57 protein-coding genes, 1 tRNA gene and 1 pseudogene (2 of these 59 running past the window's edge) are annotated in these 55,746 nt (G+C 70.5%); 36 read left to right on the top strand and 23 right to left on the bottom strand.

Annotated elements, in window-relative coordinates:
• Positions 1-483, top strand: the 3' portion of a protein-coding gene (locus P8A20_RS25910; protein WP_187282395.1) for a DeoR/GlpR family DNA-binding transcription regulator. 276 nt of this gene lie to the left of the window's left edge; only the last 483 of its 759 coding nucleotides appear in the window; its start codon lies beyond the left edge, outside the window; its stop codon occupies positions 481-483.
• Between the two features lie 15 nt (positions 484-498).
• Here P8A20_RS25910 and P8A20_RS25905 read toward each other — a convergent pair whose 3' ends face one another.
• Complete coding sequence (locus tag P8A20_RS25905; RefSeq protein WP_306104332.1) at positions 499-1,026, bottom strand: hypothetical protein; 528 nt, start codon at positions 1,024-1,026, stop codon at positions 499-501.
• Between the two features lie 488 nt (positions 1,027-1,514).
• Positions 1,515-1,589 (bottom strand) — tRNA-Val (locus tag P8A20_RS25900).
• Positions 1,590-1,882: 293 nt separating this feature from the next.
• Between P8A20_RS25900 and P8A20_RS25895 the strand changes: the two genes are divergently transcribed.
• From P8A20_RS25895 to P8A20_RS25880, 4 genes are all read left to right on the top strand, one after another.
• A complete protein-coding gene (locus P8A20_RS25895; RefSeq protein ID WP_147963239.1) occupies positions 1,883-2,656 on the top strand; it encodes a DUF4097 family beta strand repeat-containing protein in 774 nt (257 codons plus the stop codon).
• 70 nt (positions 2,657-2,726) lie between these two features.
• Positions 2,727-4,094, top strand: a complete 1,368-nt coding sequence (locus tag P8A20_RS25890; protein ID WP_147963240.1) for a hypothetical protein — start codon at positions 2,727-2,729, stop codon at positions 4,092-4,094.
• Between the two features lie 132 nt (positions 4,095-4,226).
• Positions 4,227-4,820, top strand: coding sequence for a DUF4383 domain-containing protein (locus P8A20_RS25885; RefSeq protein ID WP_147963241.1), 594 nt, complete (start codon positions 4,227-4,229; stop codon positions 4,818-4,820).
• 9 nt (positions 4,821-4,829) lie between these two features.
• On the top strand, positions 4,830-5,054 hold the full coding sequence (locus P8A20_RS25880; RefSeq protein WP_147963242.1) for an FmdB family zinc ribbon protein: 225 nt from the start codon (positions 4,830-4,832) through the stop codon (positions 5,052-5,054).
• Between the two features lie 60 nt (positions 5,055-5,114).
• Here P8A20_RS25880 and P8A20_RS25875 read toward each other — a convergent pair whose 3' ends face one another.
• The 4 genes from P8A20_RS25875 to P8A20_RS25860 are packed head-to-tail and all read right to left on the bottom strand — an operon-like array spanning position 5,115 to position 10,456.
• The gene (locus tag P8A20_RS25875; RefSeq protein WP_147963243.1) at positions 5,115-5,774 is read right to left on the bottom strand and encodes an O-methyltransferase; all 660 of its coding nucleotides are present in this window, start codon (positions 5,772-5,774) and stop codon (positions 5,115-5,117) included.
• Between the two features lie 58 nt (positions 5,775-5,832).
• Complete coding sequence (locus P8A20_RS25870; RefSeq protein WP_306104331.1) at positions 5,833-6,699, bottom strand: HAD family hydrolase; 867 nt, start codon at positions 6,697-6,699, stop codon at positions 5,833-5,835.
• A complete protein-coding gene (locus tag P8A20_RS25865; protein ID WP_306104330.1) occupies positions 6,696-9,287 on the bottom strand; it encodes a phosphoribosyltransferase in 2,592 nt (863 codons plus the stop codon). Before P8A20_RS25865 ends, P8A20_RS25870 begins: the two co-directional genes overlap by 4 nt.
• Before the next feature lie 8 nt (positions 9,288-9,295).
• Complete coding sequence (locus P8A20_RS25860; RefSeq protein WP_147963245.1) at positions 9,296-10,456, bottom strand: HpcH/HpaI aldolase/citrate lyase family protein; 1,161 nt, start codon at positions 10,454-10,456, stop codon at positions 9,296-9,298.
• Positions 10,457-10,677: 221 nt separating this feature from the next.
• Here P8A20_RS25860 and P8A20_RS25855 point away from each other — a divergent pair, with 221 nt between their 5' ends.
• On the top strand, positions 10,678-11,532 hold the full coding sequence (locus P8A20_RS25855) for a TerD family protein (RefSeq protein WP_511104024.1): 855 nt from the start codon (positions 10,678-10,680) through the stop codon (positions 11,530-11,532).
• Positions 11,533-11,565: 33 nt separating this feature from the next.
• Here P8A20_RS25855 and P8A20_RS25850 read toward each other — a convergent pair whose 3' ends face one another.
• The 6 genes from P8A20_RS25850 to P8A20_RS25825 all read right to left on the bottom strand — a co-directional run bounded on the left by P8A20_RS25850 (position 11,566) and on the right by P8A20_RS25825 (position 16,297).
• Positions 11,566-12,300, bottom strand: coding sequence for a TerD family protein (locus tag P8A20_RS25850; protein ID WP_147963247.1), 735 nt, complete (start codon positions 12,298-12,300; stop codon positions 11,566-11,568).
• A gap of 162 nt (positions 12,301-12,462) precedes the next feature.
• A complete protein-coding gene (locus P8A20_RS25845; protein ID WP_306104328.1) occupies positions 12,463-13,602 on the bottom strand; it encodes a DUF475 domain-containing protein in 1,140 nt (379 codons plus the stop codon).
• Between the two features lie 71 nt (positions 13,603-13,673).
• Positions 13,674-14,249 (bottom strand): TerD family protein, encoded by a 576-nt coding sequence (locus P8A20_RS25840; RefSeq protein ID WP_014156474.1) that lies wholly within the window; start codon positions 14,247-14,249, stop codon positions 13,674-13,676.
• A 154-nt stretch (positions 14,250-14,403) separates the two neighbouring features.
• Positions 14,404-14,979 (bottom strand): TerD family protein, encoded by a 576-nt coding sequence (locus tag P8A20_RS25835; protein WP_124276684.1) that lies wholly within the window; start codon positions 14,977-14,979, stop codon positions 14,404-14,406.
• Between the two features lie 257 nt (positions 14,980-15,236).
• Positions 15,237-15,695 carry a peroxiredoxin gene (locus P8A20_RS25830; RefSeq protein ID WP_147963249.1) on the bottom strand — a complete coding sequence of 153 codons (459 nt, stop codon included), beginning with the start codon at positions 15,693-15,695 and terminating at the stop codon, positions 15,237-15,239.
• Positions 15,696-15,859: 164 nt separating this feature from the next.
• Complete coding sequence (locus P8A20_RS25825) at positions 15,860-16,297, bottom strand: DUF3052 domain-containing protein (RefSeq protein WP_014156471.1); 438 nt, start codon at positions 16,295-16,297, stop codon at positions 15,860-15,862.
• 481 nt (positions 16,298-16,778) lie between these two features.
• On the opposite strand from P8A20_RS25825, the gene aceE reads away from it, so the two are divergent.
• Positions 16,779-19,520, top strand: a complete 2,742-nt coding sequence (gene aceE, locus P8A20_RS25820) for a pyruvate dehydrogenase (acetyl-transferring), homodimeric type (protein WP_147963250.1) — start codon at positions 16,779-16,781, stop codon at positions 19,518-19,520.
• A gap of 75 nt (positions 19,521-19,595) precedes the next feature.
• Here aceE and P8A20_RS25815 read toward each other — a convergent pair whose 3' ends face one another.
• Both P8A20_RS25815 and P8A20_RS25810 read right to left on the bottom strand, forming a co-directional pair.
• Positions 19,596-20,024, bottom strand: a complete 429-nt coding sequence (locus P8A20_RS25815) for a peptidase inhibitor family I36 protein (protein ID WP_147963251.1) — start codon at positions 20,022-20,024, stop codon at positions 19,596-19,598.
• A gap of 208 nt (positions 20,025-20,232) precedes the next feature.
• The gene (locus tag P8A20_RS25810; RefSeq protein ID WP_371606794.1) at positions 20,233-21,720 is read right to left on the bottom strand and encodes an MFS transporter; all 1,488 of its coding nucleotides are present in this window, start codon (positions 21,718-21,720) and stop codon (positions 20,233-20,235) included.
• A gap of 238 nt (positions 21,721-21,958) precedes the next feature.
• Between P8A20_RS25810 and P8A20_RS25805 the strand changes: the two genes are divergently transcribed.
• The 7 genes from P8A20_RS25805 to P8A20_RS25775 all read left to right on the top strand — a co-directional run bounded on the left by P8A20_RS25805 (position 21,959) and on the right by P8A20_RS25775 (position 29,697).
• Positions 21,959-22,627, top strand: coding sequence for a TetR family transcriptional regulator (locus tag P8A20_RS25805; protein ID WP_147963253.1), 669 nt, complete (start codon positions 21,959-21,961; stop codon positions 22,625-22,627).
• A 236-nt stretch (positions 22,628-22,863) separates the two neighbouring features.
• Positions 22,864-24,075: an alpha/beta hydrolase gene (locus P8A20_RS25800; protein WP_147963254.1), complete on the top strand. Its 1,212-nt coding sequence runs from the start codon at positions 22,864-22,866 to the stop codon at positions 24,073-24,075.
• 117 nt (positions 24,076-24,192) lie between these two features.
• Positions 24,193-25,119: a DUF4429 domain-containing protein gene (locus P8A20_RS25795; RefSeq protein ID WP_147963255.1), complete on the top strand. Its 927-nt coding sequence runs from the start codon at positions 24,193-24,195 to the stop codon at positions 25,117-25,119.
• Positions 25,120-25,256: 137 nt separating this feature from the next.
• Positions 25,257-26,588, top strand: a complete 1,332-nt coding sequence (locus P8A20_RS25790) for a sensor histidine kinase (protein ID WP_306104327.1) — start codon at positions 25,257-25,259, stop codon at positions 26,586-26,588.
• A 13-nt stretch (positions 26,589-26,601) separates the two neighbouring features.
• Complete coding sequence (locus P8A20_RS25785) at positions 26,602-27,282, top strand: response regulator (RefSeq protein ID WP_147961690.1); 681 nt, start codon at positions 26,602-26,604, stop codon at positions 27,280-27,282.
• Positions 27,283-27,448: 166 nt separating this feature from the next.
• Positions 27,449-28,492 carry an alpha/beta hydrolase gene (locus tag P8A20_RS25780; RefSeq protein ID WP_147961691.1) on the top strand — a complete coding sequence of 348 codons (1,044 nt, stop codon included), beginning with the start codon at positions 27,449-27,451 and terminating at the stop codon, positions 28,490-28,492.
• Positions 28,489-29,697 carry an acyltransferase family protein gene (locus P8A20_RS25775; protein ID WP_147961692.1) on the top strand — a complete coding sequence of 403 codons (1,209 nt, stop codon included), beginning with the start codon at positions 28,489-28,491 and terminating at the stop codon, positions 29,695-29,697. Before P8A20_RS25780 ends, P8A20_RS25775 begins: the two co-directional genes overlap by 4 nt.
• A gap of 38 nt (positions 29,698-29,735) precedes the next feature.
• Here the strand turns inward: P8A20_RS25775 and P8A20_RS25770 are convergent, their stop codons facing one another.
• Together P8A20_RS25770 and P8A20_RS25765 are read right to left on the bottom strand one after the other, a co-directional pair.
• The gene (locus P8A20_RS25770) at positions 29,736-30,392 is read right to left on the bottom strand and encodes a response regulator (protein WP_306104326.1); all 657 of its coding nucleotides are present in this window, start codon (positions 30,390-30,392) and stop codon (positions 29,736-29,738) included.
• A complete protein-coding gene (locus P8A20_RS25765) occupies positions 30,389-31,621 on the bottom strand; it encodes a sensor histidine kinase (RefSeq protein ID WP_306104325.1) in 1,233 nt (410 codons plus the stop codon). Before P8A20_RS25765 ends, P8A20_RS25770 begins: the two co-directional genes overlap by 4 nt.
• A 205-nt stretch (positions 31,622-31,826) precedes the next feature.
• On the opposite strand from P8A20_RS25765, the gene P8A20_RS25760 reads away from it, so the two are divergent.
• Both P8A20_RS25760 and P8A20_RS25755 read left to right on the top strand, forming a co-directional pair.
• Positions 31,827-32,813, top strand: a complete 987-nt coding sequence (locus P8A20_RS25760; RefSeq protein WP_306104324.1) for an ABC transporter ATP-binding protein — start codon at positions 31,827-31,829, stop codon at positions 32,811-32,813.
• Positions 32,810-33,832 (top strand): ABC transporter permease, encoded by a 1,023-nt coding sequence (locus P8A20_RS25755; protein WP_306104323.1) that lies wholly within the window; start codon positions 32,810-32,812, stop codon positions 33,830-33,832. The genes P8A20_RS25760 and P8A20_RS25755 overlap by 4 nt, the downstream gene beginning before the upstream one ends.
• Before the next feature lie 113 nt (positions 33,833-33,945).
• Here the strand turns inward: P8A20_RS25755 and P8A20_RS25750 are convergent, their stop codons facing one another.
• Together P8A20_RS25750 and P8A20_RS25745 are read right to left on the bottom strand one after the other, a co-directional pair.
• Positions 33,946-34,965, bottom strand: coding sequence for an aldo/keto reductase (locus tag P8A20_RS25750; RefSeq protein ID WP_306104322.1), 1,020 nt, complete (start codon positions 34,963-34,965; stop codon positions 33,946-33,948).
• 5 nt (positions 34,966-34,970) lie between these two features.
• Positions 34,971-35,426 carry a MerR family transcriptional regulator gene (locus tag P8A20_RS25745; protein WP_147963258.1) on the bottom strand — a complete coding sequence of 152 codons (456 nt, stop codon included), beginning with the start codon at positions 35,424-35,426 and terminating at the stop codon, positions 34,971-34,973.
• A gap of 87 nt (positions 35,427-35,513) precedes the next feature.
• Here P8A20_RS25745 and P8A20_RS25740 point away from each other — a divergent pair, with 87 nt between their 5' ends.
• Complete coding sequence (locus tag P8A20_RS25740) at positions 35,514-36,335, top strand: serine hydrolase domain-containing protein (RefSeq protein WP_306104321.1); 822 nt, start codon at positions 35,514-35,516, stop codon at positions 36,333-36,335.
• Between the two features lie 2 nt (positions 36,336-36,337).
• Here P8A20_RS25740 and P8A20_RS25735 read toward each other — a convergent pair.
• Positions 36,338-36,748, bottom strand: a pseudogene (locus P8A20_RS25735) (ATP-binding protein); the annotation flags it as partial.
• Between the two features lie 84 nt (positions 36,749-36,832).
• On the opposite strand from P8A20_RS25735, the gene P8A20_RS25730 reads away from it, so the two are divergent.
• The 5 genes from P8A20_RS25730 (at position 36,833) to P8A20_RS25710 (ending at position 39,426) form a co-directional block, all read left to right on the top strand.
• On the top strand, positions 36,833-37,681 hold the full coding sequence (locus P8A20_RS25730; RefSeq protein ID WP_147963260.1) for a helix-turn-helix domain-containing protein: 849 nt from the start codon (positions 36,833-36,835) through the stop codon (positions 37,679-37,681).
• Complete coding sequence (locus tag P8A20_RS25725) at positions 37,641-37,907, top strand: DUF397 domain-containing protein (protein WP_306104320.1); 267 nt, start codon at positions 37,641-37,643, stop codon at positions 37,905-37,907. Before P8A20_RS25730 ends, P8A20_RS25725 begins: the two co-directional genes overlap by 41 nt.
• A gap of 82 nt (positions 37,908-37,989) precedes the next feature.
• Positions 37,990-38,430 (top strand): VOC family protein, encoded by a 441-nt coding sequence (locus P8A20_RS25720; RefSeq protein WP_147963262.1) that lies wholly within the window; start codon positions 37,990-37,992, stop codon positions 38,428-38,430.
• A gap of 19 nt (positions 38,431-38,449) precedes the next feature.
• Positions 38,450-38,974, top strand: a complete 525-nt coding sequence (locus P8A20_RS25715) for an HAD domain-containing protein (protein WP_147963263.1) — start codon at positions 38,450-38,452, stop codon at positions 38,972-38,974.
• 50 nt (positions 38,975-39,024) lie between these two features.
• On the top strand, positions 39,025-39,426 hold the full coding sequence (locus P8A20_RS25710) for a hypothetical protein (protein ID WP_187282399.1): 402 nt from the start codon (positions 39,025-39,027) through the stop codon (positions 39,424-39,426).
• A gap of 13 nt (positions 39,427-39,439) precedes the next feature.
• Here P8A20_RS25710 and P8A20_RS25705 read toward each other — a convergent pair whose 3' ends face one another.
• Positions 39,440-39,805, bottom strand: a complete 366-nt coding sequence (locus P8A20_RS25705) for a DoxX family protein (protein ID WP_147963264.1) — start codon at positions 39,803-39,805, stop codon at positions 39,440-39,442.
• Between the two features lie 104 nt (positions 39,806-39,909).
• On the opposite strand from P8A20_RS25705, the gene P8A20_RS25700 reads away from it, so the two are divergent.
• Both P8A20_RS25700 and P8A20_RS25695 read left to right on the top strand, forming a co-directional pair.
• Positions 39,910-40,287, top strand: coding sequence for a winged helix-turn-helix transcriptional regulator (locus P8A20_RS25700; protein ID WP_147963265.1), 378 nt, complete (start codon positions 39,910-39,912; stop codon positions 40,285-40,287).
• Between the two features lie 393 nt (positions 40,288-40,680).
• Entirely contained in the window at positions 40,681-41,328 is a 648-nt protein-coding gene (locus P8A20_RS25695) for a DUF4232 domain-containing protein (protein ID WP_147963266.1), read from the top strand.
• A gap of 24 nt (positions 41,329-41,352) precedes the next feature.
• Here P8A20_RS25695 and P8A20_RS25690 read toward each other — a convergent pair whose 3' ends face one another.
• Positions 41,353-42,024, bottom strand: coding sequence for a pirin family protein (locus tag P8A20_RS25690; RefSeq protein ID WP_306104319.1), 672 nt, complete (start codon positions 42,022-42,024; stop codon positions 41,353-41,355).
• Positions 42,025-42,102: 78 nt separating this feature from the next.
• Between P8A20_RS25690 and P8A20_RS25685 the strand changes: the two genes are divergently transcribed.
• The 5 genes from P8A20_RS25685 to fabF all read left to right on the top strand — a co-directional run bounded on the left by P8A20_RS25685 (position 42,103) and on the right by fabF (position 47,005).
• Positions 42,103-43,302: a PucR family transcriptional regulator gene (locus P8A20_RS25685; protein WP_030122646.1), complete on the top strand. Its 1,200-nt coding sequence runs from the start codon at positions 42,103-42,105 to the stop codon at positions 43,300-43,302.
• A gap of 89 nt (positions 43,303-43,391) precedes the next feature.
• Complete coding sequence (locus tag P8A20_RS25680) at positions 43,392-44,306, top strand: ACP S-malonyltransferase (RefSeq protein WP_147963268.1); 915 nt, start codon at positions 43,392-43,394, stop codon at positions 44,304-44,306.
• A 13-nt stretch (positions 44,307-44,319) separates the two neighbouring features.
• Positions 44,320-45,351 carry a ketoacyl-ACP synthase III gene (locus tag P8A20_RS25675; protein WP_147963269.1) on the top strand — a complete coding sequence of 344 codons (1,032 nt, stop codon included), beginning with the start codon at positions 44,320-44,322 and terminating at the stop codon, positions 45,349-45,351.
• Positions 45,352-45,414: 63 nt separating this feature from the next.
• Positions 45,415-45,663, top strand: a complete 249-nt coding sequence (locus P8A20_RS25670) for an acyl carrier protein (protein ID WP_014045780.1) — start codon at positions 45,415-45,417, stop codon at positions 45,661-45,663.
• Positions 45,664-45,742: 79 nt separating this feature from the next.
• Entirely contained in the window at positions 45,743-47,005 is a 1,263-nt protein-coding gene (gene fabF / locus P8A20_RS25665; RefSeq protein WP_147963270.1) for a beta-ketoacyl-ACP synthase II, read from the top strand.
• Positions 47,006-47,214: 209 nt separating this feature from the next.
• Here the strand turns inward: fabF and P8A20_RS25660 are convergent, their stop codons facing one another.
• Positions 47,215-47,709 (bottom strand): DUF3145 domain-containing protein, encoded by a 495-nt coding sequence (locus P8A20_RS25660; RefSeq protein ID WP_147963271.1) that lies wholly within the window; start codon positions 47,707-47,709, stop codon positions 47,215-47,217.
• 361 nt (positions 47,710-48,070) lie between these two features.
• On the opposite strand from P8A20_RS25660, the gene P8A20_RS25655 reads away from it, so the two are divergent.
• Complete coding sequence (locus tag P8A20_RS25655; protein ID WP_306104318.1) at positions 48,071-48,979, top strand: SGNH/GDSL hydrolase family protein; 909 nt, start codon at positions 48,071-48,073, stop codon at positions 48,977-48,979.
• A gap of 11 nt (positions 48,980-48,990) precedes the next feature.
• Positions 48,991-49,983 carry an aldose epimerase family protein gene (locus tag P8A20_RS25650; RefSeq protein ID WP_306104317.1) on the top strand — a complete coding sequence of 331 codons (993 nt, stop codon included), beginning with the start codon at positions 48,991-48,993 and terminating at the stop codon, positions 49,981-49,983.
• Between the two features lie 38 nt (positions 49,984-50,021).
• On the opposite strand, the gene P8A20_RS25645 is transcribed toward P8A20_RS25650, so the two are convergent.
• Positions 50,022-50,807: an EI24 domain-containing protein gene (locus tag P8A20_RS25645; protein ID WP_147963274.1), complete on the bottom strand. Its 786-nt coding sequence runs from the start codon at positions 50,805-50,807 to the stop codon at positions 50,022-50,024.
• A 111-nt stretch (positions 50,808-50,918) separates the two neighbouring features.
• Between P8A20_RS25645 and P8A20_RS25640 the strand changes: the two genes are divergently transcribed.
• From P8A20_RS25640 to mmsA, 5 genes are all read left to right on the top strand, one after another.
• Positions 50,919-52,073 carry a mandelate racemase/muconate lactonizing enzyme family protein gene (locus P8A20_RS25640; protein ID WP_147963275.1) on the top strand — a complete coding sequence of 385 codons (1,155 nt, stop codon included), beginning with the start codon at positions 50,919-50,921 and terminating at the stop codon, positions 52,071-52,073.
• Positions 52,070-53,089 carry a zinc-dependent alcohol dehydrogenase gene (locus P8A20_RS25635; protein ID WP_306104316.1) on the top strand — a complete coding sequence of 340 codons (1,020 nt, stop codon included), beginning with the start codon at positions 52,070-52,072 and terminating at the stop codon, positions 53,087-53,089. Before P8A20_RS25640 ends, P8A20_RS25635 begins: the two co-directional genes overlap by 4 nt.
• A gap of 111 nt (positions 53,090-53,200) precedes the next feature.
• Complete coding sequence (locus P8A20_RS25630) at positions 53,201-54,184, top strand: hypothetical protein (protein ID WP_147963277.1); 984 nt, start codon at positions 53,201-53,203, stop codon at positions 54,182-54,184.
• A gap of 130 nt (positions 54,185-54,314) precedes the next feature.
• Positions 54,315-55,424 (top strand): multiple monosaccharide ABC transporter substrate-binding protein, encoded by a 1,110-nt coding sequence (gene chvE / locus P8A20_RS25625; RefSeq protein WP_147963278.1) that lies wholly within the window; start codon positions 54,315-54,317, stop codon positions 55,422-55,424.
• Positions 55,425-55,458: 34 nt separating this feature from the next.
• Positions 55,459-55,746: the 5' end (the start) of a multiple monosaccharide ABC transporter ATP-binding protein gene (gene mmsA, locus P8A20_RS25620; protein WP_147963279.1), read on the top strand. Its footprint extends 1,263 nt past the window's final position; 288 of the gene's 1,551 nt are visible here — the first part of the coding sequence; the start codon lies at positions 55,459-55,461; its stop codon lies beyond the right edge, outside the window.

The following is a 55,746-nucleotide window of genomic DNA, read 5'->3' as shown; positions in this document are numbered from 1 at the left end:
GCCCTGATCCTGGACGGCGGCACCACCGCCCTCGCCGTCGCCCGCGCGCTCCCTCCGGAACTGGCGTGCACGGTGATCACCCACAGCCCGACGATCGCGGCCGCGATGATCGAACATCCGCAGGCCGAGGTCTTCCTGCTCGGCGGCCGCATCTTCAAGCACTCTGCGGTGGCCTGCGGCGCGGCGGCGGTGGAAGCCGCCCAGAACGTCTCCGCCGACGTATGCCTGCTCGGCGTCACGGGCGTCCACCCGGACGCGGGCCTCACCACGGGCGACGCCGAGGAGGCCGCGATGAAGCGAGCCCTTGCGGCACGGGCGGCGGACACGTACGTCCTCGCGTCGTCCGAGAAGATCGGCACGGCCTCGCGCTTCCGCGTCCTGCCGTGGGAGGACGTCACCGGAGTGATCACGGACGCCGACCCCGACCACACGGTCATCGAGCAACTCACGGCACGTGGGGTGGAGATCCTGGCTGCGGGCTGACCGGCGCCTCGCACGTCAGAAGTGTCTTGCGCCTTCTTCGTAGTCCGCTGCCTGGGTGGGGGTCAGCAGGCGTGACACACGCACGAGGATGCCGCCGGCGATGTAGTGGTACTCGGTCGCGCCGGGCAAGGACTCGGCGATTGTCGCGATGTACTTCGCCCGAGCCTTCGCCTCCTCGGAGGTCTTGAACACCTCGACGCTGCCACCGCGCTCAGCAGCGTCCTTGTCCAAGCCCTCAATGTCCTCGGAGGGGACACGGCCATCGGAGAAGGCGGCCTTGCTGGTGTAACCGCCCGGCCGCCCGAGCAGGTGGTTCGGGTCGTCGGCCTCGGTGTAGTCCTGCACAAGTTGCAATTCCGGCACGTACTTCTTCAATGCCATCACGGCCTGCCGCGCCGTCAGAACGTCCGACTTCGCGGCCGAGGCTGCGGCGTCGGAGCTCGCGTCCTTTGACGATGCGCTCGGAGCGGCGCCCTCGGAGCTACAGCCGGACAGCAGCGCTCCGGCAAGCGCTAACCCGACAACGGTGTTTCGAAGATGCATGAGTCCCCCAAAGGTGTGCAGATGGGGGCATGTTACTCGCCACACCGCCCCTCTCTTCACCACCCGATGTCGGCCCCTGAACTGGTAGATGCTCGCTCGGTATCCCCTTACGGGGCAACTGCCACCCCACAGACACAGCCTTTCGGATCTCTGGCAGGGCGCGACGCGGCACGTACGAGGGGCATCTGCGGAGCCCGAACAAGAACCGCTTCCCTGCGAGCAGGCGGCGGACGACAATGCAGAGCAACAGAGGATCACAGGGCGGTTCGCCAGGTAGACGGGGCCGTCGTGCGTGCGGCCGCGATCGGGGTATGCCTGGTCGCACTGCGTCGCAGAGGCAGCTCGGGGGAACGCGGGGCACAGGGCCTCGCACAAGGACTGGGCGCTGCGAACGCCAGGGGCCGTAACACAGGGCCCTGGTCCTGAGCTCTGCCGTCACCTACTACCGTCAACGCCCCCGCAGCGGCTCGCTGCGGGGGCGTTGTGACTGGTGGGCGCGGACGGTTTCGAACCGCCGACATCTGCTTTGTAAGAGCAGCGCTCTACCCCTGAGCTACGCACCCGTGGATGAGGCAACAGGTTACATGGCCCACGGCCCCCGTCGGCAATCCGGTTCCGCCCGGGCCGGCCACCTGCCCGCCTCGCCGCCCCACAGCCCCGCCCGCCGTCGCGCTCCCCCGGGGCCGGAACGGTCTGCCCGAGGCAGGAACGGGTCCCCCGAGGCCGGAACAGTCCCACGAGGCCGGTACGGGGGATATCCCCACCCCGGAGACGGTAGCCGTCCGGATCGTCCCGGGGGTGGGCCCGTACATACGGTGGTGCCACACCGGCAGCGCTCTCAGGGGGACTCCAGATCATGACCGTTCGCACACGCCGCACCGACACGCTCGTCGCCGCTGCCGGGACCGTGCTTCTCGTCGCCGCGCTCAGTGGCTGTGGCAGCACGGACGCGGAGGATGCCTCCGCCGAGCACAAGTCGTTCGCCTTCAGCGGGAGGACGCTCACCATCGACGCCGAGAATTCGAGCCTGGACCTCGTCTCCGCCGATGTGAAGGAGATCGAGGTGACCCGCAGGGTCGACGGGTGGGTCCTGCTGGGCAGTGGTCCGGACCCCGTGTGGAAGCTGGAGGGCGACAAGCTGAGGCTGGAGGTGAAGTGCCGGGCCGTGATCAGCAACTGTGAGGCGCACCACGAGGTGAAGGTGCCCCGCGGGCTGGCCCTGACCGTGCAGGGGGACAACGGGATGGTCGGTGCCGTCGGCTTCGCCGCGCCTCTCAAGATCTCCGCCGACAACGGCGGGGTCACCGTGCGTGACGCCTCCGGGCCCCTCGAGCTGCACGCCGACAACGGCTCGATCGAGGCGGAGCGGATCTCGGGGCGTTCCGTGATCGCACGCTCGGACAACGGGACGGTCGAGCTCGGTTTCGCCGAGGTCCCGGACCTGGTGGACACCGTGAGTGACAACGGGAGCATCTCCGTGACCCTGCCGGGCGGGACGGAGACGTACGCGGTGTCCGCCGAGGCCGACAACGGTCAGGTCTCCGTCGACGTGCCCCGCAGCGAGAGCAGCGAGCACGTGGTGAAGGCGCGCAGCGACAACGGTGAAGTCACCGTCCGAAGTGCGAACTAACCGGCCCGTGCGTTCGTCCTAACTGGTGGGAGAATGAACCGGGCAGGGCGGATCGGCACGGGAGAGGGATGTGACGGCGACACACACGCGGCCGGAGGCGAAAGCGAGTGCTGGTTCCGCCGTCAGGGACGTCCTGGTGCTGATGCTGCTGCCGGTCCCCCTGGTCGTCGCAGCGCTGCCGGCCGCCTTCGCGGGCGGGGGTACGCGCCGCTGGTTCGGCGGTCGTGGGGAGAATCAGCGGGCCGACGCGCAGGCGGCGAAGGACGCGGCGGCCGCCGCTTTCTACGAGCTGGACACCGCTCAGCGCGATCTGCAGATCTCGATCGAGACGATCACGGCTGTGGACAGTTCGCCGCGCGCCCGCAAGGCCGTGGAGGACTTCGCGGCGCTCGGCCGGCGGATCGACGACGTCAGCCACATCTACATCACCGCGGTCGACGCCCACGACCTCGACCGGGACGATCTGGAGCCCTCGGCGGCGGCCGGTGCGCGCACCCAGCTGACCCGGGCCAAGGACGAGCTCGTGCGGGTGAAGGGCGAGCTCGACCGTTACGCCCATGGGCTCGGGACGCTGCTCAGCAGCGCGGAGACGCAGTTGGCGCGGCTCGCTCCCGCCGTGGAGCGGGCCCGGCAGGCGTTGCTCGCCGCGAGTGACGCCCTGGACGCCGTGCGTGCCTCGGGTCTGCGTGCGGACGATCTCGCGGCCCGGCTCGCGGCGCTCGCCCCGGAGCTGACCAAGCTCAACCAGGGCGCCGGGCGCCATGGCGTGGCGGAGACGCTGCAGCGCGCGGACCAGGTGCTGCGTGATGCCGAGGCGGTGCGGGCGGAGGCGGACCGGCTTCCCGAGCGGGCCGCCGAGATCGACCGGAGGCTGGTGTCGCTGCGCACCCGGGCCCAGGCGCTGACGACGCGCGCCGGGCAGGTCGAGCCGGTGCTCAGCGAGCTCAGGCGCCGTTTCTCGGCCGCCTGCTGGCAGGACCTCCAGCCGGTTCCCGAGCAGGCCGCGGACAACGTCGGGCAGGCCGAGGAGAAGCTGACGGAGGCCGCCGCGGCACGGTCCGAGCAGCGCTGGGCCGATGCGACGTCCCGTCTGAGCACGGTTCGGGCGCTGCTCAACGCGACGGATGAGGCGGTGTCCGCCGCCGGGGACCGGCTGCAGCGGCTCGACGCGGTAGCGAAGAATCCGCAGGCGGAGATCGACCGCACCCGGTTCGCGATCCGCGACGCGCAGCGGCTCGCCATGGCCGGCCGCCACACGCCCGACCCGCGCCATGCCCGCCCGCTGGACGACGCCGTGGCGCGGCTGGAGCGGGCGATCACGGGGCTCGACGGGCGGCACCCCGACTACTGGCACTTCCTGACCGAGACCGAGGCCGTGCGGCAGACGGCGAACCGGGTCGTCTCCGCGATCCGCGAGGAGCTGGGCGGCGGGGCGTGACCCCTGCGCCGCACCGCCACCGGGGCCACCGAACGGGCTGATTTGTCCCAGGTGGCGGCTGGGCCGATCCTGGAAGTACTCAGCGGCTTCCGCCGAGACGTCCCTGGCCGCACGCGGCCGAAGGAGGCCGTCATGGCCACACACGTCCTGCGTCCCACGCGCCGTCGCGGCGCGCCTTCCCGCCGCAAGGCCACCCGCCTCGACGAGCACCTGCCCGTCGACCACCGCCTCAGCCAGGTGTACCGGGTCGGGGCGGGCCTGATGGGCCTGGTCCTCGTCGCCTTCGGCGTCCTGGGGCTCATCGACCGCATCGGCTTCTTCGACACCGGCGGCGACACGGTGGCCGGGCTCAACACCAACGGCGCGCTCAGCATCCTTTCCATCTGCGTCGGGCTGCTGCTCTTCGTCGGCATGGTCATCGGCGGGAACTTCGCCTCGACCCTGAACATGGTCCTGGGTATCGCGTTCGTCATCAGCGGGTTCGTGAATCTGGCCCTGCTCGACACCGGCCTGAACTTCCTGGCATTCCAGATGCAGAACGTGCTGTTCAGCTTCGTCGTCGGCCTGTTGCTGATGATGTTCGGGATGTACGGACGGGTCAGCGGCGGGCTACCGCACGACAATCCGTACTGGCGGGCCCGCCACCCCGAACAGGTCGCGACGGAGGAGCGCCGCCGTCGCGCTCTCGCCCCGATGCCCGAGGTCGAGAGGGGGAAGAGGCTCTAATCTGGGGCCATGCCCCGTTACGAGTACCGCTGCCGCCCCTGCGGCGAGACGTTCGAGCTCAGCCGTCCGATGGCCGAGTCGTCCGATCCTGCCTCCTGCCCCTCAGGGCACGAGGACACCGTGAAGCTGCTCTCCACCGTGGCGGTGGGCGGCTCCGCCTCCTCCGCAGCTCCCGCCCCGCCTTCGGGCGGTGGCGGAGGCGGCGGGTGCTGCGGAGGCGGCTGCTGCGGCTGAGCCCGCGGAAGCGAAGTCACGCCCCCTCCCCTCACCCCCGGCCCGGTCCTCCGAGGCGATTCACCTCCGGCGGGAGAGCGTCAGCCCGTCCGCGACGGTCAGCAGCACGCTCTCCATCCGTGTGTCGGCGGCGACATGGTCGTTGAAGCCCCTGATGGCAGCGGTGTTCCCGGTGGCCAGCGGGTCGGTCACGCCTCCGTGGAACAGGACGTTGTCGGTGACGACGAGCCCGCCGGGGCGCATGCGCGGGACCAGTTCCTCCCAGTACGCGATGTAGTTGCCCTTGTCCGCGTCGAGGTAGGCCATGTCGATGTGGGGTTCGGCCGGCATCGCGCGCAGGGTTTCCAGCGCGGGCGCGATCCGCAGGTCGACCCGGTCGGCGACGCCTGCCCTCGCCCATGCGTCCCGGCCGTACGCAGTCCACTCCTCGGAGATGTCGCAGGCGATCAGCACCCCGTCCGCGGGGAGTGCCTGGGCCATCGACAGCGCCGAGAATCCGGTGAAGGTTCCGACCTCCACGATGTGCCGGGCGCCAGTCAGCCGGACGAGGAAGGCGAGCAGCGGTCCCTGCTCCTGCGCCGACTGCATGCCCGCCTGGCCGGGCAGCTCGGCGTAGGTGGTCTCCACCAGCTCGCGCTGCACCGCGTCCAGCGGGGGGTTGTGCGCCAGGGTGTACGCGTACAGCTCATCGGTGATCTCGGTGCTGTTGCCCTTGGTCATGTGGGTCTCCTCGGTTCGCGACGGCCCGACCAGCTTGGCGAAGATCGGCCGCGGGTGCTCAGCGACCCGCCCCCTGTGTGCCGGCGGCCCGCAGGAAACGGCGCAGGATCTCCTCGCCCGCGGCGACGCCCCGCTCCCTGAGCACCTCGGTACCGGGCGCGCCCCAGCCGCAGTCGGCGAGCTCACCGTGGCCCGGGCGCCAGGCCCGGTCGGCGGCGAGCAGCAGGTCGGCGTCCAGGAGGGAGTCGCCGGCGGCGAGCGTCTGTGTGGCACCGGTACGGCGGGCCACTTCGTGCATCGCGGCGCTCTTGGTGAGCGGCTCGGGCACGACGTAGATCTTGCGGCCCTGGAGTGAGACGCTCCAGCCCTTGGGGCCGGCCCAGGCCGTGAGTTCCTTGACCCAGCCCTCGGGGAGGGCGGCGCGGTCGACGACGAGGTAGGCGAAGAGGTCCTCGGCAACCCGTTGCTTGAGGAGCCAGGAGGGGTGGGCGGCCGCCTGGAGGTGGGCGCGGACCTCGGCGAGTGAGGCGCACTCGCCGGCGATCCGGCCGGTCACGTGCTTCTGCCAGTCCGGGTCGGAGACGCCGTCGACCAGGATGTGGCCACCGTTGGCGCAGATCGCGTACCGGGGTGCCGGGCCCGGGAGGTGGATGCGGCCGTACTGTTCCCGGGTCCGGGTGGTGGTCGGTACGAACACCGTGGTGCGGGCCAGTTCGTCGAGCAGCGAGGCGGCCGTCTCCGTCATGTAGCAGAGGGGCGCCCGGCCGTAGACCTCCACGCAGAGCAGGCGCGGGGCCTGTTCGTCCGGCATGGTCAGCTGGAGGGCCGCCGCCGAGTAGATGAGGGTGCGGTCGAGGTCGCTGGCCACCAGGGTCACGGGCGCCTTCGGGGACCCGCCCTCGGGGGTCTGCACGGTGCCGCTCACTTGGCCGTCACCGCCGTGCCGTCCGCGCCTGTGGCGCCCCTGGTGTACTTGGGGTGGATCAACCCGACACAGGTGTAGGGGAGTTCGTCGACCTCCTCGACCGGGACGCCGCGCTGCTCCGCGAGCAGTCGTACGTGGTCGAGGTCGGCGCCCGCTCCCCGCTTGGCCAGGATCTTCCACGGCACGCGGCGCAGGAGCACCCGGGTCGTCTCGCCGACGCCGGGCTTGACCAGGTTGACGTCGTGGATCCCGTACTCCTCGCTGATGCGTTCAACCGCGGCCCAGCCCTCCCAGGTGGGGGCCCGGTCCGCGGCCAGGAGTTCCTTCGCCTCGGCGTCCACGGCGTCGGCGACCTCGTCGAACCGGGCGGCGACGGTGTCGAGGAACAGGCCGGAGACGTCGGAGCCGGCGAGTTCCCGGTAGAACTTCGCGCCGTGGAAGTCGTGCGGGCCGACCAGGTCCGAGCGCAGGACGGTGCGGGAGACGAGCCCGGAGACGGTGGAGTTGAGGCAGGCGGACGGAATGAGGAAGTCCTCACGTGTGCCGTACGTGCGTACGCAGCCGCCCGGGTCGGCCAGTACGGCGATCTCCGGATTGAAGCCCCCGAACTCCTCCAACGCCGCGGCGAGTTCGCGGGTGATGGCACCCTTGCCGGTCCAGCCGTCGACGAAGACGACGTCTGCCGGGTCGTGGTGCGCGGCCAGCCAGCGCAGGGCGTTGGCGTCGATGCCACGGCCCCGGACGATGGAGACGGCGTAGTGCGGCAGGTCCAGGCCGTGTCGGTGCAGGGCCCATCGGCGCATGAGCACCCCGACGGGGGTGCCGGCGCGGGCGAGGGAGACCAGGACGGGGGTCCCGCCCGAGCGGCCCCCGGATCGGGAGCGTTCGGCGAGGACGGTCTCGGTGACGGTGCCCACGGCCCGGGCGATACGGGCCGCCGAGGTGTCCAGGGCGGCCTTGAACAGCTCCTGGTACCGGGGGCTGGGCTGGTATTCGACGGGCAGCGATTCGGCGTAGTGCGCGCCGCCGCTCTGGATCGCCTCCTCCCGCTCCTCGGTGGGGGCCTCCAGCTGCGTGTCCGACAGGTCCTGGAGCAGCCAGCCGACCTCGTCGGCCGCGTAGGAGGAGAAGGCGGGTCCCCGGAGGGGGTCGGGCAGCATGGCGGCTTCCTGCCTGTGGGGGACCGGCGACGCGTTCGAGGCCGGCGAAAGGATTCTGCGCGACGTCGGCGAGAGCGCCCCGTCCGAGGCGGAGGACGGGACGGACGACGCGGCCGGCGGCGGGACGTACGAGGGGACGACCGCGAGCAGCACCCGGTCGGTGTGTCCGGCGAGCCGGGCCAGCAGTCCGTCGGGGGCGTGCAGGGCCGGGGTGTCCGCGGCGGAGTCGACCACGGCGACGACGGCGTCGAAGCCACCGCCCGCGACGTTGTAGGCGTACCGGTCGCCGGGCCCGTCGGCCGGGTCGTCGTGGGCGGGGAAGACGAGACGGCTGCGTATCGCGTAGCCGGGGTCGTCGACGGCGAGCACGGGTGAGCGGGTGGTGGTGGAGTAGCGCACGTCGGCCGTGGTGGCGTCCTCCAGCGCGGTGCCGAGCCGCAGGGGCGCGTACATCAGCTCCTCGAAGCCGAGGACGAGCACCCGGCGGGCATCACCCAGCGCGTCGGCGACACGGGCGGCCATGCCCGGGAGAGCGGCCTCCAGGGCCGCGCGGTGGGCGGGGGTGAAACCGTGCCGGCCGCCGTCGGGGACACCGGCCGGCCAGTCGAGGGTGACGCGCGCGGGGACGGACCGGGGGGCGGGGGGCTCGGTCGCCGCGTGGTCCGCGTCGTGCGCGGACACCAGGTCGCGGCCCTTCTCCAGGATGCCCTCGGGCAGGCGCACGGTGCCGCGGGCCCGGGCGATCAGGTCGACGCGGGCGCCGATCTCCTCGGCGAACCCGGCGAGCCGCCCCTGGTCGGCCTCGGACCGCATGTCCACCAGGGCGACGATGACGTACCGGTCCCTGGGGTAGCGCGCGTGGAGGGCGCGGATGGTGTTGAGGACGGTGTTGCCGGTGGAGAACTCGTCGTCGACCAGCACCAGCGGCGACCCCTCCGAGGACGCCTTCAGCAGGTCGGGGTCCTCGGGCAGCAGCAGATGGGAGGTGGCGTGGGAGTGCGCCTCCTCGAAGCCGCCCGCCTGTGCGACGCCGGGGACGGGGCGCCGGGTCGAATGGAGGTACGGCGCCACCCCGAGCCCGTCCGCGACGGCGTGGCCGAGGCCGGTCGCCGTCTCCGCGTAACCGAGGACTACCGCGCGGCGGGCCTCCGCCTCGCCGAGCAGGTCCCGTACCCGTTCGCCGAGCTCGAAGCCCACGCCGTGGACCACGGACGGCCGCTGCGGCACGTGCTTGCCCAGGACGTTCGACACGAGCAGATGGGCCCGCTTCGGGTTGCGGCGCAGGGCGAGGCCCAGCAGGTCCCGGAGCTCCCCGTCACCGACGAGCTCGACGCCGAGCCGCTCCGCGACCCAGTTACCCGACCACTCCACGTCCACTGCCTCTTCTTCCGGTATGTGCTCGGATTCTTCCGGTACGCGCGCGCCCATGCCCGCGCTCAGTCCGTCACGCCGGCGGCGAGGAGCTCCACGAATCCGACGTCCTCGCGCGCCACGCCGAAGACCTCGGCCCGCTGCAGGGTGCGCTCGGCCCAGGCGCGGTGCGGCTTCACTTCGTTCATCTTGTTCGTGTACGCGGAACGCAGCACTCCACCGCCGCCCCGCTCGGGCCGCAGGATGTCCTGGGCGTCGCTGTACTCCTCATGGCTGACGACCGACAGCGCGTGCACGGGCAGGACGTGGGAGGGGTGGATGCAGGTCTTCCCCATCAGCCCGTTGGCGCGGTCGAGCTCGATCTCGCGCAGCAGCCCGTCGAGGTCGTGCTCGATGAGCGTCGTGCGCAGTTCCTCGGCCCGGCCCATGAAGGGGCTGCGGCGCAGCTGGGGCTTGAACATCCGCTCCTGGAGGCGGAAGTACTCCCACACCGGCCCGGTGATGGTGAACCCGGTGCCGTCGGCCCGGCCCAGCACGTTGACGACGTCGCCGATGACGGCACCGACGATCTGTACGTCGTAGGCGGTCATGTCGGGGGCCCGGCGCAGGCCGTAGGCGGAGCAGAAGTCGGTGACTCCGAGCCGCAGCGCCAGGATCCGCTCACGGTACTTGTCGACGGTGCGGGCGATTCCCCGGAGGGTCTCGCTCCGGGTCTCCAGGTGCAGGAGTTCCGGCGACTCGAGGACGGGCATCGCGAACAGCCGGTGCCCGCTTTCCGCTTCGGCCGCGGTGAGGGCCTCCAGGAAGAGTTCGCCACGCTCCTCCGTGAATTTCGGAAGTACGAATCCGGACAACAGTCGTACGGAGGTTCCGAGCCTCCTCACGAGGTCGGAGATCTGCTCCGGCTCACGGACCCGGATGAAGAGGAGCGGCGCCTCGGCGTCGCGCGCGTCGAGATCGGCGAACTGCCGGACCAGGTTGGCCTCGGCGCCGACGACTTCGGCGTCGTCGATGGAATCCTCCAGGCAGAGCACCATGGACACCACGCCGCGGCCGGTCTGCTTGATCACGTCGTCGGCCAGTCTGGGCCGGGTGGCGGGGCTGTAGAGCGTGGCCCCCAGGGCCGCGCTCAGCATGCGGGAGGAGGAGCCGGCGTCGAACGCGCACGGCTCCCTGAAGAACAGGCTCTCCCGGACAGCGGGCGAGATGTGCCCGAAATGACGCATGTGATTCCCCCGTACTGCCATAGAGACCGGACAAACGTATGGCCGGTAATAGTACGTTCGGGCAGGTGTCGTCGGTTCCCCGACCGTATGAACTTCGGGTGTCCCCGGTGTATCTCACACCTCTCGCGGCGCGCCTGTGCGACCCCCGTGACCGGTGCCTGGCCTACTGGTTCGTACCCCCGCGTTGTCCGCGCGCCCCACCAGCAGGCAGGATGACCGCCATGACGCACGCGATGCTGAAGGGTTCGAACGTCCCTCTCGACGCCACGGCCGTACGCGCCGTGGTGAGCTGGACCCCGGGCGCCGGCATCCCGGACGTGGACGCCTCGGCCCTGCTGATCGGCTCTTCCGGACAGGTGCGTTCCGACGAGGACTTCGTCTTCTACAACCAGCCGCGGCATCCGTCGGGCCTCGTGCGGCGCCTGCCCAAGCGCAGCTCGCCCGAGGGGCTCACGGACACGATCGAGGCGGACCTGTCCTCGCTCGACCCCTCCGTGGACCAGGTGGTCATCGCGGCGTCCTGCGACGAGGCGGCGTTCGAGCGGGTGGCGGACCTGCGGATATCGCTGTACGACGCGGAGTCCGCGGACGGTGATCCGCTCGCGGTCTTCGACGTTCGCGCGGAGACCGGCGAGGAGACCGCGGTCATCTGCGGCGAGCTGTACCGGCGCGGTGACGGCTGGAAGTTCCGGGCCGTGGGGCAGGGGTACCCGACGGGTCTCGTCGGACTGGCCGACGCCTTCGGGATCTCGGTGGACGAGGCCGAGGCGGCGTCCGAGCCCGGCTCCTCCGGGACGGCCCCGGCCGTGCCGGAGGCCACCGCGCCGTCGCCGGACTCCCAGGCCACCGTCCAGCACCAGCAGCCCGCGTACGGCTACCCACAGCCCGCCGTGGCGCCCCAGCCGGCCTACGGCTACCCGCAGCCGCCCACGACGGCTCCCGAGCCCGCGTACGGCTATCCACAGCCTGCCGCCCGGCCGGCGTACGGCTATCCGCAGCCCGCTGCGGCGGCGGCCCACGCCCCCGACCCGAACTTCGTGCTCCCCCCGCAGGGTCCGCAGTTCCTCCGGACCTGATCCGGGGGTACGGCGGCCCCTCACCGCGCCCATTCAGGCCCGCGTCTTGTAGCCGCGCCCCCACTGCATACCGAAGCCGTACATGCGGTCGAGCTCCGACTGGAAGCCGTAGACGAACTTCACCTCGCGGCGCACCACGAGTTCGCCCTTGGTGTTGTCCACGGTGAACACGGCGCAGGAGCGTGCCTGCGGGGCCCTCTCGTCCAGCTCGATCTCGATGCGCGGGCCGTTGCCCGGGTAGAGGGTCACCTTGGCGTGCGTACGGTCGAAGGCGGGGGTCTGGTCGTAGATGTACACGAAGAACAGCAGGCGCTTGATCTCGTCGCGCTTGTCGAGGTTCACGTAGACGGTCTCGCCCGAGGGCGCCCCGAAGCGGTCGTCCCCGCTGAGCCTGATGTAGGGGGCCGCGTTCAGGTCGCCTATGAGGTTGCCCAGGGGCTGCACCACGCCCCTCGTCCCGTCGGCCAGTTCGTACATGCAGCCGAGGTCCAGGTCGACGTTGACCATGCCCTGGGTGTGCGCCTGCACCACCTCGGGCTTGAAGAGTTTCAGCGGCCGCAGCAGTCGGCCGCTCTGCTGCGACCGCCCGCCGATGTCCGACGTACGCATCCGCCACGACAGGTTGACGCGCAGATTGCCCGACAGCGCACCCTGCTTGTTCAGCGAGACCGTGGCATTGCGCTTGGAGAGCACGATCGAGTTCGTCGCGGAGTTACCCGACTCGAACTGCGCCGCCCGGCGCGGAAAAAGGCCGTCCCAGAAGGCCATCCCAACCCCCATACGTATCCGTAGTAACGACCGACCCCGCGCATACGGCCCACACGCCCCGCACGCCACTGCGGGGCGGCCACCGGGTCGGGTCCGGGTGTTCCCGGAGAACCGCCGCCATGGGCCGCCCCGCAGAGAGAGCGTTCCTCATTCCCTACCGGGTCACACCCCGGAGGAGACTTCCGCCTTGGAATCGGAGCCGCCGCCGGCCGCCTCGATCGCCTTGTTGCGCCGCACCGAGGACCAGAAGGACCAGCCGATCAGGATGACGCCGACGGAGCCGGTGATGAGCTCGTTGATCTCGTACTGGATGGTGACGAGCAGGATGACCGACAGGGCGCCGATCGCGTAGTGCGCGCCGTGCTCCAGGTAGACGTAGTCGTCCAGGGTGCCCTGGCGGACCAGGTACACGGTGAGCGAACGGACGTACATGGCACCGATACCGAGACCGAGGGCCATCAGGACGATCTCGTTGGTGATGGCGAAGGCGCCGATGACGCCGTCGAACGAGAAGGACGCGTCGAGGACCTCGAGGTAGAGGAACATGAAGAACGCGGCCTTGCCCGCGAGGAGTACCCCGGAGACCGGCTTGCCGGCCTTCTTGGCCTCTTCCTCGGCCTCCTGCTCGCGCTCCTCCTCCTCTTCGAGCTTGCTCTCGAAGAATCCGGAGAGGCCGCCGACCACGAGGTAGGTGATCAGACCGGCGATGCCCGAGAGCATGACGGTCGACGCCTTGTCTGCGTGCCCGCCGCCGTGCTGGTGCGCGTGGGTGGCGAACGTCATGGCCGAGACCAGCAGGACGATGAGCGCGACGCAGACCGACAGCATGTCGACCTTGCCGAGCTTCGCGAGCGGGCGCTCGATCCAGCGCAGCCACTGGATGTCACGGTCCTCGAAAATGAAGTCGAGGAAGATCATGAGCAGGAACATGCCACCGAACGCGGCGATCGACGGATGGGCGTCCGTCACCAGTTCCTTGTAGCGGTCAGGGTCGTTGAAGGAGAGGTCGATGGCCTCGATCGGCCCCAGCTGAGCGCTGATGGCCACGATCACCACGGGGAAGACCAGCCGCATACCGAAGACCGCGATGAGCACACCGACGGTGAGGAAGATCTTCTGCCAGAAGGCATTCATCTTCTTCAGGATTCCGGCGTTGATCACCGCGTTGTCGAAGGACAGCGAGATCTCGAGGACCGACAGGATCGCGACGATGCCGAATGCCTGCCACCCCCCGTAGAACACCGCTGCGACCAGGCCGATCGCGGTCACCGCGAACGACCAGCCGAAGGTTTTCAGAAGCACTGGCTACCCCATCATGTATGTAACGGGTCTCCCCCGGTTGAGTACGGGGCTCCCCCGCGCCGTGCGCGGCTTTACGAAACGTTGACCCCGAAGTCTAGAGCGATGCCGCGGAGCCCTGACGCGTACCCCTGTCCGACTGCACGGAATTTCCACTCCCCGCCATATCGGTAGAGCTCGCCGAAGATCATCGCCGTCTCCGTCGACGCGTCCTCGGTGAGGTCGTACCGCGCCAGCTCCTGGCCGTCCGCCTGGTTGACCACGCGGATGAAGGCATTGCTGACCTGACCGAATGTCTGCCCACGATTGTCGGCTTCATGGATGGAGACCGGGAAAAGAATCTTGTCGCAGTGCGCCGGCACCTGCGTGAGGTTCACGATGACGGACTCGTCGTCACCGTCGCCCTCCCCCGTGAGGTTGTCACCGGTGTGCTCGACGGAGCCGTCGGGGCTGGTGAGGTTGTTGTAGAACACGAACCACTCGTCGCCGAGGACCCGGCCCGACTGGCACAGCAGTGCGCTGGCGTCGAGGTCGAAGTCGGCTCCCGTCGTGGATCGTGCGTCCCAGCCGAGCCCGACCAGCACCTGCGTGAGATTGGGTGCGGCCTTGGAGAGGGAGACATTGCCTCCCTTGGCGAGCGTGACGCCCATGGTGTGTCCTCCCCGAGTCGATGACGGTCTTACCGGCCCGGCACGGGCGCCTGACGGACGCCGGGCGCTCTGCCGAGCGCGTCCGGCGCCGCACGAATGGTGCGGCGCCGGACGCGATGGAGCTGAAGGTGTCCGGAGGTTCCTCCGGACCGGCTCAGACGTTGACGCCGAAGTCCTGCGCGATGCCGCGCAGCCCCGAGGCGTACCCCTGGCCGATGGCACGGAACTTCCACTCCGCGCCGTTGCGGTAGAGCTCACCGAAGACCATGGCGGTCTCCGTCGAGGCGTCCTCGCTCAGGTCGTAGCGGGCGAGCTCGCTGTTGTCCGCCTGGTTCACCACGCGGATGTACGCGTTGCGGACCTGGCCGAAGCTCTGCTGACGGCTCTCGGCCTCGTAGATCGAGACCGGGAAGACGATCTTGTCGACATCGGCGGGTACGCCCGCGAGGTTGACCTTGATGACCTCGTCGTCGCCCTCGCCCTCACCGGTGAGGTTGTCACCGGTGTGCTCGACGGAGCCGTCGGGGCTCTTGAGGTTGTTGAAGAAGACGAAATTCCCGTCGCTGCCGACCTTGCCCTCGGCGTTCGTCAGCAGAGCGCTGGCGTCGAGGTCGAAATCACCGCCGGTGGTCGTCCGGGCATCCCAGCCCAGACCGACGATGACCGCGGTCAGGTTCGGCGCGGCCTTGGTCAGCGAGACGTTGCCGCCCTTGCTGAGGCTGACTCCCACGAGTCCTCCAAAAGTTTAGAGAGGGCCGGCAGACACCAGCGCCCCCGTCGTGCGTTGGCATCGGATCAACGATTGGATCCTAGTGACCGGTTCCCGGCCAAAACAGGCTTTTGGCCGGTCGCCGCCAGGAGATCCCCGGATCCGGGAGGTCGCAAACCCCGGATCCAGCACATCACGGACCCCCGGCCGCGGACCGGGCGGGGGTCCGGGGTCCCCGGGTGCAACCGGAGGCGTCCGGTCCCCCCGGCCCCCACGGATCAGATCGAGTCGAGTGCCTTGATGTAGTCGTTCAGGTCACGCGCGTCCGGCAGGCCGTTGACGACGGTCCAGCGGACCACGCCCTCCTTGTCGATGATGAACGTGCCGCGCACCGCGCAGCCCTTGTCCTCGTCGAAGACGCCGTACGCCCGCGAGGTCTCCCCGTGCGGCCAGAAGTCCGACAGCAGGGGGTACTCGAGTCCCTCCTGCTCGGCGAAGACGCGCAGGGTGTGGATCGAGTCGTTGGAGACCGCGAGAAGCTGGGTGTCGTCGTTCTCGAACGCGGGCAGCTCGTCACGGAGCGCGCACAGCTCCCCCGTGCAGACGCCGGTGAAGGCGAACGGGTAGAAGAGCAGCACCACGTTCTTCTCGCCCCGGAAGTCGGAGAGCTTCACGGTCCGCCCGTGGTTGTCCTTCAGCTCGAAATCCGGAGCCTTCGTGCCGGCCTCGATCGCCATGTGACAAGCATCCCTTCGGTGACGTCGGTCTTCCCGGCTCTGGGCCGTCCGGGTGAAACCCACCCTACGCAGCCCCGGGGCGACCCGGGCAGAACCGTGGCGGCGCGTACGAAGGCCCCCGCCGGCGTGCTGCCGACGGGGGCCTTCGGTCGTGATGGAAGAGCTCAGCGCTTGGCCTTGGCCCCCTTGGGGGTGACCAGACGGCTGCCCGTCCAGTCCTTGCCCGCGTTGATGCTCTTGGTCTGGGCAAGACCAGCTGTCTGGGCAGCCTCGTTGATGTCGCTCGGCTCGACGTATCCGTCCCGGCCGGTCTTGGGCGTCAGCAGCCAGACCGTGCCACCGTCCTCGATCAGACCAATGGCATCCACCAGCGCGTCCGTAAGGTCGCCGTCCTCGTCGCGGAACCAGAGCAGGACGACGTCAGCGACGTCGTCGTAGTCCTCGTCGACGAGTTCCTGGCCGATTGTGGCCTCAATGCCCTCACGGAGCTCCTGCTCGACGTCGTCGTCGTAGCCGATCTCCTGGACCACCTGTCCGGGTTCGAACCCAAGCCTGACGGCCGTGTTGGTCCGTTCCTCCGCGTGGTCCGCGGTCGCGCTCACGGGTTGCCTCCTGATCATGTTTCGGAAAATGCTTCAGCCACGCGCGTGCGCGGGGCATTGGCCGTAGTCCACACGGGCTCGGCGAATCGCGCAAGTACCCGGCGTCCGAGACCGCCTAAACGGTGACGTTCCCTGCCACGTCACCGCAACCTCAGGCATGTCTCCTGCGGGGCCGGAAATGCTGTCCGGACCCTTTACGTCCTTCCTCAGCTTATGCCGTTTCGCTCCGCCATTCGGATTCGAACGGGCTTTGGGAACGCTTGGCCGGGTTGGGCGTATGGTTGCGGTTTGGGCAGGGTCGCCCTCGCGCTGCTGGTACTGGTGCCCCGGACACGGTGTCCGGGAACCTCGTGTTACCCCACAGTAGAGGTGACGTTCAGGTCCTCGCGGTACACGATGGAGACGGCTTACGCCTCCGACGCGGGGGTACATTCCCCGCAACCAGGCCCCGAAGAGCATCACCGAGCAGCGAAGGAACAGCGTGGCTTCCGCATCCGATCGCAACCCGATCATCATTGGCGGCCTTCCCAGCCAGGTCCCGGACTTCGATCCCGAAGAGACCCAGGAATGGCTGGACTCCCTCGACGCCGCCGTCGACGAGCGCGGCCGGGAGCGGGCCCGCTATCTGATGCTCCGGCTCATCGAGCGCGCGCGCGAGAAGCGCGTGGCCGTGCCCGAGATGCGCAGCACCGACTACATCAACACGATCGCCACGAAGGACGAGCCGTTCTTCCCCGGCGACGAGGAGATCGAGCGCAAGGTCCTCAACGCGACCCGCTGGAACGCCGCGGTGATGGTCTCCCGCGCCCAGCGGCCCGGGATCGGTGTCGGCGGTCACATCGCCACCTTCGCCTCCTCCGCCTCGCTGTACGACGTCGGCTTCAACCACTTCTTCCGCGGCAAGGACGACGGCCGGGGCGGCGACCAGATCTTCTTCCAGGGACACGCGTCCCCGGGCATCTACGCCCGCGCCTTCCTGCTCGACCGGCTGAGCGAGGCGCAGCTCGACGGGTTCCGCCAGGAGAAGTCGAAGGCCGGGCACGCGCTGTCCAGCTACCCGCATCCGCGGTCGATGCCGGACTTCTGGGAGTTCCCCACCGTCTCGATGGGCCTCGGCCCGCTGGGCGCGATCTACCAGGCGCGGATGAACCGCTACATGGAGGCGCGCGGCATCGCCGACACCTCCGACTCGCACGTCTGGGCCTATCTCGGCGACGGCGAGATGGACGAGCCGGAGTCGCTCGGCCAGCTGTCGATCGCCGCCCGTGAGGGCCTGGACAACCTCACGTTCGTGGTGAACTGCAACCTGCAGCGACTCGACGGCCCGGTGCGCGGCAACGGCAAGATCATCCAGGAGCTGGAGTCGCAGTTCCGCGGCGCCGGCTGGAACGTCATCAAGCTGGTCTGGGACCGCACCTGGGACCCGCTGCTCGCGCAGGACCGCACGGGCATCCTGGTCAACAAGCTGAACACCACCCCGGACGGCCAGTTCCAGACGTACGCCACGGAGACCGGGGCGTACATCCGCGAGCACTTCTTCGGGGACGACCCGCGGCTGCGGGACATGGTCAAGGACATGTCCGACCACCAGATCCTGCACCTGGGGCGCGGCGGCCACGACCACCGGAAGGTCTACGCGGCGTACGCGGCGGCCAAGGCCCACAAGGGCCAGCCGACCGTGATCCTGGCGCAGACGGTCAAGGGCTGGACGCTCGGGCCGAACTTCGAGGGCCGCAACGCGACCCACCAGATGAAGAAGCTCACGGCGGACGACCTCAAGCGCTTCCGTGACCGTCTGCACATCCCGATCGCGGACAAGCAGCTGGAGGACGGCAACCCGCCGTACTACCACCCGGGCCGCGACTCGGAGGAGATCCAGTACATGCACGACCGCCGCCAGGGTCTGGGCGGTTACGTCCCGACGCGTGTGGTGCGGTCGAAGCCGCTGCCCCTCCCGGACGACAAGGTGTACGCGACCGCGAAGAAGGGTTCGGGTCAGCAGTCGATCGCCACGACCATGGCGTTCGTCCGTGTCCTGAAGGAGCTCATGCGGGACAAGGAGATCGGCAAGCGTTTCGTGCTGATCGCGCCCGACGAGTACCGCACCTTCGGCATGGACGCGTTCTTCCCGAGCGCGAAGATCTACAACCCGCTGGGGCAGCAGTACGAGTCGGTGGACCGTGAGCTCCTCCTCGCGTACAAGGAGTCGCCGACCGGGCAGATGCTGCACGACGGGATCTCGGAGGCCGGCTGCACGGCCTCGCTGATCGCCGCGGGTTCGGCGTACGCCACGCACGGCGAGCCCCTGATCCCGGTGTACGTCTTCTACTCGATGTTCGGTTTCCAGCGCACCGGTGACCAGTTCTGGCAGATGGCCGACCAGCTCTCGCGCGGTTTCGTGCTGGGTGCGACCGCCGGCCGTACGACTCTGACCGGTGAGGGTCTGCAGCACGCGGACGGCCACTCGCAGCTGCTCGCCTCGACGAACCCGGCCTGTGTCTCCTACGACCCGGCCTTCGGGTACGAGATCGCGCACATCGTGAAGGACGGTCTGCGCCGGATGTACGGCGGGACCCCCGACGAGAACGAGGACGTCTTCTACTACCTCACCGTCTACAACGAGCCGATCCAGCACCCGGCCGAGCCCGCCGACGTGGACGTCGAGGGCATCCTCAAGGGCGTCCACCGCTATCGCGCCGGCGAGAAGGGCCAGATCCCGGCCCAGATCCTGGCGTCCGGCGTGGCGGTCCCGTGGGCGGTCGAGGCCCAGCGGATCCTCGCCGACGAGTGGAACGTGAAGGCGGACGTCTGGTCGGCGACCTCCTGGAACGAACTGCGCCGCGAGGCGGTCGAGGTGGAGCGTCACAACCTGCTCCACCCGGAGGAGGAGCAGCGCGTCCCCTACGTGACGGAGAAGCTCTCCGGTTCCGAGGGGCCGTTCGTGGCGGTCTCGGACTGGATGCGCTCCGTGCCCGACCAGATCGCCCGCTGGGTGCCCGGCGCGTACCAGTCACTGGGTGCGGACGGCTTCGGCTTCGCCGACACCCGGGGTGCGGCCCGCCGCTACTTCCACATCGACGCGCAGTCGATCGTGCTGGCGGTGCTCACCGAGCTCGCGAAGGAAGGCAAGATCGACCGTTCGGCGCTGAAGACGGCGCTGGACCGTTACGAGCTGCTGGACGTGGCCGCGGCGGGCCCCGGCCCGGCCGGTGGCGACGCGTAACGCTCCTGGCGGAACCGGAGGGCGGTGGGGTCCGAGGACCCTGCCGCCCTCCGGCGTGTCCGGGCCCGGGGCCGCTCAGCTCTCCCAGATCTTGAAGGCCCTCACCGTGTACGGGGACCGGGGCACCCAGGTGCCGCCGCCCGGGTAGGTCTCGAACTCGCCGGTCTCGGCGCACTCGGCCGACTGATAGGTGGTGACGGGCCGCCCGGTGCGGTTCACCAGTGCCTGTGCGGACGAGTCGGCCGGCAGGGGTACGCAGCTCTCGATGTCGACGGTGGACAGTTCATGGGCCTGGGAGGCCCCCTTGAAGTCCGGCTTCGCCCAGAGGCAGAGCTGCCCCGAGCCGCAGGGCGCGAGCCCTGCCGGTGCGGCCTGCGGGGCGCTGCGGGCGTGCTGCTGTCCGGTGGCCCCGTGGTGGGCGGCCGGAGCGGCGCCCGAGGACAGGGCGGTGGCCGGGACGAGTGCGGTGGCCGCCAGGGTGGCGGCGAGGAAGGTGGTGCGCATGGTGGATCAACCCCCGTGGTCGAGCGAGCCGGGTGGCTCACATGTCCGCACTCTGACCTGCGGAAGTGAGGGCCGGGAAGGGGGCGGGCGGCGGACCACCCTGATAGGCGACAGCCCCGCCGGAACCGTCCGGCGGGGCTGTCGGAAGTGCTGTGTTGACGCCTGGCGCCCGGCCGCTGCAGGCGGCCGGCCAGGTGTCGCCGAGCGATCAGATGTGGCCTGCGCCCATCCCCGCCTCGGCGTTCGCGCCGCGCTTGGTGAGCATGGCGACCAGGGCGGCGACCACCGCGACGATGCCCGCGACCATGAAAGCGGAGCTCATGCCCGACACGAACGTGTCATGGGCGACGTCCGCGATCTTCACCGCGATCTCCGGCGGGGTGCCGGGTTCGATCGGCGGCATCCCGACCTTGATGGCGGCCGACGCCTGGTCCAGCTGCGCCGGGTCGACCGGCGGAAGCTCCGCGGCCTTCCAGTTGTCGTCGAGCTGAGCGTCGACCTGGGCGGCCATGACGGCGCCCAGGACAGCGGTGCCGAGGCTGCCTCCGACCTGCATCGCGGCCTGCTGGAGGCCGCCCGCGACACCGGAGAGCTCCATCGGGGCGTTGCCCACGATGACCTCGGTGGCGCCGACCATGACCGGCGCGAGGCCGAATCCGAGCAGGGCGAACCAGAGTGACATCGTCAGCGTGCCGGTGCCGATGGTCAGCTGGGACATGCCGAACATGGCGACGGCGACGGACACCATGCCGCCGACCAGGGGCACGCGCGGGCCGAACCTGGTGATGGCGGCGCCGGCCAGCGGCGAACCGACGATCATCATTCCGGTCAGCGGCAGCAGGTGGAGTCCGCTGTCGACCGGGCTCATGCCATGGACGTTCTGCAGGTAGAACGTGACGAAGAACAGGCCGCCCATGAAGGCGAACGCCATCAGCACCATCAGAACCACACCGGCCGAGAGCGGCACGGAGCGGAACATGGCCAGGGGGATCAGCGGCTCCCGGACGTTCTTCTGGGAGAGCGCGAACACGACGAACAGGATGACGGCCGCGCCCAGGAAGCCGATCGTCCGCCAGTCGCCCCAGCCCCACTCCGAGCCCTTGATCAGGGCCCAGATCAGGCAGAACATCGCCTGCGACAGCAGGACGATGCCGCCGATGTCGAAGGACCTCGGCGCGTTCTCGGCGCGGTGGTCCCTGAGGATCACGAGGCCGAAGAGGAGCGCGAGCACACCGACGGGCACGTTGATGAAGAAGACGGACTGCCAGCTGACGTGCTCGACGAGCACGCCGCCGAGGATGGGGCCGCCAGCGGTCGACGCGCCGATCACCATGCCCCAGATGCCGATCGCCATGTTCAGCTTCTCGGCGGGGAAGGTGGCGCGCAGCAGACCGAGTGCCGCGGGCATCAGCAGGGCGCCGAAGAGGCCCTGGAGCACACGGAAGACGATCACCAGGGTCACACTGTCGGACAGGCCGATGGCCGCCGAGGAGGCGGCGAATCCCGCGATGCCTATGAGGAAGGTCTGGCGGTGACCGAAGCGGTCGCCGAGCTTGCCCGCGGTGATCAGGGAGACCGCGAGGGCGAGCATGTAGCCGTTGGTGATCCACTGGACGTCGGCGAGCGAGGCGCCGAGGTCCTTCTGGATCGCGGGGTTGGCGATCGCGACGATCGTGCCGTCGAGGGCCACCATCATCACGCCGATGGCGACGGCGAAGAGCGTCAGCCAGGGGTGGCCGCGCAGCCCCTTCGCCGGTGCGGGAACAAGGGTGTCTTCGGGCTCCCGCGGCGCCTTCTCGACAGTGGTCTGACTAGTCATGCGCAGGACGTTATGGCAGCCACTGACAGTTGACAAACCAATTCACGAGACAGTAACTGTCACGTAGCTCACAGGTACCCTGAACAGGTAGAAGCAGTGAAATGAGGTCCGGTAAGTGACACGCGGGCAGAAATCCGGAGCTCCCCTGCCGGGGGGTCCGTGCGGATTGCGCGAACGCAAGAAGCGGCGCACCCGCGAGGCTCTGCTGCACACCGCCCTCGGACTCTTCCTCACGCAGGGGTACGAGCGGACCACGGTCGACGAGATCGTGGACGCCGTCGAGGTGTCCCAGCGCACCTTCTTCCGCTACTTCGCCAACAAGGAGGCCGCCGCCTTCGCCGTCCAGGAGGAGGTGGACGCCCGCTTCCTCGCGGAACTGCGTCAACGCCCGGCCTCGGAGGACCCTTTCGAGGCGATGCGGCGGGCCGCTCTGAACGCCTGGAGCACCCGCCCGGAATCCGGCGAAGCGGACATCACGGCCGAACTCCACGTGCGGGCCTACCGGATGATCGAATCGACCCCGGCGCTGCACGCCGCCCACACGCTGCGCAACGTCGGCCTGGAGCAGCAGACCGCCGCGCTGATCGCGGAGCGTGAGGGGATCGACCCGGAGACGGATCCACGTGCGCGGGTGGCCGTCGCCGCGTTCTCCGGCGTGATGCGGATGACCGGACAGCTGTGGGGCGGGCGGAAGGACGCGGGGGTGGACGCGCTCAGGGAGTTGACCGAACTCCACCTGGACGAGCTCGGGCCTGCGCTCTCCGGGAGCTGGCGCGCCGCATAGGCACGCTCTTACGGGAACCGCACAGGTGTGCCGCACCCCTCACCTGCTCCGCATGGCCGACGTCACAATGCACCGGCCCACGAGGCCTTTTCGGGCGGACGACGGGCTCCTGACGTGCCGGTACGTCGATCGGACGCACACGGAGCGTGGGAGACGGACGGTCAATTCCCCGCGGACGAGTGATCCGTGTCACCCCTGTCACGACGGGAAGTGAGCGTCTCCTAGGGTGGGGCGCAGTGACTTCCTTCGATTCCTCCCCCACGCTCACCGCATGGCGCGCTCTGCTCGCCATCGCGGTCGTGTTCGTGATGCTGGCGACCACCGGATGGACCGCCGTGCGTCACCAGCACTCCGCCGAACCGCGCGAGATCGCGCTCGCTTCCTGGGCGAAGGACCGGATAGCCGGTCAGTCACTCCCGGACGTGGGCGCTCCGGCGTACCGGCTGGCCCACTTCTTCGCGGCGCTCACGGCGGGCCAGCAGGTCGCCCTCGCCGACAAGTACCCGCTGGTGGTGGGGAACATGAACGGTGCGCCGGTGACCCTGCGCTACCGGGCGAACCGGCATGCCCTGGAGCAGGCGGAATCGGCCGAGGAGCAGCGGACCCAGGACGTACGCCTCTCTCCGGACGGGCACCAACAGGCCGTGCGACGGCTGGACCGCTTCCGTTCCCTGCTCGCCGGTGACCGGCAGATCCTCACGTTCGACCCGTCGGGGCGCGGCCGGGCCGCCGAGGTCTTCGGCGACCTCGACCGGGCCGAGCGGATCTCGGTCGTCGTGCCCGGGGTGGACACCAATCTGCTGACGCTGGAGCGGTCCGGTGTGAAGGAGAACGCGGCGCCCGTCGGCATGGCCCGGTCGCTGTACGACGCCGAGCGGTCGGCGAGCCCGGCCTCCCGTACGGCGGTCATCGCGTGGGCCGACTACACCGCGCCCGCCGGGCTCGGCATGGACGCCGCGCTGGGCGGACTCGCCGCGGAGGGCGCGTTGCGGCTGAACGCCCTGGTGAAGGCGCTGCCCGGCACGTCGGACGTCTCGCTGTTCTGCCACAGCTACGGTTCGGTGCTGTGCGGCGTCGCCGCGCACGGGCTGCCGTCCAGGGTGTCCGACATCGCGGTCGCGGGCAGTCCGGGGATGCGGGCGGACAATGCCGGCGCCCTGCACACCCGGGCCAGGGTGTGGGCCATGCGGGACGGTGACGACTGGATCGAGGACGTTCCGAACCTGGCGGTCGGCGGCCTCGGGCACGGTGCCGATCCGGTCGATCCGGCCTTCGGCGCGCGGATCGTGTCGGCGAGGGGCGCGATCGGGCACAGCGGCTATTTCGAGCCGGGCACGGAGAGTCTGAACAATTTCGCCGCAATCGGCGTGGGCGCCTACGACTCGGTCAGCTGTGCGAGCTCCGACGCGGCGTGCCACCGGGAGATTTCCGGCGAGTCGGGGGCCTGACGCGCGTAGAGACGCGTCTGACGCGCGTAGAGAACGGCGAACGGCCTGCCCGCTTGGTCGCGATTCTGCCTGTACCGAAGGGGGACGTGCGGGCCTGTGCCACATACGATGAGGCACATGGGTGATGTGCTGGCCGGAATTCAAGCCACCTGGGAGTTCGACACCGACTCCGTGCTCATCCGCTTCGAACGGGGTATTCGCACGCCGAGGCTCTTCCTGAGTCTGCGTGAGCGCCGCATTCCGTACGCGGCGCTGTCGTCGGTGACGCTGACTCCTGGCAAGCGGGGCACGGTGGTGCTGCGTGCGGTGCCGAGACCCGGTGCCGATCCGCTGCTGGAGGCCGCGGCCGGGCAGCTCAAGGAGAGCAACGACCCCTACCGGCTGGTGCTGCCCGGCGACCGCGAGACGCTCGCCGAGTACTACGCCGACGAACTGCGGGCCGTGCTGGGCACCGAGGCCGCGCTTCCCGCCGAACGCTTCCTGGTGACGGCCCCCGAGGCGCCGATGCAGTTCAAGGCGTACGACGGCCGGGCCGGCTTCGACGGGGCCCTGGTCTCCTTCCGGTGGTTCTGGACGGGGGCGTCCAGCGCCAAGTGGAAGGCGGGCGACCAGTCGTTCCCCGTGGCGGACCTGGGCGGGGTCGAGTGGCGTTCGCCCGAGGGCCTGGAGGGATACCTCAGGCTGGTGCCGCGTGGCGCGACGTCCGGTGGGGAGGCGGACGGCCCGGGTCAGGAAACCGTTCCCGGCGCCGGGCAGCCGTCCGTGGCGCGGGCCCAGCCCGACCAGGATCCCGCCTCGGTCATGTTCGGCCTGGGATACGGACCGGTGCACGAGTCGCTGCCCTTCGCCGCGGCGGTCCTGGAGTCGGTGCGCCGGACGCAGTCCGTGCCGGTCGCCACCGCTCCCGTCCCGGTGGGTGGCGCGCGGCGCGACCCCGCGGACATCGCCGAGCGGATACGCCACCTGGGGGATCTGCACCAGGCGGGTCTGGTCACGGACGCGGAGTACAGCGCGAAGAAGGCGGAACTCCTCGCCGAGCTGTAGGCCGTGCCGAGAGGCCGGCTGCGGGGCCCGGGCCCCGCGGTGTGCCGGCCCCCTACTCCGGTAGGGGACCGGATGTCCGGGGTCCACCCCCCGGTATGACGCCGCCCTGCGCACTCCGCGCCTACCCTGACCCGATCATGTCCACTTCTCCCGCCGGGCCCCCGCCCGCCGACGGTCTGCTGAGCGCCGCCCGCCGCAATCTTCGCGAGCTCGCCCACGGACTGTCCCACGCGTCCCATCCACCGGTTCCGCTGTTCGCCGGGTCCCCGAAGCGGTGGCTGCGGCTGCTTCCGTACGTGGCCGTGGTCGCCCTCGCGGCCGTCTTCCTCCCCGTCACGATCCAGGTCCTGGCCAACGACTACGGCGTGCCCGGCGGACTGGCCGGGGCCCTGGGCGTCGCACAGGCCGCGCCCCTGCTGATGCTGGCGCACCGTCCGCTCCAGGCCTGGTGGATCGTCTTCACCGCCGATGTCCTGGGAGCCCTGGTGCTCCTGGGACAGGAGCCGGAGCCGGGCACCATCTGGCCGTGGACCCCTCCGGCCGTGGTGGGCTACCTCTTCGTGCTGCTCGCCCTCGGGCTGCGGGAGAGCCGGCGGACCGTGATCGGTGTCTGGCTGGCCACGGGGGCGGCCGGGCTCCTGCTGTATTCGGTCTCGCCCGCGCGCAGCGGCGGCAACGGGGCCCTGCTGTTCGTCCTCGGCGGGCTGGTGCTGGTGATCGCGGCGGCCGTGCGGGAGCGGAGCGAGGCCCAGCGGCGGCTCGTCGAGCAGGAGACGATCAGCGAGGCCGAACGGGCTCAGCGGACCCTGCTGGAGGAGCGCACCCGTATCGCGCGTGAGCTGCACGACGTGGTCGCGCACCACATGTCGGTGATCACGGTGCAGGCCGACTCGGCGCCGTACCGGATCAGCGGGCTCTCCGAGGAGGCGCGGGCGGAGTTCGCGTCGATCGCGGCCGGCGCCCGGGAGTCTCTGACCGAGATGCGACGGCTGCTGTCGGTGCTCCGCAGTGACGGCACCCGGGGTGAACTGGCCCCGCAGCCCGGTCTCGACCGGGTGCAGCAGCTGGTGGAGGCGACGGTGCGGGCGGGGCTCCCTGCCGAGCTGTCGCTGGCGGCGGACGTGGCCGAGGCGGTGGAGCGCGGCGGGGTGCCGCAGGCCGTGGACCTGTCGGCGTACCGCATCGTGCAGGAGGCACTGGCCAACGTGGTCCGGCACGCGCCGGGTGCACGGACGCGGGTGTCGGTCACGGCGCGCGACGGCCATCTCACGGTGCTGGTCGTCAACGACAGTCCGGAGAAGCCGGGTTCGCCGCTGGAGGCGTCGGGGACGGGACACGGGCTGGTCGGCATGCGGGAACGCGTACGGTTGACCGGCGGCACGCTCGACACCGGCCCCCTGCCCGACGGGGGCTTCCGGGTCGCCGCGCGGCTCCCGCTGCCGCCGCCCCAGCCGCCCCGGCATCCGTGACCCCGGAGGAACCGTGACCATCCGCGTGATCATCGTCGACGACCAGGCCATGGTGCGGGCCGGTTTCGCGGCGCTGCTGTCGGCGCAGAGCGACATCGACGTGGTGGGTGAGGCCCCGGACGGACGCAAGGGCGTCGAGGTCAGCAGGTCGGTGCATCCGGATGTCGTCCTGATGGACGTCAGGATGCCGGAGATGGACGGACTGGCCGCCGCCCGGGAGCTGTTGGCCCCGCCGGCGGGTGTGGTCCACCGGCCGAAGGTCCTGATGCTCACCACGTTCGACGTCGACGACTACGTCTACGAGGCGCTGCGCGCGGGGGCGTCCGGGTTCCTGCTGAAGGACGCCCCGCCGGCGGATCTGATCTCGGCGGTGCGGATCGTGGCGGCGGGGGACGCGCTGCTCGCGCCGTCCGTGACCCGGCGGCTCATCGCGGACTTCGCGCGCCGGAAACCGGCGGCGCCGTCCGGCGGGCCCGCGCTGCGGCTGAACGGCCTGACACCGCGCGAGCGGGAGGTACTGGAGCTGATCGCCCGGGGCCTGTCGAACCAGGAGATCGCGGCTCGGCTGGTGCTGGCCGAGCAGACGGTGAAGACCCACATCGGCCGGGTGCTGGCCAAGCTCGCGCTCCGGGACCGGGCGCAGGCGGTGATCTTCGCGTACGAGTCGGGGCTGGTGACTCCCGGGGAGCAGTAGCCAGGGGGCTGCCCCCGCACGGAGGTGGGGATCTCCCCCCGTACGCCCCCTACCCCGGTATCACCGCGCAGTTGGCTCCCCGGGGTGACGTCCTGTCACCCGTCGTCCTCCTACTTTCCTCTCCGGCACGCCGACCGGTGTGCTCACACCGGACGGGGAGGGCACGATGCGTCGGTTCGCGAGGACGCTGGCCGCGGTCGCACTGGCGGCCACAGTGGTGGCGGGGACGGCAGGATGGGCGTCGGGAACCACCCAGCGGGCGGTGACGGGGCCGCCGCCCGGCAGCGCCTCGTGGCGTGCCGACCGGGTACTGGGGCGTGAGCTGCCCGACCCGGGCAGCGCTACGTCAGGCCAAGTGAGCCTGTTCTTCGCCGGGTTGAGCGATCGGGAGCAGCAACTCCTGCTGGAACGGCACCCGTCGGTCGTCGGCAATCTGGACGGGGCCCCGCTGGAGCTGCGCTACCGCGCCAACGCCCGTGCACTGAGTGCCTCCCACGATTCCCGGCTCACCCGTCTCGCCTCGCCCGGCCGGCAGATCCTCGCGTTCGACCCGCGGGGACGAGGTCAGGTCGCCGAGGTGTTCGGGGACCTGCGCTCCGCCCGGCACGTGGCGGTCGTCGTACCCGGGTCGGACATCGACGCGGGGACCTTCGACCGGATGAACGACGTCTACGGCACCCCGGCGGGCATGGCGAAGTCGCTGTACGCCGAGACGGGCCCGGGCAGCGCGGTGATCGCCTGGGCGGGCTACACCACCCCCGTCGGGCTCGGCCTGGACGCGGCGACCGGCAGCCTGGCCGAGGCCGGTGCCCGCCGGCTGACCCGGTTCGCCGAGGGACTGTCGGCCGACGGCCTGCCCTCGCCGGTCGTGTTCTGCCACAGCTACGGCTCGGTGGTGTGCGGGCTCGCGGCCCCGGGGCTCCTCGCCACGGATCTGGTGGTGCTCGGCTCCCCCGGGATGCGCGCCGACGACGTGGCCGGTCTGCACACCGGGGCGCGTGTCTGGGCCGCCAAGGACGACACCGACTGGATCGACGACGTGCCGCACGTCCGGGTGGCGGGTCTCGGGCACGGCGCCGACCCCGCCGACGCGGCGTTCGGGGCCCGCCGGGTGCCCGCCGAGGACGCGAAGGGCCACACCGGGTACTTCGCTCCCGGCACTGACTCGCTCCGTGCCTTCGCGGCCATCGCCGAGGGGGACTCCCGGTGAGCGTGCGGCAGCTGGTCTCCCGGATCGACGCGGCCACCCCGGCCCACCGCGACCGTGCGGTCGACGGTCTGCGCGCGCTCGCGCTGCTGGCCGTGCCCGCCGGTCACTGGCTCCTCGGCGGATTCACCCGGGACGGCGACGGGGCCCTGCACAACGCCAGCCCCCTGTCCGCGTTCGGCGGGTTCGCCCCGGTGAGCTGGGTGCTCCAGATGCTGGGCGTCTTCTTCCTGGTCGGCGGCTACGCCTCCGTCCTCTCCTACCACCGCAGGCCGTCCACCGGCGGGGCGTGGCTGCGCGCCCGGATGGTCCGGCTGGGCAGACCGGTGCTCGGTGTGACCGCCGTGTGGGCGCTGATGATCCCCGTGCTGTACGCCGCCGGCGTGCCCGAGGACACCCTGCGCACCGGCGCGAAGCTGGTGATCCAGCCGCTCTGGTTCGTCGGGGTGTACACGTTGGTCACGGCGCTCACGCCCTGCTGCGCGCGTCTGGCCAGGAGGTTCGGCGGCTGGGCGGCGGCCCCGCTGATCGGTTCGGTCGCCGCGGTCGACTTCCTGCGCTACGGGCCGTACGCGGACGCCGTGCCGTCCTGGGTCGGGGTGCTGAACATCCTGCCCGGCTGGCTCTTCGCCTATCAGCTCGGTGTCTGCTGGGGACAGGGCCGTCTCTCCCGGCACTGCGCCCGGCTCCTGCTCGTCGGTGGCACCGCCCTCTTCGCCCTGCTGCTGCTCGGTCTGCACTACCCGGCGTCGATGGTCGGCGTGCCGGGCGAGGCGCGGACCAACTCCCATCCGCCGTCGCTGCTGGTGCTGGCGCTGGCCTCGGCGCAGAGCGGTGCGGCGGTCCTGCTGCACGGCCGGATCGGCCGGGCGCTGCGCCGCCCCGCCCTGTGGGCCCCCGTGGTCGTGATCAACCTGTCGGCGATGACGATCCTGTGCTGGCACCAGACGGCGATGCTGGCCGCAGCGGTCCCGGCGTCCTTCGCCGGACTGGTGCCGGGGCTGACCACGAGCCCGGACTCGCTCGGCTGGATCGTGGCCCGTACGGCGTGGCTGCCTGTGTTCGCCGCTCTGCTGGTGCTGATCTCGCGGTACGCCCGCCGGTTCGAGGAGCCGTGGGAGACGGGCGACCGTGCGGGGAACGTCCGCAGGGCGGCGGCCGGGCTGCTCGCGGCCGGCTTCGCTGTGTTCGCCCTGCGGCTGGCCTGAGCGCCCCTCCGCCCGGCCCGGACCACCGCGAGAAGTGCTTACCGCTGCCCGTCGACAAGGCCGGATTCCCAGGCCCAGGCGGCGATCTCCACGCGGTTACGGGCGGACAGTTTGGTCTGCACGTTGCCGAGGTGCGTCTTCACCGTGCCCACGGAGATGGTGAGTTCGGCCGCGATCTCGGCGTTGGTCAGCCCTCTGGCCACCAGGCGCACCAAGTCGCTCTCCCGGGCGGAGAGGGCGGTGTGCGGCTTCCTGGACGGGGCCGCCGTGCTGTTGAGCTGCCGCAGCAGGCGGACCGTGATGGCGGGGCTCACCAGCGCCTCCCCCGAAGCGGCCGCCCTGATCGCCTCGACCAGCAGGGCGGGGCCGGAGTCCTTGAGCAGGAAGCCGGAGGCGCCTTCGGTCAGGGCCCGCTGGACGTACTCGTCGTCGTCGAACGTCGTGACCACGACGACCTTCGGCGGGTTCACGGTGCCCGGCCGGGTCAGTCTGCGCAGGGCCTCCAGCCCGTCCATGCGGGGCATGCGGATGTCCATCAGCACCACGTCGGGCCGGTGGCGCTCGGCGAGTTCGACGGCGTACACCCCGTCGGCGGCCTCCGCGACGACGTCGATGTCGTCCTCGGCCGCGAGGATCATCGCGAAGCCCGCACGGACCATGGCCTGGTCGTCGGCGATCAGCACGCGGATCGTCATGCGGAAGCCACCGTCGCCGTGGTCGCGGTCGCGGTGCCGGTCGCGGGGAGAGTCGCCTCGACGCCCCAGCCGCCGGCCGTCACCGGACCGGCCTGGACGCTTCCGCCGATCAGGCCCACCCGTTCGGCCAGTCCCTTCAGCCCGAAGCCGCTCGGGGAGACGTGGCGCGGCTGTCCGTCGTCGCTGACCCGCACGGTGACCCCGTCCGCCGAGCGCTCCACGCGCACCAGCACGTCGGTGCATCCGTGGGCGTGCTTGCGTACGTTGGTGAGGGCCTCCATCACCACCCGGTGCGCGGTGGTGGTCACCTCCACCGGCAGGTCGTCGAAGGTCCCTTCCAGTTCGAGCCGGGCCCGCGCGCCGCCGACGGCCGCGAACTCCTCGACCAGGGAGCGCACTTCGCCGAGGCCCGCCAGTGGGGTCAGTGCCACCTCTCCGTCGGCGCCACGCAGCATCCCCACCATGTGCCGCATGGAGGTCAGTGCCTCCGAGCCCGCCTGTTCGATCCGCTCCAGCGCCGGCGGCACCAGTTCGGGCCGCCGGTCCGCGATCGCCCGCGCCCCCTGGGCCTGTACGACGATTCCGGTGACGTGGTGGGCGACGAAGTCGTGCAGGTCCCTGGCGAACTCCGTCCGCTGCTCCAGTTTCAGAGCCGCCGCCTGCCGCCGCCGGTCCACGAGGAGCAGACGCATCCCGAGGCCGACACCCAGTGCCGTGACCGCCACCAGGGCGAGGAACAGCGCCATGATCGTGGTGGTCTGCCTCACCGCGATCGACACAGGCCGCAGGACGATCGCCAGGAGCAGCAGGGGGACGGCCGCCGCGGCCCACGACGGCTTCCCCCGTCGCGCGACGAGCAACAGGAGCCACACCAGAGCCGCCGGCTCGGCGAAGCCGAGCGCCTGCGAGCCGACTGTCAGCATGAGGTGCATCGCGGCCGAGAAGCACAGCGACGCGACCGCGAACACGCCGGCGACCGCCGGGAGCGCCCGGTCACCGAGCCGGGGCGAGACGACCGCGACGATCCCGCACAGCAGGGCGCCGGCCAGCTTGGCGGAACCGAGCTCGTCCGGCCGTCCGGGGGTCCAGTAGATGCCGCCCATCCAGTCCATGACGACGAGAGCGGCCAGGGACCCGGCCAGCAGCAGCTGGACGGTGACGGGCAGGAACAGCAGACGCCGCTTCCCCCGTGTGTTCGTGGGTGCCGCCGCCTTCACCGTCTTCAGCATCTCCCTCTTGGTCCTCCCGCCGACCGGCCGAAAGTCGGATTCGGCCTCGCATGATCTGTCTTTCGCCCGATCCGCCGCGGGGCGCGGCGGAGAAGAGTGGTCTCCACCGGACAGCGCTCGCGACTGTACAAGGCGGCCCCTCCCCCACGCACGAGGCGGCCCCCACGCACACGGTCGCCCCTCCCCACACGCACAGGAGCCACTCATGGACCACGCAGGAACGCACCACGGAAGCGGAACGGGGTTCGGTCCCCCCGTCGGCGAACCGGCGATCGAGGCCCAGGGGCTCGGCAAGAAGTACCGGCGCGGCTGGGCCCTGCGGGACGTTTCCTTCCGGCTGCCGGCCGGGCGGGTCTGCGGACTCGTCGGCCCGAACGGCGCCGGCAAGAGCACCCTGATGGGCCTGGCCAACAACATGATCCGTCCGACGACGGGCGCCCTGCGGGTGTTCGGCGCGGCACCGGGGTCGACCCAGGCGGTCCTGCGCACCGCGTTCCTGACCCAGGAGAAGCCGCTGTTCCGGCGCTTCACCGTGGCGGAGACCCTCCGGCTCGGCCACGAGTTCAACCCCCACTGGGACCAGGAGGTCGCCGAGGGCATCGTCCACGCGGGCCAGGTGCCCATGGGAGCGAGGATCGGGACCCTGTCCGGCGGTCAGCGCACCCGCGTCGCCTTCGCCCTGGCCTTCGGGAAGCGCCCGGATCTGCTCGTCCTCGACGAGCCGATGTCCGACCTGGACCCGCTGGTGCGCCGTGAGCTCATGACCACGCTGACGCGGGAGGCCGCCCAGCACGGCACGACGGTGCTGGTGTCCTCGCACATGCTCGCCGAACTCCAGCACATCTGCGACTACCTGCTTGTCATCGCGAACGGTGGCCTGCGTCTCGCGGGTGAGGTGAACGAACTGCGCGCCGCCCACGCCCTGCTCGACGTCGCGGGGAGCGGCCCGTCCCCGGCCGTCGCCCCGCACCATGTCATCGAGGCGCAGGGCGGCGAGGGCCGGCCGGGCGTCCTGGTGCGTCTCGGCGGGCCGGTCGAGTACGGCGGGCGGGTTGAGCCTCCCACCCTGGAGGAACTGCTGCTGGGGTATCTGCGCTCCCCCGACGCACCGCCGCTGATCGCCCCCAGCGCCCGGGTCGGCGACATCCACGACATCATCACCCGCGACCGGCAGAAGGCTGTGACCGCATGACCACGCTGACTCGTGACCCGGCCCGCCCGACGTCTGCCGCGCGCCCCGGGAACAGGTGGGTTCCCCGGCTCGGCGGTCCGGTCTGGCTCGTCTGGCGCCAGCACCGCGCGGCGTTCTGGACCCTCATCGGACTCACCCTGCTCGGCGTGATCGCCATGGTGTACCTGCGCGGGCAGCTGGTGGACTACCTGAGCACCCTCGACCCGACCACGCGGAAGTCCGGCAGCATGCCGTCCGAGTTCGAGGACCGGGCAGACCCTCTGTTCAGCATCGGAAGCTACCTGGGCTACATCCCGATCCTGCTGGGTGTCTTCCTCGGCGCCCCGCTCGTCGCGGGCGACCTGGAGACCGGGACCGCGAAGCTGGTGACCTCACAGTCCGTCAGCCGGCTGCGCTGGCTGACCGTGAAGCTCGCCCTGCCCGCCGTGCTGGTCACGCTGTGCACGGGTGTGCTCACCGCCGTGTTCACCTGGTGGTGGAGCCCTGTGAAGTCGCTCTCCGAAAGCCTCACGTGGACGGCCTTCTTCAGCGTCACGGGGCCGGTGCCGGTGGCCCACGCCCTGCTCGCCTTCACCGTGGGCGTGGCGGTCGGTATGGTCCTGCGCCGCACTCTGGTGTCGATGGTGGTCACCCTCGGCATCGTGGGTGCCATCGGGTTCGTCTGGAGCGAATGCTGGCGGAGCCTGGGGAACGTCCTGACGATCAACACCCACGACGGCGTCGGGCCCGCCATGTCGCCGCCGGATCTGCCGGCCCAGGCGGAGCAGCAGGGACAGGGCACCTACTTCCTCACCGAGTCCGGGGACCGCCTGGACTGGACCACCTGCCTCGAACACTCGGAGAACGCCCGTGCGCACAGCGCGTGCATGGACTCCCAGCACGTCGTCGGCTGGTCCCTGGACTACCTCCCCGCCTCACAGATGCACACGATGCAGTGGCTCGGGGCGGGCATCATGCTCGCCGTCAGCGCCGTCGTCGTCGCCCTCGTCATTGTCCGGGGCCGCAAGCGGCTGCTGTGACCGGCGAGTTCGCGAACCGGCCGAGGAGTACCCGGACCAGCGGGTACTCCTCGGCCGTCGAGCGCGGGCGGGTGCCCGGGCAGCCGTCGGGCTCGGGCGGGTGCCCCGGCCGGCTACTCGCGCGCGGTGGCCGTGCTGCTCATGTCCGGGTAGCGGTCGCCCGCCACCTGGCCCGCGATGGGCTCCAGCGAACGGAGTTCCTGCTCGGTCAGGGTCAGCCGGGTCGCCCCGGTGTTCTCCAGCAGACGGCTGCGCTTGCGCGTGCCGGGGATCGGCACCACGGTCAGGCCGTGCACCTGGGCCCGCTGCTGCACCCAGGCCAGGGCGATCTGCGCGGCCGTCGCGCCGTGCGCGGCAGCGATCTTGTGGACCGGCTCCAGCAGGGCCGCGTTGGCCTTCGCGTTCTCACCGGTGAAACGGGGCTGGTGCTTACGGAAGTCACCGTCGCTCAGCTCCTTGCCCGCGTCCGCGAACGCCCCGGTCAGGAACCCGCGCCCGAGCGGCGAGTACGGGACGAGCGTCACCCCGAGCTCGACTGCGGCAGGAACGGCACTGAGCTCGACGTCGCGGCTGAAGAGGGACCACTCGGACTGGAGGGCCGCGATCGGGTGCACGGCGTGCGCCTCGCGTAGTTCGGCCCCGGTCACCTCGCTCAGCCCGAGTTGCTTGACCTTGCCCTCCTTCACCAGCTCGGCCATCGCCCCCACCGAGTCGGCGAACGGCACGAGCGGATCGCGGCGGTGCATGTAGTAGAGGTCGATGACGTCGGTGCCCAGCCGGCGCAGGCTGGCCTCGACGGCCTGGCGGATGTAGGCCGGGTCGTTGCGCACCCCGCGGAAGTTCGGATCGGTGTCACTCCGCTCGATGGCGAACTTCGTCGCCAGCGTGATCTCGTCGCGGTGCGCCCCCACGAACGGCGCGAGGAACGTCTCGTTGGCCCCGCTCCCGTAGATGTCGGCGGTGTCGAAGAGCGTCACGCCCGCTTCCAGCGCGGCTTCCAGGGTGTCCCGGGCGGCCGCCTCGTCGGTGTCCCCGTAGAACTCGCTGATCCCCATGCAGCCGAGTCCCTGCACACCGACCTGCGGACCGCCGGTACCGAGCTCCGCTGTCGCGATCTTTCCGGTGTCACTCATGTCGTTCAGACCCTCTCCGGCGCCGTGCGGGCGCCCGCATAAAAGTCGATCTTGAAGTCGAGCACGGCGAGGGTTCCCTGGAGTTCCGCGATGCGCGACTGCACGTCGCGCCGGGTCGACTCCAGCAGCTCCTGCCGCTCGGTGAAGGTGTGGTCGCCCTCGCGGACCAGTTCGGCGTACCGCACCATGTCGGCGACCGGCATTCCGGTCAGCCTCAGCTTGCCGACGAAGGCGAGCCAGTCCAGGTCGCGGTTGCTGAACCGCCGCTGGCCGGTGTGGGAGCGGTCGACGTGCGGCATCAGCCCGATCCGCTCGTACCAGCGCAGCGTGTGGGCGGTGAGCCCGCTGAAGGCCACGACCTCGCTGATGGTGTAGCGGTCCTGGCCCGCGGGGCGCGGGTGTGCCTTCGGGGCCGAGGCGCAGGTGTCGGTCCGTGCGGAAGTGCTCTCCATCACCGTCATGCCTCCACGCTAGAACCTTGGAGTGCACTCCAAGCAAGCGATACGGGGTGGCCGACCCGGATTCGGGCTCCCGTTAGGCTCGTACGCATGCAGAGCCTGGCGATGATCGAGAACTGGCCCGTCCCCACCGCGGCAGCCGCCGTCGTCACCTCGGACGGCACGCTCCTGGGTACCCATGGTCCCACCGCGCACCGCTTCCCGCTGGCTTCGGTGACCAAGCCGCTCGCCGCCTACGCGGCACTGGTGGCCTACGAGGAGGGCGCCGTCGAGCTGGACGAACCGGCCGGCCCCGAGGGTTCGACCGTCCGCCACCTCCTCGCGCACACCAGCGGTCTCGCCTTCGACGAGCACCGGGTCACCGCACCTCCCGGCACCCGCAGGCTGTACTCCAACGCGGGCTTCGAGGTGCTCGGCGACCACATCGCGAAGGCCACGGAGATCCCGTTCCCCGAGTACGTGCGCCAGGCCGTCCTCGAACCCCTGGGCATGACCTCGACGGCGGTGGAGGGCTCACCCGCCAAGGACGGCGTCTCGACGGTGGACGACCTGGTGCGGTTCGCCGCCGAGGTGCAGGCCCCGCGGCTCCTCGACCCGCGTACGGTCCTGGAGGCCCAGACCGTCGTCCACCCGGGCCTCAAGGGCGTGCTCCCCGGCTACGGCCATCAGAACCCCAACGACTGGGGTCTCGGCTTCGAGATCCGCGACTCCAAGTCGCCGCACTGGACGGGGCTTTCGTCGTCCTCCGCCACCTTCGGCCACTTCGGCCAGTCCGGCACGTTCCTGTGGATCGACCCGGCGGCGGGCGCGGCCTGCGTCGCGTTGACGGACCGGGCCTTCGGGCCGTGGGCGGCCGAGGTCTGGACGCCGTTCACCGACGCGGTACTGGCGGAGCTCGGCACCTCCCGCTGACCGCACTCGAACCAGACCGTCTTCCCCCGGCCGTCACCACGCAACTCGACGCCCCAGCCGTCGGTGACGGCCTCCACCAGCAGCAGCCCCCGCCCGCCCTCGTCGAGCACGTCTCCCGCGACCGTACGGGGCAGGCGGGGCGACGCATCGGAGATCTCGACCCGCACGCCCCGGCCCGGCAGCAGGATGATCAGCGTCTGGCAGCGACGGCCGGGCACATGCCGTACGACGTTGGCGACGAGCTCGGTGAGGGCCAGCTCCGCCGCGTCCGCCACGTCGAGCAGGCCCCAGCCGGTGAGGTAGAGCCGCAGGATGCGCCGCAGATGGCGGGCGGAGTGCTCCCCCAGCGCGAACTCGGCACGGTAGGCCGCGCCCTCGGCGTCACCGGTCCGGGTATCGGATACGTGATTCATGTCACCAGAGTGCAGCGTGCTGATTACTCTCGGCTACAACCTGAAACGAACGCCGCCAGGCGTTGAAGCGAGAGGCACCCCGCCGTGGCCAACGTGCAGTCACTCGACCCCAGCGCCTCGCCACTGGACTACTACGGCTGGGAACTGCGCCGCCAACGGGAGGCCCACGGGCTGCGTCAGGGCCAGCTCGGCGAGATCATCTTCTGCACGGGCTCGCTGATCGGCCAGATCGAGACGACGAAGAAGGTGCCGACCCGCGACTTCTCGGAACGCCTGGACGCGGCACTGGGCACGGACGGGGTCTTCTCACGCCTGGTCGGCCTGGTCCTGCGAAGCCAACTGCCGACCTGGTTCCAGCAGTACGCGGACATGGAGGCGAAGGCGACCTACATCTCCACCTACCAGGCGCAGCTGGTGTACGGGCTGCTGCAGACGGAGGAGTACGCGCGGGCCGTACTGCTCACCGGCATGCCGGAAGACCTGGAGGGGCTGCTCGCCGCCCGGCTGGAACGCCAGCGCATCCTGGAGCGGCAGCAACCACCCCTGGCCTGGGCGATCCTGGACGAGGCGGTCCTGCACCGGCCGATCGGCGGCCGCGAGGTCATGCGGAACCAACTGGCCCGCCTGTTGGAGTTCACGAGGCACCGGTGGATGCGGATTCAGGTGCTGCCGTTCGTGGCTGGTGAACACTCAAGCCTCGCCGGGTCGTTCAACGTACTTCGCTTCGACAGCGACCCGGACGTGGTTTACACGGAGGACCTCATCTCCGGTCACATGACCGCCAACCCCGAGACCATCAGGGAGGCCGCCCGCCGTTACGCTCATTTGCAGGCCGCAGCCCTCTCCGTCGAGGATTCCGCGGCACTGATCACCCGTGTGATGGAGGAGCGTTATGGCGACCGGTCCGAACCTGACGAGCGCGGTGTGGCGTAAGTCCAGCTACAGCGGGACCAACGGCGGTGATTGCGTCGAGTGCACCGTCACCGGCGGCGCCACCTGGCGGAAGTCCTCGTACAGCGGAAACACCGGCGGCGACTGCGTCGAGGTGGCCGACGGCTGTGCCGCCTCCGTGCCCGTCCGGGACAGCAAGGACCCGGCCGGCCCCGTTCTCATCATGAGCGCGGGAGCCTGGCAGACCTTCGTGGACGGGCTCCGCTGACCGCCCGGCCCCACTAGGACAGAAACAGGCCTGCATGCGGGGCACTCTCCTCCCGACGACACCGATCGACGAAGGAGCGCCCGTGCTGCGAGGTCTCACCACCGTCAGGTTCCACGCATCGGACCTGGCGGCGGCAAAGCGGTGGTACACCGAACTGCTGGGCGTGGAGCCCTACTTCGAGCGCCCGGGTTACGCGGAGTTCCGGATCGGGGACTACCGACACGAACTCGGGCTGGTCGACAGCGCCTTCGTCCAGAACCTGGGGAAGCACGGCGGTGCGGGTGCCGGTCCGTCCGGCGCCGTCGTGTACTGGCATGTCGACGACGTCCATGCGGCGGTGGAGCGGGCGCTGGGCCTCGGGGCCGAGATCAACGAAACAGCAAGGGAGTTCGGCGCGGGGTTCGTCGGGGCTTCGGTCCTGGATCCCTTCGGAAACGTCCTCGGGCTCATGCAGAACCAGCATTACCTGGAGGTCCTCGCCACACGGACGGGTGAGGGCGTTCCGTACGGCGCAGGGGACTGAACGGCGTTACCGTGCAGGCGTGACCGGTTCTCCTCCGCCCCTTCTCTTCCTCGACGTCGACGGCCCGCTCATCCCCTTCGGCGCGACACGGGAGCAGCTGCCGGACGGCTATCCGGTCTTCGACGCGGGGCGCGGGCCCGGAGGGGCCGAAGCGAACCCGCTGGTCAACAGGGCCGACCCGGGCCATGGGCCCCGGCTGCTGGCGTTGCCGTGCGAGCTCGTGTGGGCGACGACGTGGATGTCGGAAGCGAACGCCTACCTCACACCGTGGCTCGGGCTGCCGGAACTGCCGGTGGTGAACTGGCCGGATCCGCCCCTCGTCGAGGGCCCGCGCGGGCTGCACTGGAAGACTCCGGGGCTCGTCGGGTGGGCCTGCGGGCGTCCCTTCGTCTGGGTCGACGACGAGATCACGGACATCGACCGGTACTGGGTGGAGGCACACCACCCCGGGCCGGCGCTCCTCCATCGCGTCGAGGCGTGGCGGGGGCTCACCGGGGCGGACTTCGCCGTCCTGGACGCGTGGCTGCGGTGCTTCACGACCTGATCCCGCCCGGCAGACCCCGCGAGGATCGGGCTCCTATAGATTCGGCCGCTATGCGTTCACGAGAGTTCGAACTCGACTTCCGCGACAAGGCCACGAAGACCCGCACCTGGGGCGTCGTCCTGCTGTCCCTGGCCGCCGTCCTGTGGGTCTGGTGCGCCGTGCTGCTGACGACGCCCTACCAGGCGGACAGGAAGCCGGACGACAAGTATCCGGACGACTGCGAGTCCCGGCTGTTCACGAACCGGGGCACCGCCAACGAGGGTGAGCTGCACGGGGATTACTGCGCACAGGAACGGGACTGGCCGGAGGTCCTGGCCGTGCTCGGGATGTCCGTTCCGCTCTCGGTGGCCGGCGGGACGCTCTTCGCCATCGGCACCGTGACGCGCAGGATCAGTTCGTACGGTCAGGCGATACGCGAGCTGGACAAGCTGGCGGACCGGCCGAAGGCCTGAGGCCCCGGCGCAGTCAGAACCAGACGGTGCCCAGCCAGGCGGTCACCGCGGCCCACACCAGAAGGACGACGTTGAGTCCGATCACCCGCACCTCGCCGCGGGACAGGTGCAGGGCCAGGCCGCCGATCTGCACAAGCACCAGACCGATCGCGGCGGCCACGGCGAGCACGACCGCGATGCCGGTGAGCGGCGGCAGGACGAGACCGAGCGCGCCGAGGACCTCGACGGCCCCGATCGCCCTGACCAGCGGCATGGGCGTCCGATCGACCCAGCCCATCATGGGCCGGAGCTGTTCCTGGCTCCGCAGAACCTTCATGCCTCCCGAGTAGACGTAGAACAGGGCCAGGAGCCCGGCGACGATCCAGTACGCCAGCTGCACGGGGAGACCTCCGATAGTTACGAACCGTAAGTTGCCACATCATGAGTGACTGTCGGGAGGCCTGCAAAAGGCACACGGATGTGAGCTACGCACAAGGAGCTGTCGTGGAGCAGTACGAACACACCTGCATGATCCGCGGGGACGGCGGCAAGGCGATCCGGGCGGTCCTGGACCGGATCTGCGACAAGTGGACGATGCTGATCGTGGCGACGCTGGAGCAGGGGCGCATGCGCTTCTCCCACCTTCAGCAGCACATCCCGGGCATCTCGCAGCGGATGCTGACGCTGACCCTGCGCAACCTCGAACGGGACGGGCTGGTCTCCCGTACCGCCTATGCGGAGGTCCCGCCCCGTGTCGAGTACGCGCTCACGCCCCAGGGGGAGAGCCTCATCCCGCCCGCCCTGGCGCTCGCCCGCTGGGCCGTCGAGCACAACGGGGAGATCCAGGCCAGCAGGGACGCGTACGACGCCCGGGGCAAGTGACGAGGCGGGGGCGGGGTGTGGTGCGGGTGAAGAGGTTGTGCCGCCGGTGATCTTCAAGGGGCCCCGGGTCACAGCCGTGTCATAGCCGTCGCCTGCCGTCGGGACGCGCGAAACGGACTGCGGGAACGGTGGCCCTGCGAGCGGCCGGGCGCCACCGCGCAGCGGGCTCGGGCCCCGTTTCGCGGGCCGGGAGCGGCACGGGCCGACTGCGCGACCGGCGCTCCCGTGGTCCGCGCGCACGGGCGGTCACGCACCCGGGGCCCGCAATCGCATGTAACAGGCATGTATTAGCGGGAGGCCGGGTGGAACGTCCGACCGGCCGGGGCGGGTCTTGAAGATCAGTAAGGCTCACCCGTGCCGGGCAGCCGGCACCGACCGCGAAGGAAGCACACGATGCGCGCCACCAAGCTCACGCTGACCGCCCTGGTCCTCACCGCCGGCCTCTCGCTCACCGCCTGCCAGGGAGACGGCGACTCCGCCGCGAGCACGACCAACAACTCCGGAGCCTCCACCGCCTCCTCCTCGGCCGGGACCTCCGACAGCGACAGCGCCGACAGCAGCGCTCCCGGCGACGGGAAGAGCACGGGGGCCGGGAACGGGTCGACCACCGCGACGTCCGCCCAGGGCAGCGGCAACGGCCAGATCAACACCGGCCCCTGCAAGACGGCGAACCTCGCGTTCGACACCGCTCACGGCATGGGCGAGGGCGACCTCCTCGTCAGCCTCAAGAACACCGGCGACGCCTGCACCCTCAAGGGCTTCCCCGGAGTCGACCTGAGGTCCGAGGACGCCTCGGGCCCCCTCAGCGCCAAGCGCAGCGAGGTCGACGCCCCGCTGGTCAACCTCGGCAACGGCGAGACCACCCGCTTCACGCTGCACTACCCGTCGGCCGAGGGCTCGGGCGCCTACGTCAGCGCCATCGAGATCACCCCGCCCGACGAGACCCACTCCAAGGCCCTGCCGGTCTCGCTCCGCCTCCAGGTCTCCGACGGCGCCGACCAGAAGGTCGTGGTGGACCCGGTCGGCACCGGCAAGCAGTGACGTGCGCGGACGACTGCCCGGCCCTCACATCGAGGCGAGCTCCCAGAGCAGTACCTCGGCCCGCTCCAGGGCCTCCAGCTCCAGCCCCTCCGCCCCCGTGATCCGGGCGGCGTCGCCAGGCCCCAGCTCCTCGCCGGCGAGCCGTACACGGCCCCGCACGACGTGGACGTAGACGCCCGCGGCGTCCGGCACGGCGGTCCGCTCCCCCTCGGCCTGCCGCCGCACGTGCAGCATGGCGCCCGCCTCGGGCAGGGCGTAAGGGGTGGAGTCGGCCATCCCGACGACGTGGGTGTAGGAGGGCTCCCCGCCGGGTTCAAGGGGTGCCAGCCACATCTGAACGAACGTCAGCGGATGCTCGCCGTCGTTGCGCTCGACATGCCGTACCCCGGCGGCCGAACTGAGGTGCTGGACATCCCCGGCCCGGACGACGGTGGCGTGCGAGGCCGAGTCGCGGTGGGTGAGTTCGCCCTCCACCACCCAGGTGACGATCTCGGTGTGGCTGTGCGGATGCTCGTCGAAGCCGGCGCCCGGGGCGAGACGCTCCTCGTTGCAGGCGAGGATCGGGCCGAAGCGCAGGTTGTCCGGGTCGTAGAACCGCCCGAAGGAGAAGGCGTGCAGCGTCTCGATGCCCGCGGAGTCACCGGTGGCCGGGTCCCCGCCGCGGAAGCGGTCCCCGGAGCGGCGTACGTCGATCACACCCCCAAGGTATCCCCGCCGGCCGGCCTCCCGCCCCACCTCACCGGGCACCTGTCCCGATAAGGCAGTCTTGTGTGCGTGCCCCGACCCGATCCTGAGCAGCCCGCCGCGCATGACGCCCATCTCCACGCCGCGACCCTGAAACGCCTGGAGCAGTCCTCCGGCCGGCTGGCCGCGAACGCCATCGCCCGCATGGACGAGACACTGCCGTGGTACCGGGCCATGCCACCGGAGAACCGGTCCTGGATCGGCCTGGTCGCCCAGGCCGGTATCGCCGCGTTCACCGAGTGGTTCCGGCACCCGGAGACCCCGCAGGCAATCTCCACCGACGTGTTCGGCACCGCCCCGCGCGAACTGACCAGGGCGATCACCCTGCGGCAGACCGTGGAGATGGTGCGTACGACGATCGAGGTCATGGAGGCCGCGATCGACGAGGTGGCCGCGCCCGGCGACGAGTCGGTGCTGCGTGAGGCCCTGCTCGTCTACGCACGCGAGATCGCCTTCGCGACCGCGCAGGTGTACGCGCAGGCCGCCGAGGCGCGTGGCGCGTGGGACGCCCGGCTGGAGTCGCTCGTGGTGAACGCGGTGCTGTCCGGAGAGGCGGACGAGGGTGCCGTGTCCCGGGCCGCCGCCCTCGGCTGGAACTCCCCCGAGCACGTGTGCGTCATCCTCGGCACCGCTCCCGACGGTGACAGCGAGCTCACCGTGGAGGCGATCCGGCGGGCGGCCCGGCACGCCAAGCTCCAGGTCCTGACCGGCGTACTCGGACACCGCCTGGTCGTGATCGCCGGTGGCAGCGACAACCCCCTGAACGTGGCGAAGTCGCTGATCGGCCCCTATGCGGCCGGTCCCGTCGTCGCCGGCCCCGTGGTGCCGGACCTGCTCGCGGCCACCCGGTCCGCGCAGGCCGCGGCCGCCGGTCTCAAGGCCTGTTCGGCGTGGCAGGACGCTCCGAGGCCCGTCCTGTCGGACGATCTCCTTCCGGAGCGCGCGATGGCGGGAGACCCCGCCGCGCGCGATCAACTGGTGGAGGAGATCTACAGACCGCTCGAAGAAGCGGGTTCGGCACTTCTGGAGACGCTGAGTGTGTATCTGGAGCAGGCGAGCAGCCTCGAGGGCGCGGCACGCATGCTGTTCGTACACCCCAATACCGTGCGCTACCGGCTGCGACGTGTGACCGACGTCACCGGCTGGTCACCCTCCGACGTCCGCTCCGCGTTCACGCTGCGGATCGCCCTCATCCTGGGGCGCTTGGCCGACGGAGACAGTCAGTCCTAGACTTTTGTCGAACTTCAACAATTCCCCTGACGGTTCTTCGTCCTTGTCCCCACGGGCGTCCGGGGCCGTCCACAAGAGAGAGTGTGAGGGTGCTCGTACTCGTCGCTCCCGGCCAAGGCGCTCAGACGCCCGGCTTCCTGACTCCCTGGCTCGAACTCCCCGGTGCCGCCGACCGCATCGCGGGATGGTCCGACGCCATCGGGCTCGACCTTGTCCACTACGGCACGAAGGCGGACGCGGACGAGATCCGCGACACGGCGGTGGCCCAGCCGCTGCTGGTGGCCGCGGGTCTGCTCTCGGCCGCCGCCCTGGACGCCTCGCCCGGCGTCGTCGCGGGACACAGCGTCGGTGAGATCACCGCCGCCGCGCTCGCCGGTGTCATCGAGGACGAGGCGGCGCTCCGTCTCGTCCGTACCCGGGGGCTCGGCATGGCCGAGGCCGCCGGGATCACCGAGACCGGCATGGCCGCGCTCCTCGGCGGGGACCCGGACGTCACGGTCCCGCACCTGGAGAGGCTGGGGCTCACCCCGGCCAACGTCAACGGCGGCGGGCAGATCGTCGCCGCCGGTACCGCGGCCCAGATCGCCGCGCTGACCGAGGACAAGCCCGAGGGCGTACGCCGGGTGGTCCCGCTGAAGGTGGCCGGCGCGTTCCACACGCACCACATGGCCCCGGCCGTGGAGAAGCTGCGTGCCGCCGCAGGCGCCCTGACGGTCGCCGACCCCAAGATCACGTACGTGTCGAACGCCGACGGGAAGACGGTCGCCACCGGCGACGAGGTCATCTCGCGGCTCGTCGGCCAGGTCGCCAACCCGGTCCGCTGGGACCTGTGCATGGAGACCTTCGCCGAGCTCGGTGTCACCACGCTCATCGAGGCCGCGCCCGGTGGGACCCTGGTCGGTCTCGCCAAGCGCGCGCTGCCCGGTGTGCGGACACTCGCGCTCAAGACCCCCGACGACCTCGACGCGGCCCGCGCGCTCATCTCCGAGCACGCAGGCGCCTAAGGAGCCCGAGAGCATGTCGAAGATCAAGCCCAGCAAGGGCGCCCCGTACGCACGGATCATGGGTGTGGGCGGCTACCGCCCGACCCGTGTCGTGCCCAACGAGGTGATCCTCGAGACGATCGACTCGTCGGACGAGTGGATCCGCTCCCGCTCCGGCATCGCCACCCGGCACTGGGCCTCCGACGAGGAGACCGTGTCGATGATGTCCGTGGAGGCGTCGGGCAAGGCGATCGCGGACGCGGGGATCACGCCCGAGCAGATCGGCGGAGTCATCGTCTCCACCGTCTCGCACTTCAAGCAGACCCCGGCGGTCGCGACCGACATCGCGCACCGGATCGGCGCGGGCAAGCCCGCCGCCTTCGACATCTCGGCCGGCTGCGCGGGCTTCGGCTACGGCCTCACCCTCGCCAAGGGCATGATCGTCGAGGGCTCGGCCGAGTACGTACTCGTCATCGGTGTCGAGCGGCTCAGCGACCTCACCGACCTGGAGGACCGCGCGACGGCCTTCCTCTTCGGTGACGGCGCGGGCGCCGTCGTGGTCGGCCCGTCCCAGGACCCGGCCATCGGCCCCACGGTCTGGGGCTCCGAGGGCGACAAGTCCGAGACCATCAAGCAGACCGTCGCCTGGAACGACTTCCACATCGGCGACGTCTCGAACCTGCCGCTCAACGAGCGGGGCGAGGTCAAGTTCCCGGCCATCACGCAGGAGGGCCAGGCGGTCTTCCGCTGGGCCGTCTTCGAGATGGCGAAGGTCGCCCAGCAGGCGCTGGAGGCTGCCGGGATCTCGCCGGAAGACCTGGATGTCTTCATTCCGCACCAGGCGAACATGCGGATCATCGACTCGATGGTGAAGACGCTCAAGCTGCCGGAGCACGTCACGGTCGCCCGTGACGTGGAAACCACCGGCAACACGTCGGCCGCCTCGATTCCGCTCGCAATGGAGCGGCTCCTGGCGACCGGTCAGGCCAAGAGCGGCGACACGGCGCTCATCATCGGCTTCGGGGCGGGTCTCGTCTACGCCGCGACGGTCGTTACCCTCCCCTAGGCACACCGGACCTTTCGGTCCGCCCGCCCGAACCCTGCAGAAACACATCGAAGGAGCGCCAACATGGCCGCCACTCAGGAAGAGATCGTCACCGGTCTCGCCGAGATCGTCAACGAGATCGCCGGTATCCCGGTCGAGGACGTCCAGCTGGACAAGTCCTTCACCGACGACCTGGACGTCGACTCGCTGTCCATGGTCGAGGTCGTCGTCGCCGCCGAAGAGCGCTTCGACGTCAAGATCCCCGACGAGGACGTCAAGAACCTCAAGACGGTCGGCGACGCCGCCGACTACATCCTGAAGCACCAGGGCTGATCCCAGCCCGTCCCGTGTGTCGCCACCCGGCGGTGGCGCCGCTGATTCACGACCCTCTACACGTGGAGAAGATTTTCCAGTGAGCCCGACCAATCGCACCGTGGTCGTCACCGGTATCGGCGCAACCACTCCGCTGGGTGGCGACTCCGCATCGACCTGGGAAGGTCTGATGGCCGGCCGTTCCGGCGTCAAGCCTCTCGAGGGCGAACGTTTCGCCGAACTGCCCGTCCGGATCGCCGCCCTCGCGGCCGTCGATCCCGGCGAGGTACTGCCCAGGCCGCTCGCCCGCAAGCTGGACCGCTCGGCGCAGTTCGCGCTGATCGCGGCCCGCGAGGCGTGGGCGGACGCAGGCTTCACCGGCAAGGCCGGTGAGGACGAGAAGATCCAGCCCGAGCGTCTGGGATCGGTCATCGCCTCCGGCATCGGCGGCGTGATCACCCTGCTCGACCAGTACGACGTGCTGAAGGAGAAGGGCGTACGCCGCGTCTCCCCGCACACCGTTCCCATGCTCATGCCCAACGGCCCGGCGGCCAACGTCGGCCTCGAGGTCAACGCCCAGGCCGGTGTCCACACCCCGGTCTCCGCCTGCGCGTCGGGCGCCGAGGCGATCGGCTACGCCGTCGAGATGATCCGCACCGGCCGGGCCGACGTGGTCGTGGCCGGCGGCACCGAGGCGGCCATCCACCCGCTGCCCATCGCCGCGTTCGCCAACATGATGGCGATGTCCAAGAGCAACGACGAGCCCGAGAAGGCCTCGCGCCCCTACGACACGGGCCGTGACGGCTTCGTGCTCGGCGAGGGTGCCGGCGTCGTGATCCTGGAGTCCGCGGAGCACGCCGCCGCGCGGGGCGCCAGGGTCTACTGCGAGGTGCTCGGCCAGGGCCTGTCCGCGGACGCCCACCACATCGCGCAGCCCGAGCCCACCGGGCGCGGCATCGCCGCGGCGATGCAGAACCTGCTGGACTCCACCGACCTGAAGCCGTCGGAGGTCGTGCACCTGAACGCGCACGCCACGTCGACGCCGCAGGGCGACATCGCCGAGATCAAGGCACTGCGCGCGGTGCTGGGCGACGACCTGGACCACGTCGCGATCTCCGCCACGAAGTCCATGACGGGTCACCTGCTCGGTGGCGCGGGCGGCATCGAGACCGTGGCGACCGTGCTGGCGCTGCACAACCGCATGGCGCCGCCGACCATCAACCTCGACGACCTCGACGAGGCCGTCGATGCGGACGTCGTACGCGGTGAGCCGCGTGCGCTGCCGGAGGGGTCGATCGCCGCGATCAACAACTCGTTCGGCTTCGGCGGCCACAACGTGGTGCTGGCGTTCCGCTCGGTCTGACCCGAGCCTGCCTGCCTTGAGGCCCGCTTCCCGTGACGGGAGGCGGGCCTCCCCGCATGTGGGGCCCCGGGCCCGCGAGGGCGGCGGCTCACGGGGCAGGAAGGGCGGCGCCGAAGCGGGAGCGCGGTCCGGCCCGCCACCACCGTCGGCGACGGGGGAAACGTTTCAGCGTGGCGGGGCCACTGGGGCGAGGAAGGCGCTCCTCCCCCTCAGACCACCTGGTGCAGCCACCTGACGGGCGCGCCCTCTCCGGCGTGGCGGAAGGACTCCAGCTCGTCGTCCCAGGGCTTGCCGAGGAGTTTGGCGACCTCGGCCTCCAGGTCCGTCTCACCGCGCAGGGAACGCGCCAGGGCGGCCCGCAGCCGGTCCTCCGGGACCAGGATGTCGCCGTGCATGCCCGTGACGGCGTGGAAGATGCCGAGGCCCGGCGTGGAGCTGTAGCGCTCGCCCTCCGCCGTGGGGCACGGTTCCGCAGTCACCTCGAAGCGCAGCAGGTCCCAGCCGCGGAGGGCCGAGGCCAGCTCCGACGCCGTACCCGCACGGCCCTTCCAGGAGAATTCGGACCGCCAGGTGCCGGGTGCGGCCGGCTGTCTGATCCAGTCCAGCTGGACTCTCAGACCGAGAACGCCCGCCACCGCCCATTCGATGTGCGGGCACAGCGCGCGCGGTGCGGAGTGGACGTACAGAACTCCCCGTGTCGTCACCGGGACCTCCAGTGTGGGACGAAGTTCGCCTTTCCTAGCGGCCTCGCGCCCGTACCGCCTCTTCCCGGCCGGATCCCGAGGTTGTCATCAGTAAACAGCATCGGGAGTGAATCTCCTGAAAAGGGACAGTATGTGACGTGAGATAACTTACCGGACCCGCTGATTCCTGTGCCGGCCGATGTGCGCCACTGGTTCGACGGGGAAAAGCTACCGTGCGCCGGGGCCGGTTGTGTGACGTACCGTCGGTCCCGGGCCCATGATTCTCCGAGCATTCACCCGCGAGGGCATCAGGGCCTGCCACCTGGGACTGCGTGGATGTGCCAGGGGCAGATTCACGCAAGTGGCCGGAGGGAAGACAGGGATGCCTGAGCGTTCGTCACGTCGCCGTGCCAGGGGCGCCGGGGCCCTTCTGGCGGCGGCCGCGCTCGCCGGTGCCGCCGCGCTCACGGGATGCAGCGGTGACGGGGACGCCTCGCCGCGCAGCACCGCGGGCGCGCGGAGCCCCTCTCCCACGCCGCTGTGGGACGTGAGCCCCGCCTCCGTCGCGGCGGTCGGGGACTCCATCACGCGGGGCTTCGACGCCTGCTCGGTGCTGGCCGACTGCCCCGAGGTGTCCTGGGCGACCGGGACCGACGCCGGGGTGCGCAGCCTCGCAGTCCGTCTCCTGGGGCCGTCCAAGGCGGCCTCGCACAGCTGGAACCACGCCGTGTCGGGTGCCCGGATGGCACAGCTGCCCGAACAGATGGTGATGGCCGCGAAGGAGCGGCCGGAGCTGCTCACGGTGATGATCGGCGCGAACGACGCCTGCCGGGACTCGGTGGACCTCATGACTCCGCCGGCCGACTTCCGCTCATCGTTCGAGGCCTCGATGCGGCAGCTGCGCGCCTCGGCCCCGAAGACGCAGGTGTACGTGTCGAGCGTGCCGGACCTCAAGCGGCTCTGGTCGACCGGGCGTGAGAACCCGCTGGGCAAGCAGATCTGGAAGCTGGGGATCTGCCGGTCGATGCTGGGCGACGCCGACGACATGGGCGCCGCGGCGGTCGCACGGCGCGACGCGGTGCAGGAGCGGGTCGTCGCGTACAACGAGGTGCTGCGGGACGTCTGCGCGCGGGACGAACGCTGCCGCTACGACGGCGGGGCGGTGTTCGACTACCGCTTCACCGGCGAGCAGCTGAGCGAGTGGGACTGGTTCCATCCGGGCCGCGACGGCCAGGCCAGGCTGGCGGAGATCGCTTACCGCAATGTCAGGGCGGCCGCGCCCCCGGCGTAAAGTTCTTGATCATGACGACGGGTGCGGCGGTACACAGCGAAGACTTCTCCACGACCGAGGACGGCACGCCGGTCCGGCGCTGGAGCCTGGAGCGCGAGGGCACCCTGGTGCGGGTGCTGACGTACGGCGCCGTGGTGCAGTCGGTCCAGGTCCCGGGCAGGGACGGCGACCGGGCGGAGGTCGCCCTGGGGCTGCCGGACGTCAAGGGGTACGAGACCCACGCGGGCCCCTACTTCGGCGCCGTGGTCGGCCGGTACGCGAACCGGATCGGGGGCGGCTCCTTCGTCCTGGACGGGCGCACCCACCGGCTCACCCGCAACGAGGGCGGCAACACGCTGCACGGCGGTGAGCTCGGCTTCGACAAGCGCGTGTGGGACGCCCAGGAGGTGCCGGACGGTGTGCGGCTCACCCTGGTCTCCGAGGACGGCGAGGAGGGCTTCCCGGGGCGGCTGGCGGTGTCCGTGACGTACACCCTGGACGAGGACGCCGCGCTGCGGATCGCCTACCGGGCGACGACGGACGCTCCGACCGTGGTGAGCCTGACGAACCACACCTACTGGAACCTCGCCGGGGCGGACAGCGGGAGCGCCCTCGGGCACGAACTGCGGCTCGCGGCCGGGCGCATCACTCCCGGGGACGAGCAGTCGATCCCCACGGGGGAGTACGTCCCGGTGGAGGGGACCCGGTTCGACTTCCGGGAGCAGAAGCCGGTGGGACCCGGCTACGACACCAACTACGTGCTGGAGGAGACCGGCGGGGAGCCGGTCGCCGAGCTGTACGACCCTGCGTCGGGTCGGCTGCTCACGGTCCGTACGACGGAGCCGGGGCTCCAGCTGTACACCGCGGACCACCTCGGCGGTGACCCGTTCGTGCCGTGCGCCGGTATCGCCCTGGAGACGCAGCACTTCCCGGATTCCCCGAACCGTCCGGAGTTCCCGAGCACGGTGCTGCGGCCGGGCGAGGAGTTCGCCTCCACGACGGTGTACGGGTTCTCGGTGCGCTGAGCCCTCCCACGGGCGCCGCGCGGGGGCCCGCGGGCGCTTCAGTCCTTCTGCAGGGTGTACGGCGTGGCCGGCTGCGGGTCCGCCGCGGGAGGCGCCGTGAGCTCGCGGGCCAGCAGCGTGGCCCCGGCGACGGCGCCCGGCATCAGGAACACGGCGACGAAGGGGACGACGAAGGCGAGCGCGAGCGGCACCCCGAAGCCCAGGACCATCATCCGGCGGCCGCGCAGCAGCGTGAGCCTGTCCTTCAGGACCATGCCGCGGCGCTGGAGGGCGACGGCGGTGAGCTCCTCGGAGAGGAAGTAGCCGGAGACGCAGAAGCCGAGGGCGGGGATCACGGTCTGCCCGACGACGGGGATGAAGCCGAGGGCGAAGAGCAGCACCCCGTACAGGGCGACGCGCACCAGGATGCGGACGGAGTCACGGGCGGAGATCCAGAGTTCGCGCCAGAGCGGCAGGCCCGACTCGGGCACCTCTCCGCCCTCGCCGCGGTCGACCTCCTCGGAGAGCGACTCGTAGAACGGCTGGCCCACCAGCAGGGTCACCGCGGTGAAGGTGATCACCGCGAGGAACATCCCGAACACGAAGACCAGGACGACCAGGGTGTTGCGCAGGAGCCCCAGCCAGGGCGAGGACCAGTCGTCGGCGAACGGGGTCGCCCAGGAGACGAAGTCGTCCGCGCCGTAGCCGAGTCCGGTCAGCGCGCCTGCGTAGACGACCAGGGTTATCAGCGCGGGCAGCAGGCCGAAGCCGAACCAGCGGCCGTGCCCGAAGGCCCAGCGCTGGCCCTTGATCAAGTAACCGAAACCCGCCCCGAGATCACTCATGGCGTCAGCGTACTTGCGCGAACCATTGACACGTCCCCTGGCCCGTCATTAACGTCACGCCAGCATTTCGAACGAGTGACGAAATACCGAACACGTTGAGAGGCAACATCCGTGCGCATCACCGGAATCAGTACGCATGTCGTCGGCACGCCGTGGCGCAACCTCACCTACGTCCAGGTTCACACGGACGAGGGCCTCACCGGCGTCGGTGAGACCCGGATGCTGGGGCGCACGGACGCGCTGCTCGGTTATCTGCGGGAGGCGTCGGCCAACCACATCAACGGCTCCGACCCGTTCGCGGTCGAGGATCTCGTCAAGCGCATGAAGTACGGCGACTACGGCCGGGCCGGGGAGATCGTGATGTCCGGCATCGCGGTCATCGAGATGGCCTGCTGGGACATCAAGGGCAAGGCCCTCGGCGTCCCCGTCTGGCAGCTGCTCGGCGGCAAGGTCACCGACCGGGTCAAGGCGTACGCCAACGGCTGGTACACCACAGAGCGCACCCCGGAGGCCTACCACAAGGCGGCGCAGGGAGTCGTCGAGCGCGGATACCGCGCGCTGAAGATCGACCCCTTCGGTACGGGGCACTTCGAGCTGGGCCAGGAGGAGACGCGCTACGCCGTGTCCCTCATCGAGGCCGTGCGGGACGCCATCGGCCCCGACACCGAGCTGATGCTGGAGATGCACGGGCGGTTCAGCCCTTCGACGGCGGTGCGGATCGCCCGCGAGATGGCGCCCTTCAAGCCGGCGTGGCTGGAGGAGCCGGTGCCGCCGGAGAACCTCAAGGCCCTGAGCAAGGTCGCCGAGAAGGTCGATCTGCCGATCGCGACGGGTGAGCGCATCCACGACCGGATCGAGTTCCGCGAGCTCTTCGAGTCGCAGGCCGTCGACATCATCCAGCCGGACGTCGGCCACATCGGCGGCATCCTGGAGACCCGGAAGCTCGCGGCGACCGCGGAGACCCACTACACGCTGATCGCGCCCCACAACGTGGGCGGATCGGTGCTGACCGCCGCGAGCCTCCAGGTCGCCGGCTGCACCCCCAACTTCAAGATCCTGGAACACTTCAACGACTTCGCGGACGCGGACATCAAGAAGGTCGTCAAGGGCGCCCCGTACGTCGACCCCGAGACCGGCTGCTTCGAGCTCTCCGACGCGCCCGGGCTCGGCGTGGAACTGGACGTGGACGCGGCGGCCGAATTCCCGCAGCAGCAGGCGCGGTTCGACCTGTGGGCGGACGGCTGGGAGAAGAGGCAGCCCAAGTGACGTCCTTCTCGCGGTCGTTGACCGTCGAGCGGCCGGGCAGCCATCGGCTGACCGAGGGACCGCTCCCCGAGCCGGGCCCCGGCGAGGTCAGGGTGCGGGTCGCCGCCGCCGGGATCTGCATGAGCGACCGCGAGGTGTACGACGGCCACCGCGACCCGGCCTATGTGCGCTATCCGGTGGTGCCGGGTCACGAGTGGTCGGGGACCGTGGACGCGCTGGGTGAGGGCGTCGATCCCGCGCTGCTCGGCCGGCGCACGGTCGCCGAGGGCTTCCGGGCCTGCGGACGCTGCGAGCGGTGCCGGTACGGGGAGACCTCCCTGTGCACGGCGGGCTACGACGAGACGGGGTTCACCCGGCCCGGCGCGTTCGCCGACCACCTGGTGGTCCCGGCACGTCTGCTGCACCCGCTGGCCGACGACGCCGACCTCCGGGCCGCGGCCCTGCTGGAGCCGGCCGCGGTGGTCGCCGCGGCGGTGCGGGCCGGAGCGCCCGAGCCGGGCGAGCGGATCGCCGTCCTGGGGGCGGGCACACTCGGACTGCTCGCGGTGCAGCTGCTGGCGGCGGTGTCGCCGGCGGAGCTCACCGTGATCGACCCGAGGGAGGCACGGGCCGCCCAGGCGCTGGACTTCGGGGCGGGCGAGGCCCGGACGCCGAAGGAGTCCGAGGAGGTGCGGGGCCACTACGACCTGGTCGTGGAGACGGCCGGAGCGCCGTCCACCGCGGCCGACGCCTGCCTGCTGGCGCGTCGCGGCGGGCGGGTGATCCTGACCGGGATGTTCACCCCGGGGGCCGTGGGCATCGACCCGGTGCACCTGTCGCTGAGCCAGCTCACCGTGCGCAGCGTCTTCGGGGCGCCCTCGGCGGCCTGGTCCTACGCGGTGCGGGCGTTCACGGCCGGGCTGCTCGACCCGGCGCCGCTGATCACCCACGAGTTCCCGCTGGAGCGGTTCGCCGACGCGGTGGCGCTGGTGGGGTCCGGGGACCCGGAGACCGGGAAGGTGCTGCTGCGGCCGTGACGGGCACGCCCTGATCCGTACGCCGGTACGGCGGCGACCTGACCGCCTCCGTACCGGCGTACTCCCAACGATCCGAACTTCGTCCGAAATACCGAACGTGAAGGACCAGTCGTGAACGACGCCCCTGCCTCTTCCCCCGGTGCCGCCGGCGCCCGCCGTCCCGGCGACGCGGCGCTCACCGCGCTCGGCCTCGGCCCGGCGCCCCTGTCCCCGGCCGACGCCTCGCCGCACTCCTTCCCCGGCGGCGGGAGCTGGCGCACCGAGGTGCCGTCCGTGGAGGGTCCGGAGGCCCTCGGCGTCGTCCTCAAGGAGTCCGCGAGGCTCGACGTCCCGGTCCACCGCATCAGCCAGGGCAGCGGCGTCTGGATGCTGACGGACGCCGAGATCACCGAGATGGTGGAGAGCTGCGCCGAACGGGACATCGAGCTCTGCCTGTTCACGGGGCCGCGCGGCACCTGGGACACCGGCGCGTCGGTCCGTACGGACTCCGGCGGGGCCGGGCTGCGCTCCCGCGGCCACGACGCCCTGGCCGGCTGCGTCGAGGACGCCCTACGCGCCACCGAGCTCGGCGTGAAGTGCCTGCTCGTGGCCGACGAAGGGGTGCTGTGGACCCTGCACCGGCTGCGTGAGCAGGGCGTGCTGCCCGCGGACACCACCTTCAAGGTGTCGGCGCTCATCGGGCCGGTGAACCCTGCCTCGTTCGCCGTTTTCGAGCAGCTCGGCGCCGACTCGATCAACATCCCGTCCGACCTGACGCTTGCTCAGTTCACTGAGATCCGGCGGGTGTCGAGGGCTCCGATGGACCTCTACATCGAGGCTCCGGACGACCTCGGCGGCTATGTGCGGATGTACGAGGTGGCCGAGCTGATCCGGCGCGGCGCGCCGCTGTACCTGAAGTTCGGCCTCGCCAAGTCGCCCGGGATCTACCCCTACGGCCAGCACCTGCGGGAGCTGGCGCTGTCCACCGCCAAGGAGCGGGTGCGGCGCGGACGGCTCGCGCTGGACCTGCTCGCGCGGCACGGGGCGGACGGCGGGATGGCCCCGCTCGGCAGCCGACTCCCGGGCCGGCTCAACCGGTTCGCGATCTCGTCATAACGTTCCGGAAACACTCTCCCCAAAAGAAGACACAGCCGCGCACAATCCCACACACCCGTTCTCGGTCGATCTGCCCTCAGCGTTCCGGCACCACCGGACCGAGCTCTGACACACATCAAGGATGATGACCATGCGCAACCGCAGAGCCGCACTTGCCGCCGTCGCCTCCGCCGCCTCCCTGGCCCTCGCCCTGACCGCCTGCGGCCAGAACAGCGAAGGCGGCGGCGAGGAGAAGAAGGGTGGCGCCGACGGCGCCACCATCGGCGTCGCGATGCCGACGAAGTCCTCCGAACGCTGGATCTCCGACGGCGCCAACGTCGTGAAGGAACTGAAGTCGAAGGGCTACAAGACCAAGCTCGTCTACGGCGAGGACGACCCTGACCAGCAGGTCTCGCAGATCGAGAACATGATCACCCAGGGTGTGGACGCCCTGATCGTCGCCGCGATCGACAACAAGTCCCTCAACAACGTGCTGCAGCAGGCCAAGGACGCCGACATCCCGGTGATCTCCTACGACCGGCTGATCCTCGGCACGGAGAACGTCGACTACTACGCCTCGTTCGACAACGAGAAGGTCGGCGAGCTCCAGGGCTCGTACATCGTGGACAAGCTCGGCCTGGAGGACGGCAAGAAGGGCCCCTTCAGCATCGAGCTGTTCGCCGGCTCCAACGACGACAACAACACCAAGTACTTCTTCCAGGGCGCGATGAACGTCCTCAAGCCCCACATCGACAAGGGCGAGCTGGTCGTCCGGTCCAAGCAGACCGCCCTCAACCAGGTCACCACCCTGCGCTGGGACGGCGGCACCGCGCAGAAGCGCATGGACGACCTGCTGACGTCCAGCTACCGCAGCGCCAAGGTCGACGCCGTGCTCTCCCCCTACGACGGCATCTCCATCGGCATCCTCTCCGCCCTCAAGTCGGACGGCTACGGCACCGGAGCGAAGCCGATGCCCGTTGTCACCGGCCAGGACGCCGAGCTCGCATCGGTGAAGTCGATCATCGCGGGCGACCAGACGCAGACCGTCTACAAGGACCTGCGCAAGCTCGCCAAGGTCGCCTCGAACATGGTGGACGCCGCCCTGAACGACAAGAAGCCCGAGGTCAACGACACCAAGTCCTACGACAACGGTGTCAAGGTCGTCCCCGCCTATCTGCTGCAGCCGGTCAGCGTCGACAAGGACAACTACAAGCAGGCCCTCGTCGACGACGGCTACTACACCGAGAACGACCTCAAGTAACCGGGCTCCCTCTCAAGGATTGGAAGGCAAGACCATGGCGGGACCCGTCCTGGAAATGCGCTCGATCGTCAAGACCTTTCCCGGTGTCAAAGCGCTTTCGGACGTCACACTGACCGTCCGGCAGGGCGAGGTCCACGCCATCTGCGGTGAGAACGGCGCCGGCAAGTCGACCCTGATGAAGGTGCTCTCCGGCGTCCATCCGCACGGCAGCTACGAAGGGGACGTCCTCTTCGAGAACGAGACCTGCCGGTTCAAGGACATCCGGGCGAGCGAGCAGCACGGCATCGTGATCATCCACCAGGAGCTGGCGCTGGTGCCGTAC

The organism is Streptomyces sp. Alt3 (genome assembly GCF_030719215.1).
GTDB lineage: Bacteria > Actinomycetota > Actinomycetes > Streptomycetales > Streptomycetaceae > Streptomyces > Streptomyces glycanivorans.
This window is presented reverse-complemented; position numbering and strand designations above follow the sequence as displayed.

Coding starts and splice junctions, on each gene's coding strand:
- P8A20_RS25905 (WP_306104332.1), bottom strand. CDS start 1,026: ATGCATCTTCGAAACACCGTTGTCGGGTTAGCGCTTGCCGGAGCGCTG.
- P8A20_RS25895 (WP_147963239.1), top strand. CDS start 1,883: ATGACCGTTCGCACACGCCGCACCGACACGCTCGTCGCCGCTGCCGGG.
- P8A20_RS25885 (WP_147963241.1), top strand. CDS start 4,227: ATGGCCACACACGTCCTGCGTCCCACGCGCCGTCGCGGCGCGCCTTCC.
- P8A20_RS25880 (WP_147963242.1), top strand. CDS start 4,830: ATGCCCCGTTACGAGTACCGCTGCCGCCCCTGCGGCGAGACGTTCGAG.
- P8A20_RS25875 (WP_147963243.1), bottom strand. CDS start 5,774: ATGACCAAGGGCAACAGCACCGAGATCACCGATGAGCTGTACGCGTAC.
- P8A20_RS25865 (WP_306104330.1), bottom strand. CDS start 9,287: ATGGGCGCGCGCGTACCGGAAGAATCCGAGCACATACCGGAAGAAGAG.
- P8A20_RS25860 (WP_147963245.1), bottom strand. CDS start 10,456: ATGCGTCATTTCGGGCACATCTCGCCCGCTGTCCGGGAGAGCCTGTTC.
- P8A20_RS25855 (WP_511104024.1), top strand. CDS start 10,678: ATGACGCACGCGATGCTGAAGGGTTCGAACGTCCCTCTCGACGCCACG.
- P8A20_RS25850 (WP_147963247.1), bottom strand. CDS start 12,300: ATGGCCTTCTGGGACGGCCTTTTTCCGCGCCGGGCGGCGCAGTTCGAG.
- P8A20_RS25840 (WP_014156474.1), bottom strand. CDS start 14,249: ATGGGCGTCACGCTCGCCAAGGGAGGCAATGTCTCCCTCTCCAAGGCC.
- P8A20_RS25830 (WP_147963249.1), bottom strand. CDS start 15,695: ATGGCGATCGAGGCCGGCACGAAGGCTCCGGATTTCGAGCTGAAGGAC.
- P8A20_RS25815 (WP_147963251.1), bottom strand. CDS start 20,024: ATGCGCACCACCTTCCTCGCCGCCACCCTGGCGGCCACCGCACTCGTC.
- P8A20_RS25810 (WP_371606794.1), bottom strand. CDS start 21,720: ATGATGGTGGCCCTCGACGGCACGATCGTCGCGATCGCCAACCCCGCG.
- P8A20_RS25795 (WP_147963255.1), top strand. CDS start 24,193: ATGGGTGATGTGCTGGCCGGAATTCAAGCCACCTGGGAGTTCGACACC.
- P8A20_RS25790 (WP_306104327.1), top strand. CDS start 25,257: ATGTCCACTTCTCCCGCCGGGCCCCCGCCCGCCGACGGTCTGCTGAGC.
- P8A20_RS25780 (WP_147961691.1), top strand. CDS start 27,449: ATGCGTCGGTTCGCGAGGACGCTGGCCGCGGTCGCACTGGCGGCCACA.
- P8A20_RS25770 (WP_306104326.1), bottom strand. CDS start 30,392: ATGACGATCCGCGTGCTGATCGCCGACGACCAGGCCATGGTCCGTGCG.
- P8A20_RS25765 (WP_306104325.1), bottom strand. CDS start 31,621: ATGCTGAAGACGGTGAAGGCGGCGGCACCCACGAACACACGGGGGAAG.
- P8A20_RS25760 (WP_306104324.1), top strand. CDS start 31,827: ATGGACCACGCAGGAACGCACCACGGAAGCGGAACGGGGTTCGGTCCC.
- P8A20_RS25755 (WP_306104323.1), top strand. CDS start 32,810: ATGACCACGCTGACTCGTGACCCGGCCCGCCCGACGTCTGCCGCGCGC.
- P8A20_RS25750 (WP_306104322.1), bottom strand. CDS start 34,965: ATGAGTGACACCGGAAAGATCGCGACAGCGGAGCTCGGTACCGGCGGT.
- P8A20_RS25745 (WP_147963258.1), bottom strand. CDS start 35,426: ATGACGGTGATGGAGAGCACTTCCGCACGGACCGACACCTGCGCCTCG.
- P8A20_RS25740 (WP_306104321.1), top strand. CDS start 35,514: ATGCAGAGCCTGGCGATGATCGAGAACTGGCCCGTCCCCACCGCGGCA.
- P8A20_RS25725 (WP_306104320.1), top strand. CDS start 37,641: ATGGCGACCGGTCCGAACCTGACGAGCGCGGTGTGGCGTAAGTCCAGC.
- P8A20_RS25710 (WP_187282399.1), top strand. CDS start 39,025: ATGCGTTCACGAGAGTTCGAACTCGACTTCCGCGACAAGGCCACGAAG.
- P8A20_RS25695 (WP_147963266.1), top strand. CDS start 40,681: ATGCGCGCCACCAAGCTCACGCTGACCGCCCTGGTCCTCACCGCCGGC.
- P8A20_RS25675 (WP_147963269.1), top strand. CDS start 44,320: ATGTCGAAGATCAAGCCCAGCAAGGGCGCCCCGTACGCACGGATCATG.
- P8A20_RS25670 (WP_014045780.1), top strand. CDS start 45,415: ATGGCCGCCACTCAGGAAGAGATCGTCACCGGTCTCGCCGAGATCGTC.
- P8A20_RS25655 (WP_306104318.1), top strand. CDS start 48,071: ATGCCTGAGCGTTCGTCACGTCGCCGTGCCAGGGGCGCCGGGGCCCTT.
- P8A20_RS25650 (WP_306104317.1), top strand. CDS start 48,991: ATGACGACGGGTGCGGCGGTACACAGCGAAGACTTCTCCACGACCGAG.
- P8A20_RS25645 (WP_147963274.1), bottom strand. CDS start 50,807: ATGAGTGATCTCGGGGCGGGTTTCGGTTACTTGATCAAGGGCCAGCGC.
- chvE (WP_147963278.1), top strand. CDS start 54,315: ATGCGCAACCGCAGAGCCGCACTTGCCGCCGTCGCCTCCGCCGCCTCC.